Annotated in this window: 50 protein-coding genes and 2 tRNA genes; 32 read left to right on the top strand and 20 right to left on the bottom strand. The window is 71.5% G+C overall.

The genetic code is table 11. From position 1 onward, the window contains the following. Nucleotides 1-176 precede the first annotated feature (176 nt). From desA to ABT070_RS33815, 5 genes are all read left to right on the top strand, one after another. Nucleotides 177-1,619: a lysine decarboxylase DesA gene (gene desA, locus ABT070_RS33835; protein WP_351766355.1), complete on the top strand. Its 1,443-nt coding sequence runs from the start codon at nt 177-179 to the stop codon at nt 1,617-1,619. Beyond that, entirely contained in the window at nt 1,603-2,877 is a 1,275-nt protein-coding gene (locus tag ABT070_RS33830) for a lysine N(6)-hydroxylase/L-ornithine N(5)-oxygenase family protein (protein ID WP_351766354.1), read from the top strand. Before desA ends, ABT070_RS33830 begins: the two co-directional genes overlap by 17 nt. Continuing rightward, a complete protein-coding gene (locus tag ABT070_RS33825) occupies nt 2,874-3,428 on the top strand; it encodes a GNAT family N-acetyltransferase (protein ID WP_351766352.1) in 555 nt (184 codons plus the stop codon). The genes ABT070_RS33830 and ABT070_RS33825 overlap by 4 nt, the downstream gene beginning before the upstream one ends. Further along, entirely contained in the window at nt 3,425-5,194 is a 1,770-nt protein-coding gene (locus ABT070_RS33820) for an IucA/IucC family protein (protein ID WP_351766351.1), read from the top strand. The genes ABT070_RS33825 and ABT070_RS33820 overlap by 4 nt, the downstream gene beginning before the upstream one ends. Nucleotides 5,195-5,264: 70 nt before the next feature. After that, entirely contained in the window at nt 5,265-6,134 is an 870-nt protein-coding gene (locus ABT070_RS33815; RefSeq protein ID WP_351766349.1) for a DUF4429 domain-containing protein, read from the top strand. 85 nt (nt 6,135-6,219) lie between these two features. Here ABT070_RS33815 and ABT070_RS33810 read toward each other — a convergent pair whose 3' ends face one another. Continuing rightward, entirely contained in the window at nt 6,220-7,791 is a 1,572-nt protein-coding gene (locus tag ABT070_RS33810) for a purple acid phosphatase family protein (RefSeq protein WP_351766347.1), read from the bottom strand. Between the two features lie 186 nt (nt 7,792-7,977). Between ABT070_RS33810 and ABT070_RS33805 the strand changes: the two genes are divergently transcribed. Together ABT070_RS33805 and glmS are read left to right on the top strand one after the other, a co-directional pair. After that, the gene (locus ABT070_RS33805; protein ID WP_189918144.1) at nt 7,978-8,235 is read left to right on the top strand and encodes a hypothetical protein; all 258 of its coding nucleotides are present in this window, start codon (nt 7,978-7,980) and stop codon (nt 8,233-8,235) included. A gap of 24 nt (nt 8,236-8,259) precedes the next feature. Then, nucleotides 8,260-10,077, top strand: coding sequence for a glutamine--fructose-6-phosphate transaminase (isomerizing) (glmS, locus tag ABT070_RS33800; protein ID WP_351766345.1), 1,818 nt, complete (start codon nt 8,260-8,262; stop codon nt 10,075-10,077). Between the two features lie 100 nt (nt 10,078-10,177). On the opposite strand, the gene ABT070_RS33795 is transcribed toward glmS, so the two are convergent. Both ABT070_RS33795 and ABT070_RS33790 read right to left on the bottom strand, forming a co-directional pair. Further along, on the bottom strand, nt 10,178-10,744 hold the full coding sequence (locus tag ABT070_RS33795) for a GPR1/FUN34/YaaH family transporter (RefSeq protein WP_351766344.1): 567 nt from the start codon (nt 10,742-10,744) through the stop codon (nt 10,178-10,180). Nucleotides 10,745-10,892: 148 nt separating this feature from the next. Continuing rightward, nucleotides 10,893-11,420, bottom strand: a complete 528-nt coding sequence (locus ABT070_RS33790; protein ID WP_020131791.1) for a universal stress protein — start codon at nt 11,418-11,420, stop codon at nt 10,893-10,895. A gap of 385 nt (nt 11,421-11,805) precedes the next feature. Here ABT070_RS33790 and ABT070_RS33785 point away from each other — a divergent pair, with 385 nt between their 5' ends. From ABT070_RS33785 to ABT070_RS33765, 5 genes are all read left to right on the top strand, one after another. Continuing rightward, complete coding sequence (locus tag ABT070_RS33785; RefSeq protein ID WP_351766342.1) at nt 11,806-12,135, top strand: hypothetical protein; 330 nt, start codon at nt 11,806-11,808, stop codon at nt 12,133-12,135. A 377-nt stretch (nt 12,136-12,512) separates the two neighbouring features. After that, nucleotides 12,513-13,748 carry a helix-turn-helix domain-containing protein gene (locus ABT070_RS33780; protein ID WP_351766341.1) on the top strand — a complete coding sequence of 412 codons (1,236 nt, stop codon included), beginning with the start codon at nt 12,513-12,515 and terminating at the stop codon, nt 13,746-13,748. 115 nt (nt 13,749-13,863) lie between these two features. Next, nucleotides 13,864-14,466: an oligoribonuclease gene (orn, locus tag ABT070_RS33775; protein WP_351766340.1), complete on the top strand. Its 603-nt coding sequence runs from the start codon at nt 13,864-13,866 to the stop codon at nt 14,464-14,466. Between the two features lie 95 nt (nt 14,467-14,561). Continuing rightward, nucleotides 14,562-14,634, top strand: a tRNA-His gene (locus ABT070_RS33770). 66 nt (nt 14,635-14,700) lie between these two features. Beyond that, on the top strand, nt 14,701-15,213 hold the full coding sequence (locus ABT070_RS33765) for a GNAT family N-acetyltransferase (protein ID WP_351766338.1): 513 nt from the start codon (nt 14,701-14,703) through the stop codon (nt 15,211-15,213). Between the two features lie 86 nt (nt 15,214-15,299). On the opposite strand, the gene ABT070_RS33760 is transcribed toward ABT070_RS33765, so the two are convergent. Beyond that, complete coding sequence (locus ABT070_RS33760; RefSeq protein ID WP_351766336.1) at nt 15,300-16,355, bottom strand: LacI family DNA-binding transcriptional regulator; 1,056 nt, start codon at nt 16,353-16,355, stop codon at nt 15,300-15,302. A gap of 474 nt (nt 16,356-16,829) precedes the next feature. Between ABT070_RS33760 and ABT070_RS33755 the strand changes: the two genes are divergently transcribed. The 4 genes from ABT070_RS33755 to ABT070_RS33740 all read left to right on the top strand — a co-directional run bounded on the left by ABT070_RS33755 (nt 16,830) and on the right by ABT070_RS33740 (nt 21,684). Next, nucleotides 16,830-18,158 carry an ABC transporter substrate-binding protein gene (locus tag ABT070_RS33755; RefSeq protein WP_351766335.1) on the top strand — a complete coding sequence of 443 codons (1,329 nt, stop codon included), beginning with the start codon at nt 16,830-16,832 and terminating at the stop codon, nt 18,156-18,158. Between the two features lie 5 nt (nt 18,159-18,163). Continuing rightward, nucleotides 18,164-19,174 (top strand): carbohydrate ABC transporter permease, encoded by a 1,011-nt coding sequence (locus ABT070_RS33750; protein WP_351766459.1) that lies wholly within the window; start codon nt 18,164-18,166, stop codon nt 19,172-19,174. Between the two features lie 11 nt (nt 19,175-19,185). Beyond that, nucleotides 19,186-20,103, top strand: coding sequence for a carbohydrate ABC transporter permease (locus ABT070_RS33745; protein ID WP_451099084.1), 918 nt, complete (start codon nt 19,186-19,188; stop codon nt 20,101-20,103). Between the two features lie 150 nt (nt 20,104-20,253). Further along, nucleotides 20,254-21,684 (top strand): GH1 family beta-glucosidase, encoded by a 1,431-nt coding sequence (locus ABT070_RS33740; RefSeq protein ID WP_351766333.1) that lies wholly within the window; start codon nt 20,254-20,256, stop codon nt 21,682-21,684. A 268-nt stretch (nt 21,685-21,952) separates the two neighbouring features. Here ABT070_RS33740 and ABT070_RS33735 read toward each other — a convergent pair whose 3' ends face one another. The 8 genes from ABT070_RS33735 to ABT070_RS33700 form a co-directional block, all read right to left on the bottom strand. Then, nucleotides 21,953-23,974 (bottom strand): beta-galactosidase, encoded by a 2,022-nt coding sequence (locus ABT070_RS33735; protein ID WP_351766331.1) that lies wholly within the window; start codon nt 23,972-23,974, stop codon nt 21,953-21,955. Further along, nucleotides 23,971-25,287 carry a glycoside hydrolase family 36 protein gene (locus ABT070_RS33730; protein WP_351766329.1) on the bottom strand — a complete coding sequence of 439 codons (1,317 nt, stop codon included), beginning with the start codon at nt 25,285-25,287 and terminating at the stop codon, nt 23,971-23,973. The genes ABT070_RS33735 and ABT070_RS33730 overlap by 4 nt, the downstream gene beginning before the upstream one ends. Nucleotides 25,288-25,314: 27 nt before the next feature. Continuing rightward, nucleotides 25,315-26,199, bottom strand: coding sequence for a carbohydrate ABC transporter permease (locus ABT070_RS33725; protein WP_351766327.1), 885 nt, complete (start codon nt 26,197-26,199; stop codon nt 25,315-25,317). Beyond that, nucleotides 26,196-27,176, bottom strand: coding sequence for a carbohydrate ABC transporter permease (locus tag ABT070_RS33720; RefSeq protein ID WP_351766325.1), 981 nt, complete (start codon nt 27,174-27,176; stop codon nt 26,196-26,198). Before ABT070_RS33720 ends, ABT070_RS33725 begins: the two co-directional genes overlap by 4 nt. Before the next feature lie 33 nt (nt 27,177-27,209). After that, nucleotides 27,210-28,526 (bottom strand): ABC transporter substrate-binding protein, encoded by a 1,317-nt coding sequence (locus ABT070_RS33715; RefSeq protein WP_351766323.1) that lies wholly within the window; start codon nt 28,524-28,526, stop codon nt 27,210-27,212. A gap of 216 nt (nt 28,527-28,742) precedes the next feature. After that, on the bottom strand, nt 28,743-30,212 hold the full coding sequence (locus ABT070_RS33710) for a glycoside hydrolase family 18 protein (RefSeq protein WP_351766321.1): 1,470 nt from the start codon (nt 30,210-30,212) through the stop codon (nt 28,743-28,745). A 163-nt stretch (nt 30,213-30,375) separates the two neighbouring features. Next, nucleotides 30,376-31,752 (bottom strand): sensor histidine kinase, encoded by a 1,377-nt coding sequence (locus ABT070_RS33705; RefSeq protein WP_351766319.1) that lies wholly within the window; start codon nt 31,750-31,752, stop codon nt 30,376-30,378. Beyond that, nucleotides 31,749-32,468 carry a response regulator transcription factor gene (locus tag ABT070_RS33700; RefSeq protein ID WP_351766317.1) on the bottom strand — a complete coding sequence of 240 codons (720 nt, stop codon included), beginning with the start codon at nt 32,466-32,468 and terminating at the stop codon, nt 31,749-31,751. Before ABT070_RS33700 ends, ABT070_RS33705 begins: the two co-directional genes overlap by 4 nt. A 144-nt stretch (nt 32,469-32,612) precedes the next feature. Here ABT070_RS33700 and ABT070_RS33695 point away from each other — a divergent pair, with 144 nt between their 5' ends. After that, the gene (locus ABT070_RS33695; protein ID WP_351766316.1) at nt 32,613-33,146 is read left to right on the top strand and encodes a hypothetical protein; all 534 of its coding nucleotides are present in this window, start codon (nt 32,613-32,615) and stop codon (nt 33,144-33,146) included. A gap of 28 nt (nt 33,147-33,174) precedes the next feature. Here ABT070_RS33695 and ABT070_RS33690 read toward each other — a convergent pair whose 3' ends face one another. Then, a complete protein-coding gene (locus ABT070_RS33690; protein ID WP_351766314.1) occupies nt 33,175-34,044 on the bottom strand; it encodes a spermidine synthase in 870 nt (289 codons plus the stop codon). 267 nt (nt 34,045-34,311) lie between these two features. Further along, nucleotides 34,312-34,701: a hypothetical protein gene (locus ABT070_RS33685; protein ID WP_351766313.1), complete on the bottom strand. Its 390-nt coding sequence runs from the start codon at nt 34,699-34,701 to the stop codon at nt 34,312-34,314. A gap of 256 nt (nt 34,702-34,957) precedes the next feature. On the opposite strand from ABT070_RS33685, the gene ABT070_RS33680 reads away from it, so the two are divergent. After that, the gene (locus tag ABT070_RS33680) at nt 34,958-36,415 is read left to right on the top strand and encodes an NsdA family TPR-like regulatory protein (protein WP_351766311.1); all 1,458 of its coding nucleotides are present in this window, start codon (nt 34,958-34,960) and stop codon (nt 36,413-36,415) included. Between the two features lie 39 nt (nt 36,416-36,454). On the opposite strand, the gene ABT070_RS33675 is transcribed toward ABT070_RS33680, so the two are convergent. Beyond that, nucleotides 36,455-37,054, bottom strand: coding sequence for a histidine phosphatase family protein (locus tag ABT070_RS33675; protein WP_351766309.1), 600 nt, complete (start codon nt 37,052-37,054; stop codon nt 36,455-36,457). 224 nt (nt 37,055-37,278) lie between these two features. Between ABT070_RS33675 and ABT070_RS33670 the strand changes: the two genes are divergently transcribed. From ABT070_RS33670 to ABT070_RS33640, 7 genes are all read left to right on the top strand, one after another. Further along, nucleotides 37,279-38,232: a phosphatase PAP2 family protein gene (locus ABT070_RS33670; RefSeq protein WP_351766308.1), complete on the top strand. Its 954-nt coding sequence runs from the start codon at nt 37,279-37,281 to the stop codon at nt 38,230-38,232. After that, nucleotides 38,183-39,304, top strand: coding sequence for a hypothetical protein (locus ABT070_RS33665; protein WP_351766307.1), 1,122 nt, complete (start codon nt 38,183-38,185; stop codon nt 39,302-39,304). Before ABT070_RS33670 ends, ABT070_RS33665 begins: the two co-directional genes overlap by 50 nt. Next, nucleotides 39,295-40,893, top strand: a complete 1,599-nt coding sequence (locus ABT070_RS33660) for a hypothetical protein (protein WP_351766306.1) — start codon at nt 39,295-39,297, stop codon at nt 40,891-40,893. Before ABT070_RS33665 ends, ABT070_RS33660 begins: the two co-directional genes overlap by 10 nt. Further along, the gene (locus ABT070_RS33655; RefSeq protein ID WP_351766305.1) at nt 40,890-42,230 is read left to right on the top strand and encodes an AAA family ATPase; all 1,341 of its coding nucleotides are present in this window, start codon (nt 40,890-40,892) and stop codon (nt 42,228-42,230) included. The genes ABT070_RS33660 and ABT070_RS33655 overlap by 4 nt, the downstream gene beginning before the upstream one ends. A gap of 325 nt (nt 42,231-42,555) precedes the next feature. After that, nucleotides 42,556-42,924 (top strand): DUF8844 domain-containing protein, encoded by a 369-nt coding sequence (locus ABT070_RS33650; RefSeq protein WP_310435087.1) that lies wholly within the window; start codon nt 42,556-42,558, stop codon nt 42,922-42,924. A gap of 171 nt (nt 42,925-43,095) precedes the next feature. Further along, on the top strand, nt 43,096-43,683 hold the full coding sequence (locus tag ABT070_RS33645) for a bifunctional DNA primase/polymerase (RefSeq protein ID WP_351766303.1): 588 nt from the start codon (nt 43,096-43,098) through the stop codon (nt 43,681-43,683). Then, a tRNA-Lys gene (locus ABT070_RS33640) sits at nt 43,674-43,747 on the top strand. The genes ABT070_RS33645 and ABT070_RS33640 overlap by 10 nt, the downstream gene beginning before the upstream one ends. A 134-nt stretch (nt 43,748-43,881) precedes the next feature. Here the strand turns inward: ABT070_RS33640 and ABT070_RS33635 are convergent. Further along, a complete protein-coding gene (locus ABT070_RS33635; protein WP_451099384.1) occupies nt 43,882-45,150 on the bottom strand; it encodes a M6 family metalloprotease domain-containing protein in 1,269 nt (422 codons plus the stop codon). A 337-nt stretch (nt 45,151-45,487) separates the two neighbouring features. Here ABT070_RS33635 and ABT070_RS33630 point away from each other — a divergent pair, with 337 nt between their 5' ends. Then, nucleotides 45,488-47,323: a putative bifunctional diguanylate cyclase/phosphodiesterase gene (locus tag ABT070_RS33630; RefSeq protein WP_351766300.1), complete on the top strand. Its 1,836-nt coding sequence runs from the start codon at nt 45,488-45,490 to the stop codon at nt 47,321-47,323. Here the strand turns inward: ABT070_RS33630 and ABT070_RS33625 are convergent. The 3 genes from ABT070_RS33625 to ABT070_RS33615 all read right to left on the bottom strand — a co-directional run bounded on the left by ABT070_RS33625 (nt 47,302) and on the right by ABT070_RS33615 (nt 50,135). Next, nucleotides 47,302-48,393, bottom strand: coding sequence for an LLM class flavin-dependent oxidoreductase (locus ABT070_RS33625; RefSeq protein WP_351766455.1), 1,092 nt, complete (start codon nt 48,391-48,393; stop codon nt 47,302-47,304). The two genes, ABT070_RS33630 and ABT070_RS33625, sit on opposite strands and share 22 nt — an antisense overlap. Before the next feature lie 165 nt (nt 48,394-48,558). Continuing rightward, complete coding sequence (locus tag ABT070_RS33620) at nt 48,559-49,290, bottom strand: maleate cis-trans isomerase family protein (protein ID WP_351766298.1); 732 nt, start codon at nt 49,288-49,290, stop codon at nt 48,559-48,561. Next, nucleotides 49,287-50,135 (bottom strand): maleate cis-trans isomerase family protein, encoded by an 849-nt coding sequence (locus ABT070_RS33615; protein ID WP_351766297.1) that lies wholly within the window; start codon nt 50,133-50,135, stop codon nt 49,287-49,289. The genes ABT070_RS33620 and ABT070_RS33615 overlap by 4 nt, the downstream gene beginning before the upstream one ends. Nucleotides 50,136-50,272: 137 nt before the next feature. On the opposite strand from ABT070_RS33615, the gene ABT070_RS33610 reads away from it, so the two are divergent. Next, entirely contained in the window at nt 50,273-51,235 is a 963-nt protein-coding gene (locus ABT070_RS33610; protein ID WP_351766295.1) for a D-2-hydroxyacid dehydrogenase, read from the top strand. Nucleotides 51,236-51,258: 23 nt separating this feature from the next. Continuing rightward, nucleotides 51,259-52,632, top strand: coding sequence for an amidase (locus ABT070_RS33605; RefSeq protein ID WP_351766294.1), 1,374 nt, complete (start codon nt 51,259-51,261; stop codon nt 52,630-52,632). Between the two features lie 9 nt (nt 52,633-52,641). On the opposite strand, the gene ABT070_RS33600 is transcribed toward ABT070_RS33605, so the two are convergent. Continuing rightward, the gene (locus tag ABT070_RS33600; protein WP_351766293.1) at nt 52,642-53,175 is read right to left on the bottom strand and encodes a DUF3830 family protein; all 534 of its coding nucleotides are present in this window, start codon (nt 53,173-53,175) and stop codon (nt 52,642-52,644) included. 38 nt (nt 53,176-53,213) lie between these two features. Here ABT070_RS33600 and ehuB point away from each other — a divergent pair, with 38 nt between their 5' ends. Genes ehuB through ehuA form a run of 4 tightly spaced genes read left to right on the top strand, consistent with a single transcriptional unit; the run spans nt 53,214 to nt 56,185 of the window. Next, the gene (gene ehuB / locus ABT070_RS33595) at nt 53,214-54,128 is read left to right on the top strand and encodes an ectoine/hydroxyectoine ABC transporter substrate-binding protein EhuB (RefSeq protein WP_351766292.1); all 915 of its coding nucleotides are present in this window, start codon (nt 53,214-53,216) and stop codon (nt 54,126-54,128) included. Beyond that, nucleotides 54,125-54,769, top strand: coding sequence for an ectoine/hydroxyectoine ABC transporter permease subunit EhuC (gene ehuC, locus ABT070_RS33590; protein WP_351766290.1), 645 nt, complete (start codon nt 54,125-54,127; stop codon nt 54,767-54,769). Before ehuB ends, ehuC begins: the two co-directional genes overlap by 4 nt. Then, complete coding sequence (ehuD, locus tag ABT070_RS33585) at nt 54,766-55,416, top strand: ectoine/hydroxyectoine ABC transporter permease subunit EhuD (RefSeq protein WP_351766288.1); 651 nt, start codon at nt 54,766-54,768, stop codon at nt 55,414-55,416. The genes ehuC and ehuD overlap by 4 nt, the downstream gene beginning before the upstream one ends. Beyond that, complete coding sequence (gene ehuA, locus ABT070_RS33580; protein WP_351766287.1) at nt 55,406-56,185, top strand: ectoine/hydroxyectoine ABC transporter ATP-binding protein EhuA; 780 nt, start codon at nt 55,406-55,408, stop codon at nt 56,183-56,185. The genes ehuD and ehuA overlap by 11 nt, the downstream gene beginning before the upstream one ends. Nucleotides 56,186-56,316 lie beyond the last annotated feature (131 nt).

Here is a 56,316-nt window from a genome sequence, read left to right as displayed (position 1 = left end):
CACCACCCGTGCCCCCGCGGGCAGTTGCGCGGGGGCGCCGACGTGATCACGGTCACGACGGAGGCCGGGTTCCGACAGCATTACTTAGGTTAGGCTAACCTAAGTTGAACCCGAGGCTCCGACCCCGAGCCCGGCCCGCAGCAGACCTCGTCCCCACCCCCCGGAGGACCCCCACCATGCGCTCGCACCTGCTCAATGACACGACCGCGGAGCAGTACCGCCGCTCCGTGACCGAAGGAGTAGAGCGGGTGGCCGCCAAAATCGCCGCCACCGACCGTCCGTTCACCGGCGTCTCGGTCGACGCCCTCGCGCCCCGCATCGACGGGATCGACCTGGACAAGCCGCTGCACGACACCACGGCCGTCCTCGACGAGCTGGAGGAGGTGTACCTCCGCGACGCGATCTACTTCCACCACCCCCGCTACCTCGCCCACCTCAACTGCCCGGTCGTCATCCCCGCCGTGCTGGGCGAGGCCGTCCTGTCGGCCGTCAACTCCTCCCTCGACACCTGGGACCAGTCGGCCGGCGGCACCCTCATCGAGCGCAAACTGATCGACTGGACGACGGCCCGGATCGGCCTCGGCCCGGCCGCCGACGGCGTGTTCACCTCCGGCGGCACCGCGTCCAACCTCCAGGCGCTGCTGCTCGCCCGCGAGGAGGCCAAATCGGAGTCCCTCGCCGAACTGCGCGTCTTCGCCTCCGAGGTCAGCCACTTCAGCGTGAAGAAGTCCGCGAAACTGCTGGGCCTCGGACCCGAGGCGGTGGTGTCCATCCCGGTCGACAACGACAAGCGGATGCAGACCCTCGCCCTCGCCCGCGAGCTGGAACGGTGCAAGGAAGCCGGTCTGACGCCCATGGCCGTGGTCGCCACCGCCGGCACCACCGACTTCGGCTCCATCGACCCGCTGCCCGAGATAGCCGAGCTCTGCGACCGGTACGGCACCTGGATGCACGTCGACGCGGCCTACGGCTGCGGACTGCTCGCCTCCGTGAAGTACCGGGGCCGCATCGACGGCATCGAGCGCGCCGACTCCGTCACCGTCGACTACCACAAGTCCTTCTTCCAGCCGGTGAGTTCGTCGGCCGTACTGGTCCGCGACGCGGCCACGCTCCGCCACGCCACCTACCACGCCGAGTACCTCAACCCGCGCCGCATGGTGCAGGAGCGCATCCCCAACCAGGTGGACAAGTCCCTGCAGACCACCCGCCGCTTCGACGCGCTCAAACTGTGGATGACCCTGCGCACGATGGGCGCCGACGGCATCGGGCAGCTCTTCGACGAGGTCTGCGACCTGACCGTCGAGGGCTGGCACCTGCTGGCCGCCGACCCGCGCTTCGACGTCGTCGTCCAGCCGTCGCTCTCCACCCTCGTCTTCCGCTACATCCCCGCCGCCGTCACCGACCCGGCCGAGATCGACCGCGCCAACCTCTACGCCCGCAAGGCCCTGTTCGCCTCCGGTGACGCGGTGGTCGCGGGCACGAAGGTCGGCGCCCGCCACTACCTGAAGTTCACCCTGCTGAACCCCGAGACGACGACCGACGACATCGCCGCCGTCCTCGACCTGATCGCCGGCCACGCCGAGCAGTACCTGGGAGAGTCCCTTGACCGCGCTTCCTGAAGCCAGCCACACCTATGACTTCGTGGGGATCGGGCTCGGCCCCTTCAACCTCGGCCTCGCCTGCCTCACCGAGCCGATCGACACGCTCGACGGTGTCTTCCTGGAGTCCAAGCCGGACTTCGAGTGGCACGCCGGCATGTTCCTCGACGGCGCCCACCTCCAGACGCCGTTCATGTCGGACCTGGTCACCCTGGCCGACCCGACCTCGCCGTACTCCTTCCTCAACTACCTGAAGGAGAAAGGCCGGCTGTACTCGTTCTACATCCGCGAGAACTTCTACCCGCTGCGGGTCGAGTACGACGACTACTGCCGCTGGGCCGCGAACAAGCTGAGCAGCGTGCGCTTCTCGACGACGGTCGCGGAAGTGACGTACGAGGACGACCTGTACGTCGTGCGGACCACCGCCGGCGAGCGGTTCCGCGCCCGGCACCTGGTCCTGGGCACCGGCACGCCCCCGTACATCCCCGAGGCCTGCGCGGACCTGGGCGGCGACTTCCTGCACAACTCCCGCTACCTGCGGCACAAGGCGGAGCTGCAGAAGAAGGAGTCGATCACGCTGGTCGGCTCCGGTCAGTCGGCCGCCGAGATCTACTACGACCTGCTCAGCGAGATCGACGTCCACGGCTACCGGCTGAACTGGGTCACCCGCTCCCCGCGCTTCTTCCCGCTCGAGTACACCAAGCTCACGCTGGAGATGACCTCCCCGGAGTACATCGACTACTTCCGCGAGCTGCCGGAGCAGACCCGCTACCGCCTGACGGCCGAGCAGAAGAGCCTCTTCAAGGGCATCGACGGCGATCTCATCAACGAGATCTTCGACCTGCTCTACCAGAAGAACCTCGGCGGCCCGGTGCCCACCCGGCTGCTCACCAACTCGTCCCTGACCGGCGCCGGTCACGCCGACGGCACCTACACCCTCTCCTTCCGTCAGGAGGAGCAGGGCAAGGACTTCGAGCTGAGCTCCCAGGGTCTGGTCCTGGCCACCGGCTACAAGTACGTCGAGCCGGAGTTCCTCGCGCCCGTCCGGGACAGACTGCGCTACGACTCCCACGGCAACTTCGACATCGCCCGCAACTACTCCATCGACACCACGGGCCGGGGCGTGTTCCTCCAGAACGCGGGCGCGCACACCCACAGCATCACCTCCCCCGACCTCGGCATGGGCGCGTACCGCAACAGCTCGATCATCCGTGACCTGCTCGGCAGCGAGTACTACCCGGTCGAGAAGACCATCGCGTTCCAGGAGTTCGCCGTATGAGCACGACCACGGCCGCCGTCGGCCGTCTCACCCTGCGCCCCCTCGACCCGGTCGAGGACGCCGAGCTGCTGCACGGCTGGGTCACCCACCCCAAAGCCGCGTACTGGATGATGCAGAACGCGAAACTGGTGGACGTCGAGCGTGCCTACATGGACATCGCGGCCGACGAGCACAGCCACGCCCTCATCGGCCTGCACGACGGTGAGCCCGCCTTCCTGATGGAGTACTACGACCCGGCCCACCGCGAGCTGGTCGGCCTGTACGAACCGCGCCCCGGCGACGTCGGCATGCACTTCCTGGTCGCCCCCACCGACCGGCCCGTGCACGGGTTCACCCGGGCCGTGATCACCGCCGTGATGGCGCGCCTCTTCGACGACCCGGCCACCTCCCGGGTCGTCGTCGAACCGGACGTCTCCAACACGGCGGTGCACGCCCTCAACGAGGCCGTCGGGTTCGTGCCCGAGCGGGAGATCCGGAAGCCGGAGAAGCAGGCGCTGCTGAGCTTCTGCACGCGCGAGCAGTTCGTCGCCGCGACGGAGGTGCCGGCATGAGCCTCGCCGACGCCGTCGCCCACCTCTCCCCCGAGCGCTGGGAGAAGGCCAACCGTCTGCTCGTCCGCAAGGCCCTCGCGGAGTTCGCGCACGAGCGCCTGTTCACCCCCGAGGAGAAGGACGGCCGCTTCGTCGTCCGCAGCGACGACGGGCTGACCTACTACCGCTTCACGGCGGTCCGCCACGCCCTCGACCACTGGCAGGTGGACGCCGACTCGATCACCCGCACCCGTGACGACGCCGAACTCCCGGTCGCCGCACTGGACTTCTTCATCGAACTGAAGAAGACACTGGGCCTGAGCGAGGAGATCCTGCCGGTCTACCTGGAGGAGATCTCCTCCACCCTCTCCGGCACCTGCTACAAACTGACCAAACCGCAGATCACGTCGGCGGAGCTGGTCAGGAGCGGCTTCCAGGCCATCGAGACCGGGATGACCGAGGGCCACCCCTGCTTCGTCGCCAACAACGGACGGCTCGGCTTCGGCATCCACGAGTACCTGTCGTACGCGCCGGAGACGGCGAGCCCGGTCCGGCTGGTGTGGCTGGCCGCGCACCGCTCACGGGCCGCGTTCACGGCGGGCGTCGGCATCTCGTACGAGTCGTTCGTGCGGGAGGAGCTGGGCGAGAAGACGGTCGAGCGGTTCGACGCGGTCCTGCGCGCGCAGGACCGGGACCCGGACGACTACCTCCTCATCCCCGTACACCCCTGGCAGTGGTGGAACAAACTCGCCGTCACCTTCGCCGCCGAGATCGCGCGCGGGAACCTGGTCTGCCTGGGCGAGGGCGACGACGAGTACCTGGCGCAGCAGTCCATCCGGACGTTCTTCAACTCCTCGCACCCCGAGAAGCACTATGTGAAGACGGCCCTGTCCGTCCTCAACATGGGCTTCATGCGCGGCCTCTCGGCCGCCTACATGGAGGCGACCCCGGCCATCAACGACTGGCTGGCCCAGCTCATCGACAACGACCCGGTGCTGAGGTCGACGGGCCTGTCGATCATCCGGGAGCGGGCGGCCGTCGGCTACCGGCACCTGGAGTACGAGGCGGCCACGGACCGCTACTCGCCGTACCGCAAGATGCTGGCCGCGCTGTGGCGGGAGAGCCCGGTGCCGACGCTGCGGGACGGCGAGTCGCTCGCGACCATGGCCGCCCTGGTCCATGTGGACCACGAGGGCAGGTCGGTGGCCGGCGCGCTGATCGAGCAGTCGGGCCTGACGCCGACGCAGTGGCTGCGCGGCTACCTCCAGGCGTACTACACCCCGCTGCTGCACAGCTTCTACGCCTATGACCTGGTGTTCATGCCGCACGGCGAGAACACCATCCTGGTCCTGAAGGACGGGGCGGTGCAGCGGGCGATCTACAAGGACATCGCCGAGGAGATCGCCGTCATGGACCCGGACGCGGTGCTGCCGCCCGAGGTCCGGCGCATCCGCGTCGAGGTGCCCGAGGACAAGAAGCTGCTGTCCGTCTTCACGGACGTGTTCGACTGCTTCTTCCGCTTCCTCGCGGCCGGCCTCGCCACCGAGGGGATCCTCGACGAGGACGACTTCTGGCGCACGGTCGCCGAGGTCACCCGCTCCTACCAGGAGGCGAACCCCGAACTGGCCGACAAGTTCCGCCAGTACGACATGTTCGCCCCCGAGTTCGCCCTGTCCTGCCTCAACCGCCTCCAGCTGCGCAACAACCGGCAGATGGTGGACCTGGCGGACCCGTCGGGCGCCCTCCAGCTGATCGGAACCCTGAGAAATCCCGTCGCAGGGTTCTGATCCGGACGGGCGGGCGCCCCCGAGTACGGTCCTCGGGGGCGCCCGTCGCCGTCTTTGGGAGAATCCCCCCATGGCGGAAATCATCCAGAAGGACGGCACCTGGGTCTTCGACGGCGATGCCCTGCGGCTGACCCCGGGCCGCGACAAGAACGTCAGCCCGCTGCGCCGGGAACTGGGTGAACTGGTCGTGCCCCTGGGCGCGTTGGCGGGGCTGTCGTTCGAGCAGGGCAAGAGGACCGGGCGGCTGCGGCTGCGGCTGCGGGACGGCGCCGACCCCCTCCTCCAGGCGACCGGCGGACGGCTGACCGAGCCGCACGATCCGTACCAGCTGCTCGTCGACTCCGACCGGTACGGGGTCGCCGAGTACCTCGTGGACGAGGTGCGCCAGGCCCTGCTCCTCGACGAGGTGCCGGCCGACCCGGTGGACGCGTATCTGCTGCCCGGCCCGTCGGTGCCCCTGTCCGCCTCCGCCGGGGACGGCACCGCGAGCTTCGACGGTGAGCGGGTGCGCCTGGAGTGGAACTGGAAGACCGAGGAGTCCAAGTCCTCGGCCGGCGCCCGCAGTCTCGGCATCGCGGAGATCGAGGCCGTGGAGTGGCAGCCCGCGGTCGGCCTCGAGAACGGCTGTCTGCGCTTCCGGCTGCGGCACGCGCCGACGAAGGCACCGGCCAAGTACGACCCCAACGCCGTGGAACTGTGGGGATTCAAGAAGGATCCGCTGATGGCGCTCGTCGCGGCGGCCGTGCAGGCCAGGCTGCCCCATCCGGCGGCCGGACCCCGGGACGCCCTGCCCGCGCAGCGCGAGCCGGCCCCCACCGCCGGGGACGACCACGACGCGCTGCTGCGCCGCCTGCGCGAACTCGGCGACCTGCGCCGCGACGGCGTCCTGACGGACGAGGAGTTCGCGATGGCCAAACAGGCGGTCCTCAGACGCATGTAGCGCGGACGAGGACCGCCTGCCGACGTGGGTGTGCGCGGGGGTGTGCGCGGGGGTGTGCCCTGCCTTCCGGGCGCACCCGGCGGGGCTACCTCGCCTTGCGGGCCACCGTGAAGTGGTCGACCTGGGCACCGGTCTCGGCGATGCCGCGCACGGTCAGCGTGGCCGTACGGCCCTTCGCGGCCGGGGTCACGTCCACCCGCAGGAACGAGTAGTCGAGGTAGCGCACGCGCGACCAGGTGACGGTCTCGTTGACCTTGCCGTCCTTGGTGTTGATGTAGGAGGCGACGGAGTCGACCTCGTTCTCGTGGCCCTCGTAGGAGAGCGGGGCGGTGAAGGCGTACAGGCTGCGGCCGGCCGCGCCCGCCGTGACGTACACCACGCCCTCGGTCTCGGGGTACGCCGTGCCGCCGATCGGGAGCTTCTTGGCGACGGCGCCCTTCTTGAGGACGTCGGTGCGCTCGTACTGGTGGTTGTGGCCGTTGATGACCAGGTCGACCGTGTACTTCTCGAACAGCGGCACCCACTCCTGGCGCACGCCCCCCTCCGAGGCGTGTGCGGTGGAGGTGCAGTACGCGCAGTGGTGGAAGAAGATCACGATGAAGTCGACGTCCTTCGACGCCCGGTACTTCTTGAGCTGCGTCTCCAGCCACTTGGTCTGGGTGCCGCCCGAGATGCCGAGGTTGGCCGGGATCTCGAAGGAGATGTCGTTGGCGTCGAGCGAGATCACCGCCGTGTTGCCGTAGACGAAGGTGTAGACGCCCGGGAGGTTCTTCGCGTCGGGGCCGTTGTCCGGGAGGTTCCAGCGGGCGTCCTCGCCGCCGTAGCCGTTGGGCGAGTACCAGGCCTCCATGTCGTGGTTGCCGTAGGCCGGCATCCACGGGACGGACTTGGCGACGGACTCGGTCTGGGCGAGGAACTGGTCCCAGACGCGGGAGTCGAACCCGGTGTCGGCGGTCTTGCCCTGGCCGGCCGGGTCGGCGTAGGCGATGTCGCCGGCGTGCAGGTGGAAGGCCGGGTTCTGGCCGAGGAGGAGGCTGTTGTTGGCGAGCCCGTGGTAGCCGACGCCCTCGTCGCCGAAGGCGGTGAAGGTGAACGGCGCCTTGTGGTCGGGGGCGGTGGTGAAGGTGCCGAGGGTGCCCAGGAGGTGGGCGGCGGCCGGGTCGAAGCCCGCGTGGCCGACGCCGTAGTAGTAGGTCCGGCCCGGCTTGAGGTGGGTGAGCTCGGCGTGCAGGTAGTACTGGGTGTGGTCGCCGCTGGCGCCGACCCCGGCCGGGGTGTAAAGGGTGCGCACCTCGGCCTCGATCTTGCGGGAGAGGTCCCAGGGGTGGGCGCCGATCCGGATGAAGGGCTTCCGCACCGCGACCGGGACCTGCCAGGAGACCGTGATCTCGGTGCGCGGGTCCTTGCCGAAGGCGAGGTGACGGCCGAAGGGGGCGACGAGCGCGCCGTCGACGTGCTCGGCGGCCGGTGCGGTCTTCGGGGTCTGCGCCGGCACAGCGGCCTGTGCCGTGGCGCCGGTCACGAACGCGCCACCCGTGACGGCACCGAGCGTGACGGCGCCGCCTCTGATCATCGTGCGCCGGGAGAACTTGGCGCGCAGGTACTCGTGCTGCTCGGCCATGCTCATGCGTCCGGCGAGCTGCTCGGGTACGCCCATGCGAGGAGTGTCCATGACGTCTGAAAATGGTCGCCTCGGGCGACGGGCCGCAAGACGCCATATGGACGGTTCGCGAACAGCGGCTCATAACACATTCAATGTTTTCCCAAGGCTCCTTAACAGGGGCCTGCCCGAAATCGGGCACGATTCTTGCGAAACCGGCTCGCGTACCCCAGGATCTACCGGGTGCACGACGAACTCGTTGATCACCTGACGCGATCCACGCCCCTCCAGCGGGGCGAGGCGCTGCGGGTGATCCAGGACGTGCTCGCCTACTTCGACGAGACGACCGAGGACTACGTCCGTCGCCGCCACCGCGAGCTCCAGGCCCAGGGCCTGGTCAACGCGGAGATCTTCGAACGGGTCGAGGCGGACCTGAAATACCGTGCGGTGGCGCCGCCCGAGCTCACGCTCAGGCAGCTGCGGCGCATCGTCTACGGATGATCGAAAGCTTGGGGATACCTATATATGTGCGGAATCGTCGGATACATCGGCAGGCGTGACGTGGCCCCGCTGCTGCTCGAAGGCCTTCAACGGCTCGAGTACCGCGGCTACGACTCGGCGGGCATCGTCGTCACCTCGCCGAAGACGGCCGGTCTGAAGATGGTCAAGGCCAAGGGCCGGGTCCGCGACCTGGAGGCCAAGGTCCCGGCGCGCTTCAAGGGCACCACCGGCATCGCCCACACCCGCTGGGCCACCCACGGCGCCCCGTCCGACGAGAACGCCCACCCGCACATGTCGGCCGACCTCAAGGTCGCCGTCGTCCACAACGGCATCATCGACAACGCCTCCGACCTGCGGAAGAAGCTCGAGGCCGACGGCGTCGAGTTCCTCTCCGAGACGGACACCGAGGTCCTCGTCCACCTCGTCGCCCGCGCCCAGGCCGAGAAGCTCGAGGACAAGGTCCGCGAGGCGCTGCGCGTGGTCGAGGGCACCTACGGCATCGCCGTCATGCACGCCGACTTCAACGACCGCATCGTCGTCGCCCGCAACGGCTCCCCGGTCGTCCTCGGCATCGGCGAGAAGGAGATGTTCGTCGCCTCGGACATCGCCGCGCTGGTCGCCCACACCCGCCAGATCGTCACCCTCGACGACGGCGAGATGGCCACCCTGAAGGCCGACGACTTCCGCACCTACACGACCGAGGGCACCCGCACCACGGCCGAGCCGACCACCGTCGAGTGGGAGGCCGCCTCCTACGACATGGGCGGCCACGACACCTACATGCACAAGGAGATCCACGAGCAGGCCGACGCCGTGGACCGCGTGCTGCGCGGCCGCATCGACGACCGGTTCTCCACCGTGCACCTCGGCGGCCTCAACCTGGACGCCCGCGAGGCACGCCAGATCCGCCGGGTGAAGATCCTCGGCTGCGGCACCTCGTACCACGCGGGCATGATCGGCGCCCAGATGATCGAGGAGCTCGCCCGCATCCCCGCGGACGCCGAGCCCGCCTCCGAGTTCCGCTACCGCAACGCGGTCGTGGACCCCGACACCCTGTACATCGCCGTCTCGCAGTCCGGTGAGACGTACGACGTGCTGGCGGCCGTCCAGGAGCTGAAGCGCAAGGGCGCCCGGGTGCTGGGCGTGGTCAACGTGGTCGGCTCGGCGATCGCCCGCGAGGCGGACGGCGGCGTGTACGTGCACGCGGGCCCCGAGGTCTGCGTCGTCTCGACGAAGTGCTTCACCAACACCACGGTCGCCTTCGCGCTGCTCGCCCTGCACCTGGGCCGCACCCGTGACCTCTCCGTGCGCGACGGCAAGCGGATCATCGAGGGCCTGCGCAAGCTGCCCGCGCAGATCGCCGAGATCATGGAGCAGGAGGCGGAGATCGAGAAGCTGGCCGAGACGCTCGCCGAGGCCCGCTCGATGCTCTTCATCGGCCGCGTCCGGGGCTACCCGGTCGCCCGTGAGGCCTCGCTGAAGCTCAAGGAGGTCTCGTACATCCACGCCGAGGCCTACCCGGCCTCCGAGCTCAAGCACGGCCCGCTGGCCCTCATCGAGCCCGCGCTCCCGACGGTCGCGATCGTCCCCGACGACGATCTGCTGGAGAAGAACCGCGCCGCGCTGGAGGAGATCAAGGCCCGCAGCGGAAAGATCATCGCGGTCGCCCACCGGGAGCAGGAGAAGGCCGACCAGACGGTCGTCGTCCCCAAGAACGAGGACGAGCTCGACCCGATCCTGATGGGCATCCCGCTCCAGCTCCTCGCGTACTACACGGCGAAGGCGCTCGGCCGCGACATCGACAAGCCGCGCAACCTGGCGAAGTCGGTGACGGTGGAGTAGTCCTCCCCGCTCACACGGAACGGCCCCCCACGCGTGCCACCTGCATGTGGGGGGCCGTTCTGTCGCCGGGGATGCCCGACTCCCCGGCCTCGGCTGCCGTTCAGCCCGTGGCCGTCACCCCGGGGCGGGCAGCACGCCGAGAGAACGCCGTGGGCCAGTGGGCCAGCGCCGCGGTCGCCGCGTACCAGGCCACCGCGCCCGCCGCGACGGCGAACCAGCCGCCGACCTTGGTGAGTCCGTCACTGTCGGCGAACCGGGCGACGGCCATCAGCACGAGCCCGGCGCAGAACAACCCGTGGACGCCCTGGCCGAGTTGGTCGCCACCGGCGAGGGTCAGGGAGAGCGCCACGAGGGCGAACAGGAGCAGGAAGAGCCCGGCGGCGTTGTCGGAGACCTGGGTGCCGGCGGAGACCGCCCAGGTGAACCAGAAGGCGCCGAGGACGGTGTAGGCGGTGCCGGTGGCCGTGTCGCGGTCCCGGAAGGCGAACAGGCCGGCGACGAACAGTGCGACGCCGCCGACGTAGTGGGCGATGGATACGGCGTCCGCAGCCGTCACGCCGTCGATGAGGTCGGTGTACCCGAGCCCGAAGGCCAACAGGGTGACACCCAGGGCGAGTCGGCCGGCGATCGTGGTGGTGCTGTTTCCCGCAGAGACGTCGTTGTCCACGGCGGGCTCCCTTCATGCATGTGCAGTTGTGTGAGCGATATATGCCCTTCACAAAGGCACAAACACCCCTACGCGCCAGTAGATTCACGCGGCGCGGCAAGGGGGCCGGGCGTACCCGGAATCTCATCCCACCTGGGAGGACGGCGAGTTACGGAATGACGACGACGGGCCGCTTGGCCCGCTTGGCGAGCCGCCCCGCGACCGAGCCGAAGATCCGGCCGACGATGCCGTGGGTCGAGCCGACGACGATCGCGTCGGCCTCGTACTCCCGCCCCACCTCTTCGAGTTCGTGGCAGATGTCGCCGCCGCGCTCGACCAGGATCCAGGGCACCTCGGCGAGGTACTCCGCGCAGGCGAGCTCCAGACCGAGCACCTCGGTGCGGTGGTCCGGGACGTCGACGAAGACGGGCGGCTCGCAGCCGGCCCACACCGTGGTGGGCAGCCGGTTGGCGACATGGACGATGATCAGGCCCGAGCCGGAGCGGTGGGCCATGCCGATGGCGTACGCGAGCGCGCGTTCACTGGACGTGGAGCCGTCGAAGCCGACGACCACACCGTGCTTGAAGGCTGGATCGCAGGAGTGGCGTGCGTCTTCCGCCGCCAGGGGCTCGGCCGCCGTAGGGTCGGCGACGGGCCGCTTGCGGTCCGCGGGTTCGAAGAATTCGTGACCGGCCATGGCTGTCTCGGCGTATTGATCCTTATACGAGGGGGACGCGGCGGTGAGCGATGGAGCTGTCCGGGAATCATCTTCCCAACCCCATACCCCCAAGGGTACGGCGGCACGCCTCCTGGGCCCAGTTCCCGCACGCCCCCGGTGGGGGTTCCAGGGAGCATGCACGAGCGGACGCCCGTAACGCAATGGTTGCTGCCCCGTACAGGCGGTTTGCACAGGATTCACTTACGCGGGACCGGCTCCGGCAGTGACCGACCGCTCGAACAGGCGTTGAACCCCGTGCACCGCCGCCCCGCCGCCGACGCACCGCCCGCCCCTCGCACCGCCGCACCCCGCCCCGCCGCCCCGCCGCCCCGCCGCCCCGCCGCCCCAGGAAGGAGCCCACCCCGTGCCCTCGTCCCGTACCACCCCCGAGACCGGCCCCGGCGACGACCGGTCGACCGACCTGATCCGATGGGCGGCCTTCAGCTGCTTCCTGGTCCCGGTGGTCCTCCTCTGGTACGGCACCTCCCTGGCCGGCGCCACCGGCACCGCGCTGGGCCTGGCCGCCGTCACGGCCGTCTGCCGGGTGCTGCTGCGCCGGTCCGAGCGGTGCGCGGCCCGGCTGCTCGACGAGGAAGGGGCGCCACAGGCGCACCACCGGGGGCGCCATCAGCGCACCGGAACGGGGTCACACCGTGGCGGTCGTCACTCCGGGGGAAACTCACCGGTCGGTTGACCGGTTTTCACGCACGGACCCGCTTCTTTTCAGCCAACTTCCGGTGATGGCGCATCCCTTGCCCCAACCACCCCCCACCCCCCGTTCCACCTGCACGGAAAGGACCTCAGGGGCCCTGCGCACCCTACGGGGATTGGCCACCGCACCGAGGCGCACTTCCCTGCACGGCCCACGAGTGCAACGCTTCGTGATCGAATGCTTCACGCCAAGTTGCCATGTCGACAATCTGCCGGGTGGTGAACTGGCCACGCCGGCATTGTGCGACACGTTAGATTCGATCTTGACTGTCTACGGCGGGGGACTCGTGCAGGACCGAGGGGAAACGTGCAGGAGCGACACAACCGAGGAGCCGCGACCACCGAGGGGGGCTTAGCAGGATGAGCCACGACTCCACTGCCGCGCCGGAAGCCGCGGCCCGGAAACTCTCCGGGCGACGCCGCAAGGAGATCGTCGCGGTGCTGCTGTTCAGCGGCGGCCCCATTTTCGAGAGTTCCATTCCACTGTCGGTGTTCGGGATTGACCGCCAGGACGCCGGCGTACCGCGCTACCGCTTGCTGGTGTGCGGGGGCGAAGAAGGCCCGCTGCGGACCACAGGGGGCCTGGAACTCACCGCGCCACACGGCCTGGAGGCGATCTCACGGGCGGGCACGGTCGTCGTGCCGGCCTGGCGTTCGATCACCTCGCCGCCGCCGGAGGACGCGCTCGACGCGCTGCGCCGGGCGCACGAGGAGGGTGCCCGCATCGTGGGCCTGTGCACCGGCGCGTTCGTGCTGGCCGCCGCGGGTCTGCTGGACGGGCGCCCGGCCACGACCCACTGGATGTACGCGCCGACGCTGGCCAAGCGCTATCCGTCGGTACACGTGGATCCGCGCGAACTGTTCGTCGACGACGGCGACGTGCTGACGTCGGCGGGCACGGCGGCCGGAATCGACCTCTGTCTGCACATCGTGCGGACGGACCACGGTAACGAGGCGGCGGGCGCGCTGGCCCGGCGACTGGTCGTCCCACCACGCCGGTCGGGCGGTCAGGAGCGCTACCTCGACCGGTCTTTACCCGAGGAGATCGGCGCCGACCCGCTCGCCGAGGTCGTCGCCTGGGCGCTGGAGCATCTCCACGAGCAGTTCGACGTGGAGACGCTGGCGGCCCGCGCCTATATGAGCCGCCGCACCTTCGACCGCCGCTTCCGGTCCCTGACCGGCAGCGCGCCGCTCCAGTGGCTGATCACCCAGCGGGTGCTCCAGGCGCAGCGCCTGCTGGAGACGTCGGACTACTCGGTCGACGAGGTCGCGGGGCGCTGCGGCTTCCGCTCGCCGGTGGCCCTGCGCGGGCACTTCCGCCGGCAGCTCGGCTCGTCCCCGGCGGCGTACCGGGCGGCCTACCGGGCCCGCAGGCCACAGAGCGAACGGCCGACGGACCACGAACCGTCGGGCCCGCCGCAACCGCCTCCGGCGCTGCACCCGGACGGCCCGGGGCCGGTACCGCCGCAGCTGCGGCGTACGGCCTCGGCGGCGGCCGGTGCGATGGGCTCGTCGGCGTCCCTGCCGTCCGAGCACGCGCGCGACGCGTACGCGACCTCGCGGGCGAGCCTGCCGGGGCAGCGCAGCGGCACCTGAGCGGGTGACGGAACCTCGCGAGCGCCGGTCGGGCCCAGCTGCCCGACCGGCGCTCGGGCACGAGAGCGCCCCCGCGGGGCACCTCAAAAGCCGACGTCAGCTTTAGGGTGGTCGCATGAACGATCGCATGGTGTGGATCGACTGCGAGATGACCGGCCTCTCGCTGTCGGACGACGCTCTCATCGAGGTAGCCGCCCTCGTCACCGACTCCGAGCTGAACGTGCTCGGCGACGGCGTCGACATCGTCATCCGCCCGCCGGCCCGGGCACTGGAGACGATGCCGGAGGTGGTGCGCGAGATGCACACCGCGTCCGGCCTGCTCGAGGAGCTGGCAGGCGGGACGACCCTCGCGGAGGCGGAGGCCCAGGTGCTGGCCTATGTGAGGGAGCACGTGAAGGAGCCGGGCAAGGCGCCGCTGTGCGGCAACTCCGTCGGCACGGACCGGGGCTTCCTGGCGCGGGACATGACCGCCCTCGAGGGGTACCTCCACTACCGGATCGTCGACGTGTCGTCGATCAAGGAGCTCGCCCGGCGCTGGTACCCGCGGGCGTACTTCAACAGCCCCCCGAAGAACGGCAACCACCGCGCCCTCGCCGACATCCGCGAGTCCATCGCGGAACTGCGCTACTACCGCGAGGCCGTCTTCGTGCCGCAGCCCGGGCCGGACTCCGACACCGCCAGGACCATCGCCGCGAAGCACGTCGTGTCCAGCAGCTGAGGGGCCCCCGTAAAGGCGTGCGCGAGCACCCCCTCGGACCCTGTACACTTTTTCTCGGCCGGTAGGGAGACCGCAAAGTCCAACTGCCGGGCGTGGTGGGTGTAGCTCAGCTGGTAGAGCACCTGGTTGTGGTCCAGGATGCCGCGGGTTCAAGTCCCGTCACTCACCCTGAGTCATCAGCCGGTGACTTCCCGAGAGGGAGGTCACCGGCTGATGTGTTTCCCGGGAGGGGTCATGCACCCGAGAGTCCCCGTCGAGCCGTTCGCGACCGCCCGGCTCGACCTTCTCCCCCTGCGTGTCGAAGACGCGGCGGAGATGGCCGTCGTCCTGGGCGATCCCGCGTTGCACACCTTCATCGGCGGCGCCCCCTGCACACCCGAGGCCCTGCGCGCCCGCTACGAACGGCTCGTCGCCGGGTCGCCGGATCCGTCCGTCTCCTGGTGCAACTGGGTGCTGCGGATGCGGGACACCGGCCGGCCTGCCGGGACCGTCCAGGCCACGGTGACCGGGCGGGACCACGCCGAGATCGCCTGGGTCGTCGGCACCCCCTGGCAGGGCCGCGGCCTCGCCTCCGAGGCGGCCGCCGGACTCGTCGGCCGGCTGCGGGCACAGGGCGTGCGCACGTTCGTCGCCCACATCCATCCCGAGCACCACGCGTCCGCGGCCGTGGCCCGTGCCGCCGGGCTCTCGGCCACCGCGGAGCGGCAGGACGGCGAGGTGCGGTGGCGGCTGGCCGTCGCTCCGTGAAGCCGCGCCCCCTCGGGAACACCGCCTCGGGAGCACCCTGCTCAGGAGCGCCGTGCTCCGCGGAACCGTGCTCAGGAGCGCCGTGTTCAGGAGGAGGAGCGCCCCACCAGCTCCGTCGCCAGCACGACCTGCCGGCGCTCCAGGCCGCGGGACACCGCGGGACGGCGGTCCGCGATCTCCGTGAGGAGCAGGTCCAGCATCCTGCGGCCCATCTCCTCGATGGGCTGGCGGACGCTCGTCAGCGGCGGGTCCATGTGCCGGGCGATCGCCGAGTCGTCGTAGCCGACCATCGCCACGTCCTCGGGGAGGCGGAGGCCCGCCTCGCGCAGCGCCCGGCGGGCGCCGGCCGCCATGACGTCGGAGCCGGCGAAGACCGCGTCGAGGGTGGGGTTGCGGGCGAGGAGCTCGCCCATCGCGCGGTGTCCGCCCTCCTCGGTGAAGTCGCCCGGGGCGATCAGGCCCTCGTCCGCCGGGTACCCCGCGTCGCGCAGGGCGTCCCGGTAGCCGTCGACGCGCCGCTGGGCGCCGTAGACGTCCGTGCGGCCGGTGATGTGGGCGATGCGGGTGCGGCCCCGGGAGAGCAGGTGATCCACCGCCGAGCGGGCGCCGCCGTAGTTGTCGGAGTCCACGGACGGGAGGGTCTCCGCGGCGGAGCGCGGGCCGCTGATCACCGCCGGGATCTCCAGCTGGGCCAGCAGATCGGGCAGCGGGTCGTCCGCGTGCACCGAGACCAGGAGGACCCCGTCGACGCGGTGCGCCGCCAGGTACTGGGCGAGCCGGCGTCGTTCGCGATCGCTACCCGCGAAGATCAGCAGCAGCTGCATCTCGGTGTCCGAGAGTTCCGCGCCGACGCCGCGGAGCATGTCCGAGAAGTAGGGCTCGGCGAAGAAGCGGGTCTCCGGCTCGGGGACCACCAGCGCGATCGCGTCCGTGCGGTTGGCGGCCAGGGCGCGGGCCGCGGTGTTGGGGACGTAGCCGAGCTCGGCCACGGCCGCCTCGACGGCCGCGCGGGTCGCGTCACTGACCCTCGGCGAGCCGTTGATCACCCGGGAGACCGTGCCGCGGCCGACACCGGCGCGCGCGGCCACCTCTTCGAGAGTCGGCCGCCCTCCGCTCCGGCTCCGCGCTCCGTGGCTTGCCATGGGCCCCGCCTTCCCGCCGTCGTTCACGCTGGCCTGGAATCTAACAGCCTCGTCCGTCGCGCCCACCTTCGCCGACGGTCGTCGCCCCCGGGGGCCCGCCCCGGCCCCGCGGAGCCTCGCCCGCAGCCGCCCGACGGGCCTCGCCCCGGAGCGCCGTCAGCGCCCGACTCCCGGGCGCCGGACGGCCCAACTCCCGGGCTCCGGACGGCCGGAGTGTCGTCGCTCGCGGCCGGAAAGCGCTGTCTCCCCGAGTTAGCTAACAGGCAGATAACTGAACGCATCTCTCCGCGTCCCCACCCTTGACACCCCCGCCCGAACCGACGACTCTTCAACACATCACCTGTGGGAGCGCTCCCACGGTACCTGACACATACACATCCCGCACGTTCCCCGCCCGAGCCGCAGCGAGTAACTAACGGGCCCAACAATGCAGTTGGCCGGGGGGTCGGCACGTCAGGGCAACAGGAGGACGCAATGCGAGCACGTACCCGAACCACCCGCCGGGTGGTGGTCCTCGCGGCCGTAGCGTCGCTGGGCGCCGGGCTGCTGGCCGGCTGTGCCGACGACGGCGGCGACGACGCATCCGACGGCTCGTCGTCGGGCAGTGGCAAGGGCAAGACGACGATCACGCTCGGCCTGTTCGGCACGATGGGCTTCAAGGAGGCCGGTCTCTACACCGAGTACGAGAAGCTCCACCCCGACATCAAGATCGCCGAGAACGTCACGGAGCGGAACGAGAACTACTACCCGGCGCTCCTCAACCACCTCACGACCAACAGTGGCCTGATGGACGTCCAGGCCATCGAGGTCGGCAACATAGCCGAGGTCGTGGCCACGCAGGCGGCCAAGTTCGAGGACATGTCCAAGGTCTCGGGCGTCGACAAGAGCAAGTGGCTGGACTGGAAGTGGTCGCAGGGCACCACCAAGGACGGCCAGACGATCGCTCTCGGCACCGACGTCGGTCCGATGGCCCTCTGCTACCGCAAGGACCTCTTCCAGGCGGCCGGTCTGCCCACCGACCGCGAGGCGGTCGGCAAGCTGTGGGCCGGTGACTGGAACAAGTTCATCGCCACCGGCGAGCAGTACAAGAAGAAGGCCAAGGCAGGCACCTTCTTCATGGACTCCCCCGGCGGCCTGATCAACGCCGTCCTCAGCAGTGAGAAGGAGAAGTTCTACGACTCCTCCGGCGAGATCATCTACAAGTCGAACCCGGCCGTGAAGGCAGCCTTCGACCTGACCGCGAAGGCCGCCGAGGAGGGCCTGGTCCAGGCCCAGACGCAGTTCCAGCCGGCCTGGGACACCACGATCGCCAACAGCAAGTTCGCCACCATCGCCTGCCCGCCGTGGATGCTCGGCACCATCAAGGGCAAGGCGAAGGCCGAGGACGCCGGCAAGTGGGACGTGGCCGTCGCGCCCAAGTCCGGCAACTGGGGCGGCTCCTTCCTGGGTGTGCCGAAGAGCGGTAAGCACGTGAAGGAGGCCGAGGCGTTCATCACCTGGCTGACCGCGCCCGAGCAGCAGGCGAAGCTGTTCAAGGTGCAGGGCTCCTTCCCGAGCACGCCGAGCGCGTACACGATGCCCGAGGTGACCGGCGCGAAGAACGACATGACCGGTGACTCGCCGATCGGTACGGTCTTCTCCGAGGCCGCCAAGACGGCTCCGGTGCAGGTGATCGGCCCGAAGGACCAGATCATCCAGCAGGGCCTGACCGACAACGGCGTCATCCTCGTGACGAAGGGCAAGTCGGCGGCGGAGGCCTGGGAGACGGCCACCAAGACCATCGACAACAACCTGGACAAGTGACCCGCATGGCCACCCGCCACGACACCGCCGCGCCCCCCGCCAAGGAGGGGGGCGCGGCCCCGGGCCGCCCGGCCCCCGTTCCCACGGAGGCGGAACAGCGGCACCGCGCCCGGCTGTCCCGCCGCTGGCAGCGGGACAAGCGCTGGAGCCCGTACGCCTTCGTCTCGCCGTTCTTCCTGCTCTTCCTCGCGTTCGGCCTGTTCCCGCTGGTCTACACCGGCTGGGCCTCGCTGCACCAGGTGGAGCTGACCGCGCCCACCGACATGACGTGGGTGGGGATGCGCAACTACACGCGCATCTTCGACGACGACTTCTTCTGGAACGCGGCGAAGAACACCCTGACGATCGGGATCATCTCGACCGTTCCGCAGCTGCTGATGGCGATGGGCCTCGCCCACATCCTCAACTACAAGCTGCGCGCCTCGACCTTCTACCGGGTCGCGATGCTCGCGCCCTACGCGACCTCGATCGCGGCCGCCTCGCTGGTCTTCGTGCTGCTCTTCGGGCGCGACTACGGCATGATCAACTGGGCGCTGCACTTCGTCGGGATCGACGCGATCGACTGGCAGAACGACAAGTGGCCGTCGCAGATCGCCGTCTCGTCGATCGTCATCTGGCGGTGGACGGGCTACAACGCGCTGATCTACCTGGCCGCGATGCAGGCGATCCCGCAGGATCTGTACGAGTCGGCGGCGCTGGACGGCGCGAGCCGCTGGAAGCAGTTCCTGCACGTCACGCTGCCGTCGCTGCGGCCGACGATCCTGTTCACGGTCGTCGTCTCGACGATCGGCGCCAGTCAGGTCTTCGGCGAACCGCTGCTGTTCGACGCCAACAAGGGCGCGTCGGGCGGCGCGGAGCACCAGTTCCAGACGCTGGGCCTGTACCTGTACGAGCAGGGCTGGGTGAACCAGCACCTGGGCCGGGCCTCGGCGATCGCCTGGACGATGTTCCTGATCCTGATCGTGATCGGCATCGTCAACTACGTCATCTCGCGCCGGCTGCGCGCCAGTAGTTAGGAGTACCGGCCGTGACGACGACGACAACGACCGCGAAGTCCGTGGAATCCGAGGACGCCGTGCCGACGGCCCGCAAGGTGCGGCGGCCGAAGTCCGCGCGGGCCGGCGGGCAGATGCACGGCGGCCCGATCGCCTACATAGTCCTGGGCGTGTTCACCATCGTTTCGCTGTTCCCGCTGGTGTGGACGGCGATCGCGGCGTCCCGCGACAACAACCGGCTGGCGCAGAACCCGCCGCCGTTCGTGTTCGGCTCGAACCTCTTCCACAACCTGGACGTGGCCTGGAACGACGCGAATCTGGGCAAGGCGTTCGTCAACACGACGATCGTGGCGGGGACTTCGGCGGCGACGATCGTCTTCCTTTCGACGATCGCCGGGTTCGCCTTCGCCAAGCTCCGGTTCCGGGGCCGGGGCGCGCTGATGCTGATCGTGATCGGCACCATGATGGTGCCGCCGCAGCTGAGCATCATCCCGCTCTACATGATGGTCGCCAAGCTGGAGTGGACGGACCAGCTCCAGGCGGTGATCCTGCCGTCGCTGGTGAGCGCGTTCGGTGTGTTCTTCATGCGCCAGTACCTCATCCAGGCGCTGCCCGACGAGATCATCGAGGCGGCCCGGGTGGACGGCGCGAGCAGCTGGCGCGTGGTGTGGCACGTGGTGTTCCCCGCGGCGCGCCCGGCGATGGCGGTGCTCGGCATGCTGATGTTCGTCCAGACCTGGAACGACTTCCTGTGGCCGTTCCTGGTGCTGAGCCAGACCGGCAACCCGACCGTGCAGGTCGCGGTCGCGGGCCTCGGCCGCGGCTACACCCCGGACCAGTCCCTGATCATGGCGGGCGCGCTGCTGGGCACGCTGCCGCTGCTGCTGGTCTTCGCGATCTTCGGCAAGCAGATCGTGGGCGGCATCATGCAGGGCGCCGTGAAGGGCTGACCAAGCGAAACGGCTCCGTACGACGCCTCGACGCCCTCCCGTCCGTCAGTCCGTGACCTCTCGGGGGCCGGGTCATCGCCGCCCCGGCCCCTCCGCACCACTTCCCCCCCGACCTCGTCGGTCTCGACGACCACCCATGGGAGCGCTTCCATGCCTGAGCCCATTACTCCGGTGACCTTTCCGCCCGCCTTCCTCTGGGGTGCCGCGACCTCCGCGTACCAGATCGAGGGGGCGGTGCGCGAGGGCGGCCGCACCCCCTCGATCTGGGACACCTTCAGCCATACGCCCGGCAGGACGGCCGGTGGCGAAACCGGTGACATCGCTGTCGACCACTACCACCGCTACCGCGACGACGTGGCGCTGATGGCGGAGCTGGGCCTGTCCGCGTACCGCTTCTCCGTCTCCTGGTCCCGGGTCCAGCCGACCGGCCGGGGCCCCGCGGTGCAGGTGGGCCTGGACTTCTACCGCCGTCTGGTGGACGAGCTGCTGGCGGCGGGCATCAAGCCGGCCGTCACCCTCTACCACTGGGACCTCCCCCAGGAGCTGGAGGACGCGGGCGGCTGGCCGGAGCGGGACACGGCGCTCCGCTTCGCCGAGTACGCGCAGATCGTCGGCGAGGCGCTCGGCGACCGCGTGGAGAACTGGATCACGCTCAACGAGCCGTGGTGCAGTGCCTTCCTGGGCTACGCGTCCGGGGTGCACGCGCCGGGCCGCACCGAGCCGGTGGCATCGCTGAAGGCGGCACACCACCTGAACCTGGCCCACGGGCTGGGCACGTCGGCGCTGCGCTCGGCCATGCCGGCCCGCAACTCGGTGGCGATCAGCCTCAACTCCTCGGTGGTGCGCCCGCTCTCCCCGGGCGACCCGGCGGACCTGGCCGCGGTGCAGAAGATCGACGACCTGGCCAACGGCGTCTTCCACGGCCCGATCCTGCGGGGCGCCTACCCGGAGACGCTGCTCGCGGCGACCTCGTCGCTGACGGACTGGTCGTACGTCCTCGACGGCGATCTGCGCGCCATCCACCAGCCGCTGGACGCGCTGGGCCTGAACTACTACACGCCCACGCTGGTCTCGGCGGCGGACGCGTCGGTGCGGGGCCCCCGCTCGGACGGTCACGGCGCGAGCGACCATTCGCCGTGGCCGGGCGCGGACGACGTGGCCTTCCACCTGACGCCCGGCGACCGCACGGAGATGGGCTGGTCCATCGACCCGACCGGCCTGCACGAGCTGATCATGCGTTACACGGCGGAGGCGCCGGGCCTGCCGCTCTACATCACGGAGAACGGCGCGGCCTACGACGACAAGCCCGACTCGGACGGCCGCGTCCACGACCCGGAGCGCATCGCCTACCTGCACGGCCACCTCTCGGCGGTCCGGCGGGCGATCGCGGACGGCGCGGACGTGCGGGGCTACTACCTCTGGTCGCTCCTCGACAACTTCGAGTGGGCGTACGGCTACGAGAAGCGGTTCGGCGCGGTCTACGTGGACTACGCGACGCTGACCCGCACACCGAAGTCGAGCGCGCTGTGGTACAGCAAGGCGGCCCGCACGGGCACCCTTGCGCCGACCGAGACCACCTGACCCGGGGAGCGGGGAGAGGGCGCGGCGGGCCGGGGGGCCTGCCGCGCCCTTCGCCGGTCGATCACTCCTGTCCGCTTCCCGTCCGGGTCCGCGGGATCTCTGGCCCGCTCGTTGCGCCCACGACCTCCCGTCGCCGGAGGTGCCGGCCCGTCGGCCGGGCTGACCGGCCCCTTCCCCTCTCCGGCCGACCGGCCACACCCCATCCGGCCGACCGGCCACACCCCATCCGGCGACCGGCCACACCCTCTCCGGCCGGCCGGGCCCCCGCTCAGCGGTGGCCGCGCGACTCCCGGACGACCACGACTCCGTGCGGCGGGACAGCGACCGCGCCGTCCCGCGCCGGCTGTCCGCCGAGCAGTTCGACCGCCCCGGCCGCGACCGCGACCTCGGCTCCCGCCCCGCCGTGGTCGATGAGGAAGAGGTAGTCGGCGTCACTCCCCCGGCGCCGGACCGCCTCCACGCCCGCGGGCAGGTCCTCCAGCACCGGCCGTACCCCCGCCTCCTCCCGGACGTGCTCCAGCAGCGCCGCCAGCGTGTCCGGGTCGGGGAGCGTGGCCAGGTACCAGGCGATGCCCGCGCCGTGGCCGTGCCGCGTCACCGCCGGGACGCCCGCCAGCGCGCCGTCCGTGTACGAGGTCACCGCCAGGGCTCCGGCCAGGTGGACCCGCTCCGACCAGAGCGAGCCCGTGCCGCCGGAGTCCAGGCCGACCCGCTCGCCCGGCAGCAACGGGAACAGTTCGTCCGTGCGGACGCCGAGCACCTCGCGGAACGCGCCCGGGTAACCACCCATCCGTACATGGCAGTTCTCGTCCACCGCCCCGCTGTGGAAGCCGACCGCCAGCGTGCCGCCCCGCTCGGTGAAGGCGGTCAGGTTCGCCGCGCCCGCGTCGTCGACGAGGTACAGGCTCGGCGCCAGGACCAGGCGGTACGCCGACAGGTCCGCGTCCGGGCGGACGAAGTCCACGGCGACGCCCGCCCGCCACAGCGGCTCGTACCAGGAGCGGACCAGCTCCAGCTGGCGCACCGACTCGCTGGGCTGGGAGGGGAGTTCCAGCGCCCACTTGGCGTCCCAGTCCCAGACGATCGCCGTCTCCGCCGTGCCCGTGCTGCCGCGCACCTCCGCCAACGCCCGCAGATCCGCGCCGAGTCGGACGACGTCCCGCCAGATGACGCTGTCGGTGCCCGCGTGCGGGAGCATCGCCGAGTGCCACTGTTCGGCGCCCGCCTTCGCCGCCCGCCACTGGAAGTAGGCGATGCCGTCGGCGCCACGGGCCACGTGCGCCAGGGCGTTGCGGCGCAACTCCCCCGCCTTCTTGGCCCGGTTGACCTGCTGCCAGTTCACGGCGCCCGTCGAGTGCTCCATCAGCAGCCACGGCCGGCCGCCCGCGAGCGAGCGCACCAGATCGCCGCTCATCGCGATGTCGATCTCCGACTCGGGGTCAGTGGAACGCAGGTAGTGGTCGTTCGAGACGATGTCCAGGTGCGGTGCCCAGCGCCAGTAGTCCAGCGCGTCGAAGTTGTACATCACCATGAAGTTGGTGGTCGCGGGCACCGCCGGGGCGGCTTGCGCCAGCACCTCCCGCTCGGCCGTGCACAGGGACAGCAGCGCATCGCTGGAGAAGCGCCGCCAGTCCAGCCGGTGGGCGGGGTTCGGGACCGCGCCGGTCGCGCGGGGCGGCAGGATCTCGTCCCAGTCGTAGTACCACTGGCTCCAGAAGGCGGTGCCCCAGGCGTCGTTCAGCGCGGCCAGGTCGTCGCCGTACCGGGCGCGCAGCCAGTCCCGGAACGCCGCCGCGCTCGTGTCGCAGAAGCACTCCGCGTTGTGGCAGCCGTACTCGTTGTGGACGTGCCACATGACCACCGCCGGGTGGTCCGCGTACCGCTCGCCCAGCGCGCGGGCGATCCGCAGCGCGGCCTCCCGGTAGGCGGGGCTGCTCGGGCAGAACGTCTGGCGGCTGCCGTACGACAGTCGCCGGCCGTCCCGGTCGACCGGCAGCGCCCCGGGATGGGCCCGGAAGAACCAGGCCGGCGGTGCGGCCGTCGGGGTGGCCAGGTCGGCGGCGATGCCGTGGGCGTAGAGCATGTCCAGGACGCGGTCGAGGCGCGAGAAGTCGTACACGCCCTCGGCGGGTTCCAGCAGCGCCCACGAGAAGATGTTGACGCTGACCATGGTCACCCCGGCCTCGGCCATGAGGCGCATGTCCTCGGCCCAGACCTCCTGCGGCCACTGCTCGGGGTTGTAGTCGCCGCCGTAGGCGAGGCCGGGGACGTCCAGCACGCGACGCGTCATCGGGCGCCTCCCGACAGCAGCCGGCGGGTGGTGTCCACGCCCCAGACGTCGAGCGACAGCAGCCGGTCGCTGGACGCCGTCAGGCCGCCCGTGGCCTCCACGTGCGCGGCCCACCGTTCCCGGGTCTCCACGGCGGGGCGGGCCATCAGGCAGTCGGGGTCGTTGGTCCAGAGCCGGCCGTGCTGCCACTGGCGGGCGGCGCCGGTGAACTCGGCCGGATCCTGGCCGGGCTGGCTGTAGTCGTCGGCCTCCGGGCGGCGGTGCGGGGCCGTGTCCGGGCTGACCCGCATCGCGTCGAAGAGGCCGAGCGAGGGCAGGATCGGCGCGCCGCAGCCCAGCAGGTACGCGTCCGGGCCGATCGCCGCACGGATCAGCTCGACGCCCGAGCGGTACGCCGTCAGCGCGTCCGCCGTGCTGTCGTGCCGTACGCCGTCCAGCGCGCCCGCGTACAGGAAGTCGGCCTTGAAGTAGTCGTAGCCCTCGGCCCGCAGCGTCCGGAAGACGTCCGTCAGGTACGACGCCGCCTCGGGGTGGGTGGTGTCGAGGACCCGCAGGTCGTGGCCCCAGTTTTGGCCGGCGTGCGCGAAGCCGCCGTCGGCGGAGCGGACCAGCCAGTCGGGGTGCCGGGCGGCCAGTTCGCTGCTCGGGTCGACCAGGAAGGGCGCCGTCCAGATGCCCGCGCGGCGGCCCCGGGCGCGGATGGCGTCCGCGATGCCGGACCGGGAGCGGAAGCGGCCCGACAGGACGAGCCAGTCGCCCAGGGCGCGCTGGTAGCCGTCGTCGATCTGGACGACGTCGACGGGCAGGTCGAGGGTGTCCATCGCACGGAGGTTCTCGTGGATGTCGTCCTCGGTGACGGAGGTGAAGTACTCGTACCAGGAGCACCAGACGGTCGGCGCGGGCCGGGGGGCCGCGAGGCCGAGCCCGGTCGCCCAGTCGGACAGGAGCGTCTGGATGCCGGTGCCCGTGTACTCCTTCACCGGGCCGTCGGCGCTGATCTCCGCCACGGATCCGGCCCGGGTGAGGCGGATGGACGGCACCTCCCGCGTCGGGTCCGGCGCCGCCCACAGGCGTATCGGTGAGCCGTCGCCGGGGTCGAGGGCCAGCAGCCCCTCCCCCTGGAAGGCCCCGGCGGGGACGGTGGCCCCGGGGCGGTAGCAGACGGTCGCCCAGTTGTCGTTCGTCGGACGGTACGGGGTGTCGCGGAGCGGGTAGGCGCCGCTCGGGCTCCAGGACTGCCAGCCCTCCTCGTGGACGCGGGCACGACGCGGGTCCACGGGGACGGCGGCCACCGGGGTGAAGGGGTGGTGCACGGGGGTCTCTTTCGGGAAGGAAGGGGCTCAGCCCTTGTTGGCGCCCAGGGTCAGGCCGCTGACGAACTGGCGCTGGAGCACGAAGTACACGATCAGCGTGGGGATCGCGGTGAGCAGGGCGCCGGCGGCGACCAGGTTGGGGTCGGTGAAGTACTGGCCGGAGAGGTTGTTCAGGGCCGAGGTGATCGGCATGTTCTCACCGGTCGAGATCAGCACGATCGCCCAGAAAAAGTCGTTGTAGATCCAGATGGAGAGCAGGGTCGCCAGGGCCGCCATCGCGGGCTTGCACAGCGGCAGCACGATCTGCCAGTACAGCCGCCAGACGGACGCGCCGTCGACCAGGGCGGCCTCGGTCAGTTCGTGCGGCAGCGAGCGCATGTAGTTGCTCAGCACGAAGGCGCAGAAGCCGGACTGGAACGCCACGTGGATCAGGACCAGGCCCAGCGCGGAGTCGTAGAGCTTGCCGCTGACCGTGATGCCCGGCAGGTCGACCAGGAGGTACAGGCGGTACAGCGGAGTGATGATCACCTGCTGCGGGAGCAGGTTGCCGGCCGTGAACACCAGGAGCAGGAACAGGTTGACGCGGAAGTCGAAGCGGCTGACGTAGAACGCCACGCACGACGACAGGAACAGGGTCAGGAGCACGGCCGGGACCGCGATCAGCAGGGTGTTCCCGAAGTAGTGCAGCATGTCCGACTGCCGGAACGCGTCGGTGAAGTTGTCGAGGCTCAGGCGGTCGGGCCAGGAGACATAGCCCTTCTCGCTGGTCTCCGCGTAGGGGCGCAGCGCCGCGAACAGGGCCCACAGCAGTGGCGCCAGCCAAGCCAGGGACGTCACGACGAGGAACGTGTGCAGCAGGATCCGGGCGGGGCGGACGGGGGCGCGCCGCCGGGACGCGAGGGTCGCGCTCATGCTCGCCGCTCCTTCCGGAAGGTCGCGATCAGGTACGGGATGATCACGACGAGGGAGATCACCAGCAGGACGACGGCGATCGCCGATCCGTATCCGATGCGGCTGGACTCGCCGATGATGTTGTTGGTGACCAGGATCGACAGCAGCTCGGTCCCCTGGGCGCCCTTGTTGAAGACGAAGACCAGGTCGAAGGCGCGCAATGCCTCGATGATCGTCACCACGAGGACGACGGTGTTGGTGGGCCGCAGGGTCGGGAAGACGACGTTCTTGAACGTCTGCCACTCGTTCGCGCCGTCCAGTGCGGACGCCTCGCGCAGGGCCGGGTCGACGCTCTTCAGACCGGCCAGGTAGAGGATCATCATGTAGCCGGCGTGCCGCCAGGAGGCGGCGATGAGGATGGCCCAGAGGTTGAGGTCCGGGTCGCCGATCCAGTCGATGTAGTGACCCGGCTCGTTGGCGCCGATCAGGCTGTTGATCAGGCCCGTGTCCGGGTTGTAGACCAGCTGCCAGACGAAGCCGATGACGGCCATGGAGACCACGACCGGCAGGAAGAAGGCCGTCTGGTAGACCCGGCTGAACCGGATCCTCTTGTCGAGCTGGACCGCCAGGAAGAGCCCGAACGGGGTCGGGATCAGGATGAGCACGACGAACCAGATGACGTTGTGCTGGACGGCGGGCCAGAACTGCGGGTTGTTGCTGAACAGCTCGCGGAAGTTGTCCAGCCCCACCCATCTGATCGAGCCGAAGCCGATGCCGTCCCAGGTGGTGAAGGCGAGGGCGACGGAGGCCAGGGCGGTGACCCAGACGAGGGCCACGTGCAGGATCGTCGGCACGCCCGCCATCAGGCCGAGCGTGAGCCGGTCGCGGCGGGTCAGCAGGCGCCGGTGGCCCTGCGGAGCCCGCTTCTTCGGGGTCGCGGTGCCCGAAGGCGGCACGGCGGCCGCCTTCGGGTCCTTCGTGGTCGTTTCGGAGCTCATGTGTCGGTGCTCATCCGCCTCGGCTCGAGCGTCTCAGCCGGACGCGAAGATCGTCTTCTTCTGACGCTCGATCGACGTCAGCAGGCTGTCGATGCCCTTGGGGTCGCGGACGAACTTCTGGAGCGCGGGCTGCATCACCGTGGAGGTGAAGTCGGGCCGGCTGTCGCGGTCCATGAACTGCGTGAGGTGCTTGGCGCCGCTGATCATCGCGTACGCCTTCTTCTGCAGGGCGGTGTACGAGGAGGTGTCGGCCCTGGAGGAGGCGGCGACGACGCTCGGGTCGGCCTTGAGGTAGGCCGCCTCGGCCTCCGGGGTGCCCAGGTACTCCAGGAGCTTGACGGCGGAGGCCTTGCTCTTCGGGGCCTTGGAGAGCATGAAGCCGTCGGTGGGCGCCTCGACGGTGTCCTGGCCGTAAGCCGGGTCGATCTCCGGGAAGGCGAAGAAGTCGAGGTCGTCGGCGTCGGCCTGGTTCGTGAACTGCTGCGCGACGAAGGTGCCCAGCAGATACATGCCGGCCTTCTTGGAGACGAGGGTCTGGGCGGCGTCCTGCCAGGTACGGCCGACGGCGCCGTCCTGGTGGTACGGGAGGAGCTCGGCCCAGTGGTCGAAGGTCTTGCGGACCTTCGCGTCGGTCCAGGAGGCCTTGCCGGCCATCAGCTCGACGTGGAAGTCGTAGCCGTTGGTGCGGAAGTTGATCTGGTCGAAGGTGCCGAGCGCGGGCCAGGCGTCCTTGTCGCCGAAGGCGATGGGGACGAGCCCGTCCTTCTTCATCTGCCTGCACAGGGCGACGAGCTGGTCCCAGGTGGTGGGGACGGTGTAGCCGTGCTGCAGGAAGACGCTCTTGCGGTAGAAGAGCGCCCAGGGGTACGTGTACAGCGGCACGAAGTAGTACTTGCCGTCCTCGCCCTTGCTGAGCGCCTTCATCGCGTCGGGGAAATCGCCGCCGATCTTCTGCCACACGTCGTCGATCGGGGTGGCGAGTTTCTTGGCCGCGAAGAACTGCATGCGATAGCCGGCGAACCAGTTGAACACGTCGTCCGGGGTGCCCTGGAGGTAGGAGTTGATCTGCTCCTGGAACGTGTTGTGGTCCTTGGTGTTCACGTCGACCGTGATCCCGGACTGCTTCTTGAAGGCCGCGTAGATCTCCGCGAAGGCCTTCTTCGGGACGGCGTCGGAGGCGTTGGAGCCGAGGGTGACGGTCTTCGGGTCGGCCGCGGTGCCGCTGCCGCCGCAGGCCGACAGCAGGGGTATGCCGGCGCCGAGCACGGCCGCGCCGCCCATACCGCGCAGGAGGGTGCGACGGCTCGGGGAGGGGAGAGCGGGGCGGCCGGAGGGGGAGAAGTGGTGCATGAACGGCTCCTGACGCGAAGTTCGGCCACGGGGAGTGGCTGAAAGCCGGTCTCAATCGACCAGAAATCAACTTGACCGAACACGGGGTGGCGCAATAACAGCCGTATGTCCGGTCATGCGTCAAGAGCCGCTGGCTTCATTTGTCGAAACGTAATCGACACACCTTGATCACTTACCTGATCGTTTTTCCGCTCCCCCTCTTGATCGTTTGATTGATCACTTGTACGCGGCGAACGCCTTCGAGAAAGCGGAGTCGGACTGGACGATCGAGCTGCACGTCGCGTCGGCGTAGTTCTTGGCCCCGCCCGCGCACTGCTTGTCCCGGGTGGCCGACCACATCGACAGCGGGCCGAGCCCCTTGGCCTTGGCGAAGGCGACGAGCTGGGTGGCGTCCTCGACCTTGAAGATCTCGGACGTGACATCGTTCACACCGATCATCGGAGTGACTCCGACCGCTTTCCAGGCCGCGCTCTCGCTGAGCCCGAGAACGCTCTTGACCTGCGCCTGGGTGGCGGTGGCGGCCTGCTCGGCGTAGGTCCCCATGTCACCGCTGTACGCCGGCCCGTAGTCCATCGCCATGATGTTGACGGTGTCGATCGCCACGCCCGCGGACTTGGCTCCGGCCAGCAGGTTCACGCCGTCCTGCGTCAGCCCCTCGGGCATGACGGGGAGGGTGAACGACACGTCCAGGTCCGGGTGCTGCCGCTGGAGCTCGACGATCGCCTGGGCGCGGCGGGTGTTGGCCGCGGTGTCCGGCAGCGCGCCGCCCTCGATGTCGAAGTCCACCTTGGTGAGCCCATAGGCGTCCACCGCCTTCCCGTACGCCGCCGCCAGCGCGTCCGCCGAGGAGCAGGTCGTCGCCAGCTCGGAGCCGGAGGCACCGCCGAAGGAGACCCGGACGTCACCGCCCTTGGCCCGCAGGGCCCCGATCTGCGCGGCCACGCCGTCGGTCGCGAGGTCGGTCACCCCGCCCCACTTGGGCGTGCAGCCGCCGCCGTCGGTGACGAACGCGAGGTTGTAGTCCTTCACCCCGGTCGCGCTCACGCTCGCCAGGAGGTCGAAGGCGGGATAGAGGGAGGTGTCGACGTAGGGGGCGAACCCGGCGGAGGCGGTGGTGCCGGTACCGGTGCTCGCGCTGGTGCTCGGCGCGGGAGAGGAGGGGGTCGCGGAAGAGGAGGGCGAGGAGGTGGCGGTCGGGCTCGGGGCCGTGGTGGGACTCGCGGTCGTCGTCGGCCGGCCGCTCGGCTCGGGCGTGGCGCCGTCGTCGGCGGAGCACTTGGCGCCGTCCACGAGACAACCCGCGGGATCTGCCCGGCCGTTGACGACGAAGCCGACGGTGACGGACTCCCCGACGGCGAGCCCGTCGGTGTCCCACTTGGGCGGCGAGACGGTGACATGCTGCCCGCTGACGGCGGACTCACCGTTCCACAGGGAGCTCAGCTTCGCCCCGGCCGGCAGATCGAACTCCAGCTTCCAGGCCGCCTTCACCTGACCGCTGTTGTTCGTCACGACGTACTGCGCGGTGTACCCCGTCGACCAGTCGCTGGTCCTGGTGTAGGCCGCCCCGACCCCGGCCGCCTGCGCGGTGCCTCCGAGCAGAACGGCGCCGCCGCCCACCACGGCGGCGGCGACCGCGCCGCCGATCATCTTGTTCCTGCCACTGAACCTGCGCCGATGCGTGCTCATCACGTGCCTGCCTTCACTGATCACGGGGATCCCGAGGGGGGTGCGGCAGCACGCTAGCGAGCCCGAACCGGGCAAAACGCCTGATAGGGACGGCTGTTGAGGTTCTTAGGGAGCGCTTAAGGAACACATCGGGGGCGGTTAAAGGTCGAGACCAATTCGCCTCTCAGGAGCGGCCGGCGAACGCCCGCCGCCGTCTGCGGACAGCGCCCCGGTGGCCCCTGCGCACCGGCTCCCGCCCGTCCAGCTGGATCCAGAGCCGCACCTCGGTGCCGCCCAGTACCGAGGAGCCGATGCGGACGTCACCGCCCGTCGACTCGGCGAGCCGGCGGACGATGTCCAGGCCGAGGCCGGTCGAACCCTCGGCGCCCGAGCCCCGGCCGCGCGCCATCGCCGCCTCGGGGTCGCGGATGCCCGGACCCGCGTCCGAGACGAGGACGATCACCGCGTCCTCGCCGTTGTGGACGTCGACCGCGAAGGCCGTGCCCTCCGGGGTGTGCCGGAAGACGTTGCCGAGCAGGGCGTCCAGGGCGGCGGCGAGGTCGGTGCGGGCCACGGGTATGCGGACGGGGCGGTCCACGCCGGCCGTGCGCACCTTGCGGCCCTCGTCCTCCGCGAGCGCCGACCAGAACGCCATCCGCTCCCGGACCACCTCCGCCGCGTCGCAGCCCGCGCCCGGACCGGCGGCCGCCGTCTGCGGCTTGGCCTCCCGCGCCGTCCGGATGATCGTGTCCACCTCGCGCTCCAGCTGGGCGACGGCGGTCCTCGTCTGCTCGGCGGCCGGAGTCTCGCCCAGCGAGGCCGCGTTGAGCCGCAGCACGGTCAGCGGGGTCCGCAGCCGGTGGGACAGGTCCGCCGCCAGCTCCCGTTCGTTGGCCAGCAGTTGGACCACCTGATCCGCCATCGAGTTGAACGCCACCGCCGCGAGGCGCAGTTCGTTCGGACCCTCTTCGGGCACGCGCGCCCCGAGCTTGCCCTCCCCGAGCTCGTGCGCCCCTTCGACCAGCCGCCTGGCCGGCTGCACCATCCGTACGCCCAGCCGGTCGGCGACGGCGACCGAGCCGACGACCAGCGCGGCCCCGACCGCCGCCAGCACCGCCCAGGCCGTGCCCACGCCGTTGCTCACCTCGGACTCGGGGACGTACACCTCGATCACCACGGTCCCCAGGCTCAGCGCGACCGGCTGGAGCAGTGCGGAGCCCCCGGGGACCTCGGTGGTGGAGGCGCGGCCCAGCTTCCGTACGGCCGCGATGTCCGCGTCCGCGGCACGCTGCCGGCCGAGGTCCACGGCGGCCCGGCCGTCACCCCCCGGCAGGTGCAACGCCATGCCGTCGTCGGAGCCCGCCGAGGCGACGACCCGCTCCAGCTGGTCGCGGTCGGTCGTGATGGACAGCGCCGGGACCACGACCGCGGCCTCCCGCTCGGCGTTGGAGAACGCGCGGTCGCGGGCCATCTCCTTGATGACGAGACCGAGCGGGACGGCGAAGGCGATCACGACCATCGTGGTGACCGCCAGGCAGACCTTGACCAGTGCCCATCTCATCGGATCGGTCCCGTCCCCCCGGAGTCGCGGACGGGCGGCTCCAGCTTCACGCCGACGCCCCGCAGGGTGTGCAGATAGCGCGGCCGTGCCGCCGTCTCGCCCAGCTTGCGGCGCAGCCAGGACAGATGGACGTCGATGGTCTGGTCGTCGCCGTAGGACTGCTGCCACACCTCGGCCAGCAGTTCCCGGCGCGGGACCACGACCCCCGGCCGGCCCGCGAGAAAGGCCAGCAGGTCGAACTCGCGGCGGGTGAGGTCGAGCCGCGCGCCGTCCAGCTCGGCCTGGCGGCGCAACGGGTCGACGGTCAGACCGCCGACGCGAAGGACGCTGGAGGGCGCGGCCTCCGCGGCGCCGGACCGGGCCCGGCGCAGCACGGCCGCCATCCGCGCCGACAGGTGCTCCACCGAGAACGGCTTGGTCAGGTAGTCGTCCGCGCCCGCGTTCAGCAGCCGGACGATCTCCGTCTCGTCGTCGCGCGCGGTGGCGATGATGACCGGCACGTCCGTGATGCCGCGCAGCATCTTCAGGGCCTCGGAGCCGTCCAGATCGGGCAGACCGAGGTCGAGGATGACCACGTCGAAGCGGAAATGGGCGACCTCGCGCAGCGCCTCCAGTGCCGTACCGACGCTGCGCACGAGGTGCGAGGCGTCGGTCAGCTGCCGGATGAGCGCCGAGCGCACGAACTGGTCGTCCTCGACCACGAGCACACTTGCCATGCGCCGCAACCTACGCCATGCGGACGGACGTCATTCGGGCCTGTGGACAACTCGGCCCCTGTGGACGACCGGTGAGACGACCGTGCGCGGCCGTGGGGACATCCGTGCGACACGGGTGAGACGCGTGGGGCAAGATGGCCCGCGATGCGCAGAGGACTCGTACACGTACTGGCCTGGTCGCTCGCCACGGGCGCGGCGGTCACGCTGTCGTGGTGGGGTGTCCACACGGTGATGGCGGGCACGGCCTACGACCCGCCGCGAGCCCTGCCGCTCACCGCGGGCGACGCGGTCACGCAGGAGTCGAAGCCGCCGGCCTCGCCGACCGGTGGCCCGTCCGCGTCGCCGACCCCCTCCCCGACGCCGAGCCGCACCTCGGCGGCCCCGTCCCCCTCCCGGACGACGGCGACCGCCGGCCCCTCCCCCAGCACCTCCGGAACCCCCCGGAGCACGGCCCGGGGCACGGTCAAGAGCTACGACACCGAGGGCGGGCTGGTCGTCTTCGACCTGGGCAAGGTCTCCGCGTCGCTGGTCTCGGCGACACCGGGCGCGGGCTGGTCGATGCAGGTGTGGAAGACGGAGTCGTGGATCCGGGTGGAGTTCAGCTCCGGAGCGGACCGGGTGTCGGTGTTCTGCACCTGGCACGACGGGCCGCCCCGGGTGGAGGTGGGCACGTACTGACGCCCCGGGCTCCGGCCGACGGACCGGCCTAGCGGAAGACCGAGGGCGGCGGGGCCGGTGAGGCCACCGCCGACGCGTCCACGACCGGTACCGCGCCGCCGGTGAAGTCGGTGAGCGCCCTGCCGTGCTCGACCCGGCCGGGGTGGGGGTCGGAGGCGGCCCGGCGGGTCAGTTCGGCGGTCGGCAGCGGCAGGTCGGAGGCGGCGAGTACGGCGTTGCCGAACCGTTTGCCGCGCAGCACGGTGGGGTCCGCGACCAGCGCGAGTTCCGGGAACCGGGCGGCGGCGGTGGCGATCTGGCCGCGCAGGTGCGCGAGCGGCGGGCCGTCGGCGAGGTTGGCGGCGTAGGTCCCGCCGGGCTTGAGCGCCCTGCGGACCTCGTCGAGGAACTCGGTCGAGGTGAGGTGGGCGGGGGTCCGGGCGCCGCTGAACACGTCCGCCAGGACGAGATCCGCCCACCCGTCGGGCACCTTGGCCAGACCCTCGCGTGCGTCGACCGACCTCACCCTGATGCGCGCGCCCGGGTCCAGCGGCAGTTCCCGGCGCACGAGTCGGACGAGGGCCGCGTCCCGTTCGACGACCTGCTGGGTGGAGCGGGGGCGGGTGGCGGCGACGTACCGGGCGAGGGTGAACGCGCCGCCGCCGAGATGCACGACGTGCAGGGGCTTGCCGGGCGGCGCGACGAGGTCGATGACATGACCGAGGCGCCGCTGGTACTCGAAGGAGAGGTAGGCGGGATCCTCGAGGTCCACATGCGACTGGGGAGCTCCGTCGATGAGCAGCGTCCAGGCCCGCGCCCGGTCCCGGTCGGGTACGAGCTGGGCGAGCCCGCCGTCGACGGGCTCGACGACGGCGGCGTCGGCGTCCCGCTCGCGCCGGTTGTTCCTGGACTTTGCCATGACGGCATTTTCGCAGGCCGCGGGCGCTCCCCGCGCGCCCGGCCGAACAGGGGGACGGGCAGGGGCCGGAAAGCGGGCGGTCGGGGGCGGCGGGGGCACGGCGGGGGCCCTGCGGCGAGCACGGGCGGACGGGCACGCGCGCGTGGGCACGAATGCCCGCGCGCCACCGGGTCCCGCGTACGGCCGGGTCCCGCGTACAGCCGGGTCCCGCGTACAGCCGGGTCCCGCGTACAGCCGGGTCCCGCGTCGGTCACACCGCAGGCGTCCTCACCGGCAGCTGTCCGCCGCCTCGATCAGCCGGGCCGCCTCGCCCAACGCCCGCCGCAGCACCGCCGGATCCGTCGCGAGGTCCGCCTCGCCGGGAGGCACCAGCCAGTCCGAGCCCTCGACCGGCGGCTCGGGAGCGAGTCGCAGTCCCCGGCCGTCGGTCTCCGTACAGGTGCTGCCCGGCATGTCCCATGCCGCCGCCGTCCCGGCCGGCACCACGAAGCCGAGCGTGTCGTCGCCGTCGTCGTGCAGGACGGGCCCCACCCCGTCCCCCGTCGACGCCCTCCGCAGGATGTCGACCGCCTCCAACCCCTGACGGGTCGGCACCGTCACCAGGTCGCACGCCGCCACCGCTGTCATAGAAGGAACGTTGCTCTGGCTGGTCTCCATCCCGGCCTCCACCGCGCAGCCCGCCTGTACTCCGCAAGGCTCAACGCGTCACGGCGTCAAGGGCTACGGCGGAAGTCCGCCGCAAAGGATGGCAGTTCATGGCAGATCACGGATGAGATATCCGGTTTGTAGCCAAACACCGCATGGCGGCCCGACCACAGCAGGTACGTTCTTGCCCGCCGGGAACAAGGGTGCCACACGGACAACTCATCCCTATTCCGGCATGGTTCGACGGTTCGCACGAGAGGACCCGGCCATGGCGTCGTCAACGGTGACCCCACCTCGGCCCGACCGGCCGGCACGGCCCAACCTCGCCTTCCGCCACCTGCGCGGACATCGCTCACCCGCCGAGTTCGCCGCACTCGTGCGGCGGGCCGCGCGCGAGATCGGCGAGTGCGTCAGCTGTGACGCGCGCTACATCGGGCGCGTCGAGGCGGGCGAGATCCGCTGCCCCAACTACGCGTACGAGCGGGTGTTCCTGCACATGTTCCCCGGCCGCACGCTCACCGATCTGGGGTTCGCACCCCGCGCTTCCGTGCGCGGACGAGGGGCGCGAACCCCTGAGGACGCGCCCTGCGCGCACACCACGAGACCGGAGCGCACTACCAGTGACGAGCGGAACACGGCTGAGACGGGTGGGGCGCACGAGCCGTATGACACGCAGGACCCGTACGACAAGCACCACGACCACGAGGAGAGCGACGTGCTGCGTCGCGCATTCATGACCGGCGGAGGTGCCACGATGGCCGCCGCCACACTGGGCCCCCTCGGGCTCGCCCACGACGCGTCCACGGATCGTCCCGTGCGCCGCGCGGGAGCGAGCGAGGCCGGCGCCCTCGAAGAAGCGGTCCGCAGGATCCGGCTGCTGGACGACCGGCACGGGGCCGACGGCCTCTACCGGCGCGCGGCCGCCCCGCTGCGCGCCGCCTTCGCGCTGCTGGACGCCGGGACGGCCCGGCAGGCGACCGCCGACCGGCTCCACTCGGGCGCCGGGGAGCTCGCCATCTCGGTGGGCTGGCTGGCACACGACTCGGGCCGGTTCGACGACGCGCGCTCGCACTACGCGGAGGCGCTGGCGACCGCCCGGATGACCGGGGACCAGGGGCTGGAGGCGCACGCCTTCTGCAACACGGCGTTCCTCGCCCGGGACGCGGGCCGGCCCCGTGAGGCCGTCCGCGCCGCCCAGGCCGCCCAGCGGGCCGCCCGCCCCCTGGGCTCACCCCGCCTGATGTCGCTGCTGGCGCTGCGCGAGGCGGGCGGCTGGGCGGGGCTCGCCGACCACACCGGCTGCGCGCAGGCCCTCGTCCGCGCGCAGGCCCTCTACGACCGGGGTCCCTGCGACAGCGACCCCGAGTGGATGAGCTTCTACGGCGAGGCCGAGCTCGAGGGGCTCGAGGCGCAGTGCTGGTCGACCCTCGGCGACTGGCCGCGCGCGGCCAGGCACGCCAAGCGGGCGGCCGACCTCCAGGACCCGCACTTCTCCCGGAACATCGCGCTGTACACGGCCGAGCTGGCGGACGACCTCGCGCGCGGGGGCCGTCCCGACGAGGCGGCGACGGCCGGGATGCGGGTCCTGGACCTGCTGGACCAGGTCCAGTCGTCCCGGATCCAGACGATGCTGGCGGGAACGGCCAGGGTGCTGCTGCCGCACCGGCGGGCGGGGGGCGTGTCCACGTTCCTGGAGCGGCACGCCTCGACACCGCGGACGGTGTGAGACCCAGTCCCCGCAACCGCACGCGGTGACCGCGACCGCCTACGGCTGCCCGAGGTGCCCGAGATCGTTCCAGCTCTCGATCGCCGGTTCGCCGTAGGCCCAGCCCAGGACCGAGAGCGATGTCGGGTTCAGACGTATCCGGGCCGCGAAGTCCAGCGGCAGACCCAGCCAGCGTGCCCCGATGGACCGGAGGATGTGCCCGTGCGCGAAGACCAGCACGTCCCGGTCCGCCGAACGGGCCCAGGCGACCGCCTCGTCCGCGCGGGCGGTCACCTCGGCGAGGGTCTCGCCCTCGGGGACGCCGTCGCGCCAGATGAGCCAGCCGGGCCGGGCGGCCTGGATCTCGGCGGGGGTCATGCCCTCGTAGGCGCCGTAGTGCCACTCCATGAGGGTGTCCCAGGTGGTGGCCCGGTCACCGAAGCCGGCGAGCTCGCACGTCTCCCGCGCGCGTGCCAGCGGGCTGGTGCGTATCTCCACGTCCTTCAGGCCGTCGTACGGCGCCCGGTGCAGCCGCTCGCCGAGCAGCTCGGCACCTCGGCGGCCCTCCTCCAGGAGCGGCACATCGGTCCTGCCGGTGTGCTTGCCGGACAGCGACCACTCCGTCTGTCCGTGCCGGGCCAGCAGGATGCGCGGTGCCATGGGGGACCTTTCCGGGGAGACCCTGAGCGGGATCAGGGGGAGAAATCAGGGGCGGATCCCCTCCATCATCGCTCACCCTGAACCGGGGCAACCCGATGGGCGATCTCAGCGTCTTTGAGAGCCGGGGCGCCCGCAAAGGGCGCACACATGCGCCGTAAAGTGGCCCGTCCCGAGCAACCGGCACAGCAGCCACGAGACAGCGAACAGAAGGGGGAGGCGATCGGATGCCGCAGACCGAGACACCAGGCACCGAGGCGGCCCCGCGGACACGGCTGCGCTGGTGGACCGAGCTGCCCCTGCTCCTGCTGGTGTACGCCTGCTACTCCGCGGGCCGACTGCTCGCGCGGGGCGATGTGACCACCGCCGTCGACCACGGTCTGGCAATCCTGCGCATCGAGAAGTTCCTGCACATCAACGCCGAGCACCCGCTGAACCGGCTGTTCAGGACCCAGGCGTGGATAGGCGTGCCGGCCGACTTCTGGTACGCGTCGCTGCACTACCTGGTGACGCCCGTGATCCTGGTCTGGCTGTTCCGTTCGGGGGCCCGGCACTACCGGGCGGCCCGCACCTGGCTGATGACGTCCACGTTCATGGGCCTCATAGGTTTCACTCTGCTGCCCACCTGCCCGCCCCGGCTGCTGTCGGCCGGCCACGGCTTCGTGGACACCATGGCCCAGTACAGCTCGTACGGCTGGTGGGGCGGCGAGGCGAGCGCCCCGCGCGGTATGGGCGGCATGACCAACCAGTACGCGGCCATGCCCAGTCTGCACGTCGGCTGGGCCCTGTGGTGCGGTGTCATGCTGTGGCGCCACGGCGGCACGCGTACGGCGAAGACCGCCGGTGTCGTCTACCCGCTGGTGACCACGCTCGTGGTGATGGGCACCGCCAACCACTACTTCCTCGACGCGGTCGCGGGCGCGGCCGTGATGGGTGTCGGCCTGCTGCTGACACCGCTGGCGATGCGCGGCGCGGACCGCGCCCGGGTGTGGTTCGCGGACCGTGTCCCACTGGTCGCGGCGGCCTCTGCGAGCACATCGTCCTCGATTGTCAGTGGCGGATGCCAGACTTCGACGGGTGAGCGAATTCCACGGCAGCGCGAGTCACGGTTCGGCCCCGGAGCCGAGCCGGGTGCCTCCCCCTCGGACGCGGGGGACGGCGCTCCGGCAGCGGCTCGCTGAGCTGCGCGGCCCCGACGTACCGGCCAAGGCGCTGGACGCCCGTGCCCTCGCGGCACTGGCGGCCAACCCGGGCTGCGAGCGGCGCGCGATCCTCGACGGCGCCGGGGTGGACAAGGCGACGCTGGCGGACGCGCTGGGCTCGCCCTCGGCCTTCGGGCAGTCCCAGTTCGCCCTGACGCGCGGCAACGCGTTCGAGGCGAAGGTGAAGGCGGACGGCGGCGCGGAGCTGCTGCGGCTGGTGCACGAGCGGCTGGACCCCGGGGCCGCGCCGCCCGCCGAAGCGGCCCTGCCCGACCTGTCCGCGATCGGCCCCGAGGGCCGCACGGCGCGCACCGCGCTGGCGCTGCGCGAGGCCACCGGGGCCAGGGGCACCTGGACGCTCCTGGACCATCCGATGATCGCGCTCGACGTCGCGGGCTCCCCCGCCTTCCTGGAGCCGGACGCGGTGGTGGTGCACCCGGACGGCACCTGGACGGTCGTGGAGATCAAGTCCTTCCCGATGCTGGACGGCTCGGCGGACCCGGCGAAGGTCGGCGCCGCCGCCCGGCAGGCCGCCGTGTACGTGCTCGCCCTCGAGGCGGTCGCCGCCCGGCTGGACCCGGCCCCGCGCGTGCGCCACCGGGTGCTCCTGGTCTGCCCCAAGGACTTCTCCAACCTGCCCACCGCCTCCGCCGTGGACGTGCGCAAGCAGCGCGCGGTCACCAGCCGCCAACTGGCCCGCCTCACCCGCATCCAGGACATCGCCGACGCCCTCCCCGAGGGCACCTGTTTCTCCCCCGAGCTGCCCGCCGAGCGGCTCACGGCGGCCGTCGAGGCGGTCCCGGCGACGTACGCGCCCGAATGCCTGGCCGCCTGCGAGCTGGCGTTCCACTGCCGTGAGCGGTCCCGCGCGGCCGGCGCGGTCACCTCCCTGGGCCGCTCCGTGCGGGCCGAACTGGGCGGGCTCACCACCGTCGAGGACGTCCTCGCGGCGGCGCGCGGCGAGAGCGGCGATCCGCGGGATCCTGCGGTGGCCGCCCTGCGCCGGGCCGCACGACTCCGCGCCGACGCCCTGGGGCCGATGTGTCACTGATCACCACCCTCGCCCGGCTCGAGGCCGTCACCACCGGCCGCGCCCAGCCCACCGCCACCGTCCGGCACCGGCGCCTCTCCGAGCGGCCGCTGGTCCTCGTCCCGCTGACCACGGCCGGTGAGGCCGGTGCCCCGCTGGGCGCGCTGGTCGGCACCGAGCGGGACGCGCCGCGGCTGCTCGTCGTACCGCAGCCGCGCGACCGCGACCTGAGGTTCGCGTTCCTCGCCGAACTGGCCGACGTCGTCCTGCCGTACCTGGATTCCTACGCCGACGTCGTCGAGGCCGCCGAGCGCAGCGAGACCGACCCGGAGTCCGGAAAACGCGTCAAGGTCGAGGTCGAGCTGTGCGCCGACGCGCCCCAGCTGATCGTCCCGAGCCGCGCGGGCGTCGACTTCGTGCGCCTCCTGGGCCGCTCCATGCGCTTCAGGCGCACGGCGGAGCAGGACCCGGAGACGCCGTATCCCGCGCCCCCGCACGTGCCGCTGCTCGGACGGTGGCTGACCCACTTCGGGGAGCGGTCCCGGGTGCCCGGCTCCTCACTGCTCATGGCGATGACGGAGGTCCTGGGCCGGCACTGGGCGACCGGGCAGTCCAGCCTGGAGGACCAGCACCTGGGGGCGCAGCTCGCCTGGATCGCCCCGCCGCCGGGGGAGACGGGCGCGGCGGCGGCGCTGCGCGCGGAACTCGCGCGGGACGCCGCCGGACAGCTGGTGTGCCCGCCGGCCGGTCCGGCGACCGACCCGGCGTTCGACAACAGGCTGCTCGCCCCGGCCTTCGAGCGCTACGACCGGGCGCGCACCGCCCTGGCCGCCGCCGAGGACGGCCTCCAGGCCGACGACCGGCTGGGCGCGCTCACCGCGGCCGAGCAGGAGATCCGCGAGCTGGTGAGGAGCAGGACGCTGCCCACCTGGAGCAAGGTGTGGGAGGGCCTGGACCTGCTGCGGGCGCTGCCGGAGGGCGCGCACGTCGAGGAGCGCTGGACGCGCGACCGCTGGTCGTTCACCGGCCACCGCGACCGGGTCGTCGCCGGTGAGCCCCCGCAGCCGCGGCGCGACGACGCCGTCACCGCCGCCAACAAGCTCGCCACCCGCGAGCGCGAACAGGCCCGGCTGGAGGCGCAGGAGGCGCTCGACGACCCGCTGGTGATGGCGGGGCGGCGGCTGGCCGGGGAGGCGTTCGCGGGCGAGGTCGTCGACGTGGTCATGGCGTACAGCGAGAGCAAGCGGCCGAGCCCGCGCCCGCTGGTCACCGTACGGACGGACGACCGGCCGCATCTCGGGGAGCGGGCGAAGGTGTTCCGGTCGCTGGGCGGCAAGCCGCAGGCGGCCGAGTTCGTGGGGCGGGACGGCGAGGAGGACGACGGCCTGCTGGTGCTGCGGATCGTCGACAAGATGGGCCGGGGCAAGGAGCCCGAGGTGGGCTCCTTGCCCGAGAAGGGCGACCGGCTCTGCTTCACGCTCTTCGAACACGAGCAGCGCGGCGGCGCGAAGCTTCCCGACCCGGAGGACACGCCGTGGACGCACGGCGGCCCGCCGGGCGAGCAGGTGCCCGAAGTCCCCGATTCCGTCACCCGGGAGGATGTGCTGTGACCACCGAGGCCGCTTTCGACCCCGGTACCGCCGCCACTCGCGCCACCGACGCGATCCTGCGCGACACGCTGCACGGCACCGCGCGCGGGGTGGTCGTCGACTCCCCGCCCGGCGCCGGCAAATCCACGCTCGTCGTCCGCGCGGCCCTGGAACTCGCCGACGCGGGGCGGCCGTTGATGGTGGTCGCGCAGACCAACGCGCAGGTCGACGACCTGGTCGTGCGGCTCGCCGTGAAGAACCCCGAGCTGCCGGTGGGCCGGCTGCACAGCAGCGACGCCGACCCGTACGACAAGGTGCTCGACGAGCTGCCGAACGTACGGAAGTCGGCGAAGGCGGCGGAGCTGGCGGGTCTGCCGGTGGTGATCTCCACGGCCGCCAAGTGGGCGCATGTGAAGGTCGACGAGCCGTGGCGGCACGCGATCGTGGACGAGGCGTACCAGATGCGGTCGGACGGGCTGCTGGCCGTGGCCGGGCTGTTCGAGCGGGCGCTGTTCGTGGGCGACCCGGGGCAGCTGGACCCGTTCTCGATCGTGGGCGGCGAGCAGTGGGCGGGCCTGTCGTACGATCCGTCGGCCTCGGCGGTGAGCACCCTGCTCGCGCACAACCCCGAGCTGCCGCAGCACCGGCTGCCGGTGTCCTGGCGGCTTCCTGCGTCGGCGGCGCCCCTGGTCTCCGACGCGTTCTACCCCTTCACCCCGTTCCGCAGCGGCACCGGGCACGGCGACCGGCGCCTGTCCTTCGCCGTGCCCCCCGACGGCTCCGGCACGGACCGGGTGATCGACGAGGCGGCGGAGTCGGGCTGGGGCCTGTTGGAGCTGCCCGCCCGGCACACGCCCCGGACCGACCCCGAGGCGGTGCGGGCCGTCGCGACGGTCGTCCGGCGGCTGCTGGACCGGGGCGGCGCGGCCACCTCGGAGCTCTCCCCCGACCCGACCCCGCTGACCGCCGACCGGGTCGCCGTCGGCACGGCCCACCGCGACCAGGCGGCGGCGGTGCGGGCGGCGCTGGCGGAACTGGGCGTCCGGGACGTGACCGTGGACACGGCGAACCGGCTCCAGGGCATGGAGTTCGACGTCACGGTGATCCTCCACCCGCTCTCCGGCCGCCCCGACGCCACCGCCTTCCACCTGGAGACGGGCCGACTGTGCGTCCTGGCCTCCCGGCACCGGCACGCGTGCGTGGTGGTGTGCAGGGCAGGCGTGAGCGACCTCCTGGACGCCTACCCGTCGACGGAACCGGTCCAGCTGGGAACCCTCGTGAAGTTCCCGGACGGCTGGGAGGCGAACCACGCGGTGCTGTCACACCTCGCGGAACACCGGGTGCCGTGGAGACCTTGACCCCGGCAGCCGCCCACCCGCCTTTCCGCCGGCCGGAGGCCGGCACGCCGCCGGCGGCGGCCGATGAACACAGCCCGGACGGCTGGGAGGCGAACCACGCGGTGCTGTCACACCTCGCGGAACACCGGGTGGCCTGGAAGCCCTGATCCGGCGGGAGCATCGGGGGCCCGGGAGTCACGACCCGGCGGGAACATCGGGGCTGCCGGGAGCCTTGAGAGTGCGGGGCCGAGGGCCTCTTGCGCTGCCGGGGGACAATGGAGGGTGGTCCACTCCGCCGGTGCTGTCCGCCTGTGGAGCCATCCGAACCGTACGAGGAGGAGAAGACATGGCGGAGCCCACGCCGCGTCGGAACGAACCGCGGCTACGCCCCGCGCCCCTGCTCTTCGAGCCCGCCGAGGCGGCCGGTGATCCGGAGCACTTCTTCGACCTGGAGTCGATAGACGATCCGGCCGCGTTGCTCACCCGGGCGACGGAGCTGACGCTCGCGTTCCGTGCGGCCGCCGACCGGGCGGTGGAGTTCCAGGCCATGGCGGCGGCGCAGCTCGCCGATCCGCGCCGCTTCGACCGGCTGACCCCGGCGGACATCGGCGAGCGGGCCGAGTGGACCGAGGACTACGCGAAGAAGATGGTCGAGTTCGGACGGGATCTCCTGCGGGGCGACACCGAGGGGCGGGGGCACGCCGACCCCGTGTGAGCGCCGCACGGCACAGCGACCGCGTCGGCGCAGCAGCCGATCGACCGCGTCGAGTACGACCTGCCCGCCTGGCATATGCCGGGCGGGCAAGATACTCCTCCCCCTCCCCTCCCGTCCCGGTTTCCGGCAACCCTGTGAAATCGTCCGCTCACCCCCGGTAGACCTGGAGGTATGAGCAGCGCATGCGACGAACCCATCGGCGTCACCCCGGACGGCGCCGCCTGGCTGGCCTCCGCCGGGACGTATCCGCGCAGCACGCTCGCCTTCTGGGAGGAGCGACCGCAGGCCCCGGTGGTACTGCCCTGCGGCTCGGCGTTCGACATCGTCAGCGCGCCGGCGATGTTCGGCCGGCTGATGCTCGACCGGCTGTGGGGCGAGGGGCCGGGCTCCGGACCGGTGGCCGCGTTCCGGGGACGGACGCTGCTGTTCGCGGCGCCGGGCACGGCCCAGCGGCTGCCCTCGCTGCTGGAGTGGGAGGAGTGGAGCGCCGAAGGCCGCCGGGACGGCCGTACCGCGACGGTGCCGCCGCTGCTGTGCCACGGCACGGGTGACGCGGTGACCGTGCCCGCGCTCACCCCCGCCCGGGACGGCGCGTCGACGCGCTGGATGGTCGCCCCGGACACCCGTCATCCCTGGCTGCCGGGCCCGGAGATCCTGCTGTGGGCGGCCGTCCGGGCGGCCCGTTCGGCCGTGCGGATTTCGATTTCTCCTCCCCAGGATCAGGATGCTAAGGTCTACGACGTCAGCAGGCGCCGCTAGCTCAGTTGGTTAGAGCAGCTGACTCTTAATCAGCGGGTCCGGGGTTCGAGTCCCTGGCGGCGCACAGACGGCAAAGGCCCCTCGCGAGAGCGAGGGGCCTTTCGCGTGCCCGGGACGAGACCGGACGAGGCGGGACAGGACGAGGCGAGTCGTGTCGCGTCGGTGCGGGGTCCGTCCGGACGGTCCAGGGTCCAGGGGTCACAGCTTCGTCCCCGGCGTGATCTTCACCGTCCACTCCCCCGACACCGTGCGCCCCTCCACGTCCACCCGTACGCCGTTGCCCGGCACCGTGAAGCTCTCCCCGAGGGCGACCGGGGCGTCCGCGAGGGGCGGGTAGACGGAGTTCTCCCAGCAGGCCTCGGTGCGCGGGTGGGCGTCGATCACCTCGACCGGGCCCCGGCCGGACCGGGCACCGCTGCTGATGCGGTAGACGAGGACGCCGGTGCGGCAGGCCGCCCGGTCGTTGCCGGCCGGGCCGCGCGCCTCGAAGGCGAGCGCGCTGTCGGGTCCGGTGCGCACCACGGCGAGCTTGGGCCCGTTGCCGAGCCCGAAGGCCGGCGCCCCGGAGGCACGGGGGACCGGCACGCCGGGTCCGGCGCTCAGCGGTTCCAGGGTCAGCCGGGTCGGACCCGGCCCCCGTACGCACACCACCTGGCGCTCCTCCAGCCAGCCCAGCTTCCACTTGTGCCAGGCGAACAGGTCGGGGGCGAGGCCGAACTGGCTGCCCATCAGGTCCCAGTCCCCGACGTAGGTGTCCCAGTCGCCCTTGCCGTCGGCGGGGCGGTGGTAGAGGTCGGGCAGGTCGAAGACGTGGCCGGTCTCGTGGGCGAGGACGAGCCGGTCCGGGGGGTGCTGCTCGAAGACCGTGACGACCCGGCGGATGTCCTTGCCGTCGGCGTTCAGCGGGGTGTCCAGGTTGACGACCTTCGTGGCGTCCGAGTCGACGCCCGGCGCGTCCGGGTCGGCCACGAAGTAGACGACGTCGTAGCGGGAGAAGTCCACGTGGGGGTCGGCGGCGGCCAGCGCGTCGTGCAGGTAGGCGGCCCGGCTGTCGGCGTTCCAGTCACGCTGTATGGCGTACGCGGTGGACGGCTTCGGCATGCTGATCCAGCGCTTCAGCGGATGCGCGCGCAGGGCGAACTTCCCGTACGACGCCTGCCGGAAGAAACGGCTGGTGGCCGGGAAGTGGTCGGCGGCCAGTTCGTCGGGAGTGGTCGTCGGGAACCGGTCCGGGAAGGACAGGAAGACCATGACCGCGTCGAGGGAGCGGGTCGGCCGCGGGTAGGCGGTGTTCCAGGTGTCCACGCCCTCCGAGTGGTGGGCGGTGGTGCGGGTCAGGGCGCACGGCGCGGGCGAGAACGGCTCGGCGACCGAGGGGCCGCCGACGAGCGAGTTCGCGACCAGCGCCGAAAGGGTGGTGAACACGGCCGCGGTACTGCGCAGTCGGGGGCGCGGCAGCAGTCGCACACGTCGCGGCAGTCGCGGCACAGGGACCTCCGGAAGGCGGTTCACGGGACACCGCCACCCAGCCTGTGTGAATTTGTCGTACTACGCCCTGTTTGTCTGCCCCAGACGAGTGAGGAGGCGGAAAGCGGGCATCACCTCGACACCCCCGGAATTCTCACGGAACGTCACAAGCGGTCGTCCCCCCACAGAACCGGGCCAGGTGCGGGCAGAAACGATCTGTCAGAAAGGCCGGTTGTTCGGGGACACTGGGCAGTGGCTGCGCGGGTCCGGGGGCAGCCTCTATGATCGGCAGACTTTCCTGCACGGACAGCGATCGAGTGCACTGCGGGAGCGAGCGGTGAGCGGAACGTCCGAAGGGCCGACGCCCGCGGCAGACCTCGACCGGTCAGCCGTCACAGAGAGTGACATCGACAGTACGGAAAGCGGGCTCCTGGTCAACCGACCACCGGCCTACCGCTCCGTCTTCGCGGCGGCGCCACTCGCCATGGCCGTGGTCGACGGCGAGGGCCGCATCGTCGACGCCAACGACGCGCTCGACGCGCTGCTCGGCGGCGGAAGCACCGGCCTGGTCGGACGGGTCGCCTCCGACCTGCTGGACCTGGCCTCCGACGCGCGCACCTGGCACGCCTACCGCGAGGTACTGCGCGGCCGGCAGGCGAAACTGCGCTGCACCCGGCGCCTGAAGCAGCCCGACGGGCGCTCGCTGTGGGCGCAGGTCACCGTCTCCCCCCTCGACCCCGACACGCCCGGCGTGCTGCTGTCGGTCGCCGATGTCAGCGCTCACCGTGACCTCCAGGCGAGACTGCGGCATCTCCAGATGCACGACCCGGTGACCCGGCTGCCCAACCGGACGCTGTTCTTCGAGCGGGTGTCCGCCGCGCTGGAGGCGGAGGCGTACGAGCAGACCGGGACCGGCCGGATCGGCCTGTGCTATCTGGACCTGGACGGCTTCAAGGCGGTCAACGACACCCTCGGTCACCGGGTCGGCGACCTGCTGCTGGCCGCCGTCGCCGACCGGCTGACGGAGTGCGCCGAGCAGGCGGGGCAGACCCGGCCGAGCGTGCCGCTGGTGGCCCGGCTGGGCGGCGACGAGTTCGCGCTGCTGGTCGAGGACTCCACCGGCACCGAGCAGCTCGCCGACCTCGCCGAGTCCGTACTCAAGGCGCTCCAGGCCCCCTTCGACCTGGCCGGGCACCGGCTCAACGTCTCCGCGTCGATCGGGGTCGTGGAGCGGCACGCGGCCGGCACCACGGCGACCGGTCTGATGCAGGCCGCCGACACGACCCTGTACTGGGCGAAGGTGGACGGCAAGGACCGCTGGACGCTGTTCGACCCCGAGCGCAACGCGCATCTGATGACCCGGCAGGCCCTGGCCTCCACGCTCCGTCCCGCCATCGAGCGCGGCGAGTTCCGCCTCGACTACCAGCCGCTGGTCGGCATGTCGGACGGCCGGCTGCGCGGTGTGGAGGCGCTGGTGCGCTGGGATCACCCCCGGTTCGGGCTGCTGTCGCCGAATCGGTTCGTCGCGCTGGCCGAGGAGGACGGTTCGATCGTGCCGCTCGGCCGATGGGTTCTGGCCACCGCCTGCCGGCAGGCACGGCAGTGGCAGCTGGACAATCCGGACGATCCGCCGCTGTTCGTCAGCGTCAACGTGGCGGTGCGTCAGGTGTGGGACTCCGACCTGGTCGCGGATGTGGCCGAGATCCTCGCCGAGACCGGGCTCGCGCCGCACCTGCTCCAGCTGGAGCTCACCGAGTCGGCCGTGATGGGCTCGGCGGGGCGGCCGCTCCAGGCGCTCCAGGCGCTCAGCGACATGGGCGTGGGCATCGCCATCGACGACTTCGGCACCGGCTACTCCAACCTCGCCTACCTGAGCCGGCTGCCGGTCTCGGTGCTGAAGCTGGACGGGTCCTTCGTGCGCGGCTTCCAGTACGAGGGCGCGGGCTCGCCGCCGAACCCGGCCGACCAGGTCGTCGTCGAGGCGATGATCGACCTGGCCCACCGGCTGGGGCTGACCGTCACCGCCGAGTGCGTGGAGACCTCCGCGCAGGCGACCCGACTGCGCAGCATCGGCTGCGACACCGGCCAGGGGTGGCTGTACTCCCGTCCGGTGTCGCCGGATCGTATCTCCGAGCTGCTGGGTACCGAGACCTACGCCGTCGGCAACCCGTAGGCGTCCGCGACGAGTTCGTAGGAGCGCAGGCGCAGCTCGCCGCGGTGGGCGTGGCTGGTGAGCATCAACTCGTCGGCGCCGGTGCGCTTGTGGAGGTCGTCGAGGCCGGAGCGGACCTCGTCGGCCGTGCCGTGAATGATGTTCGCGCCCCAGGAGTCGACGAACTCCCTTTCCAGCGGACTGAATTCGTGCGCCTCCGTCTCCTCCGGGGAGGGGAACAGACCGGGGCGGCCGCCGCGCAGCCGGATCATGTTGAGGCCGGTGGCCAGGATCTGGCGGCGGGCCTCCCGCTCGTCGTCGACGGCCAGCACGGAGACGCCGATCAGCGCGTAGGGCTCGGCGAGCGCCTCGGACGGCCGGAAGGACTCCCGGTACAGGTCGAGGGCCGGGACGGTGTTCTGCGCCGAGAAGTGGTGCGCGAAGGCGAAGGGCAGGCCGAGCACTCCGGCCAGCCGGGCGCTGAAGCCGGAGGAGCCGAGCAGCCAGACGGGCGGCCGGTGCGGCGACTGCACACCGCCGGGGGACGTCCCCTGGACCGGGCCGGGGATCGCGTGGATACGGCGGTAGCGGTGGCCGTCGGGGAAGTCGTCGTCCAGGAAACGGGTGAGCTCGGCGAGCTGCTCGGGGAAGTCGTCGGCGCCCTCGTGCAGGGTGGCGGTGCGGCGCAGGGCCGCGGCGGTGGCGCCGTCCGTCCCCGGGGCGCGGCCCAGGCCGAGGTCGATACGGCGGGGGGCCAGCGCCTCCAGGGTGCCGAACTGCTCGGCGATGACAAGCGGCGCGTGGTTGGGCAGCATCACGCCGCCCGAGCCGAGCCGGATGCGGTCGGTGTGGGCGGCGAGGTGGGCGAGGATCACCGCGGGCGAGGAGGAGGCGACGCCCGGCATCGAGTGGTGCTCGGCGACCCAGTAGCGGTGGAAACCGCGCGACTCGGTGAACCGCGCGAGCTCGACGCTGGTACGCAGGGCGTCGGTGGCGGTATGACCGGAACCGACGGTGACGAGGTCCAGCACGGAGAGGGGGACCGGGGCGCTGCCTCGGACCGTCCCTCGGATCTCGTCCGCCGACGTCACACCACTCGCCGTCGCATCGTTCGCCGTCTCGTCCGCCGCCACGGGGGTCCTCCTGCTTGTCGGCCGTGCTCTGTCCGCTGTCCTCCGGCCGATAACAGGAGGGTGTCCCCGTTTATTCCCGGCCCTTCCCTGCCGATATCGCCGACGACCGGGGAGGCCGGCCGGTCAGACCTGCACGATCGGCTCTCGGGTGAAGAGGGTGCCCAGTCCCGGGGCGTTCACGCGGCGGTCGGTGAGGCGTAGGGCCTCCCAGACCGTGACCTGGTTGGCGGTGAGGACCGGCTTGCCGAGCTCCTTCTCCAGGGCGGGGAGGAACGCGGCCGTGTGCAGGGCGGTGTCGGGCAGCAGGACCGCCGTCGCGTCGGGGGTGTCGGCCGCCCGGGCGAGGGCGAACACCTCCGCCTCGCCCCAGGCGCCGACCTCGGCCGCCGTGACGATCCCGGCGCTGTGGACGCCGCTCACCTCGACGCCGCCCGCCCGCAGGAACCCGGCGAACAGTGCCGCCACGTCGTCCGGGTACGTCGCCCCGACGGCGACCCGCCCGGCACCGATCTCCCGGGCCGCGTGCACGAAGGCGAAGGAGGTGGAGGAGGCCGCCATACCGGCGGTCGTGGCCAGGGCGCGCACCTGCTCCTGGGCGCCGTCCCAGCCGTGCACGAAGCCGCCGCTGGTGCAGGCCCACACGATCGCCTCGGCGCCGGCCAGCCGCAGCTGCTCGACGCCCTTCGCCAGCCGCTCCGGCGCGCCCATCTGCCGCAGCGCGTCGACCCGGTGCGCGTCCTCGCCGATGTCCGTGTGGACCACGTCCAGGCGGACGTCACTGCCCAGGAGCTGCTCGATACGGGGGTAGTCGTCCTCGGCCGAGTGGCCCGGGTAGAGGAAACCGAGTGCGGTCATGTCCAGCCTTCCTGCTGCTCTTCTTCCGGCAGGACCGGGGGTTCCTGCGGCACGGGGAGTTCCCGCGGTACCCGGGTGTCCGGCAGCCCGGGGGGCCACACGCGCGCTGAAGGGTCCAGCAGCGCTTGATACGCTCCCACCGCCCGGGTACCCAGTCGGCGCAACGCCGCCCACATGGTCACCTGGTTGGCCGAGATCACCGGTATGCGCAGTTCGGCCTCCAGTTGGGGGATGACGTCGTAGGTCGGCAGGTTGGTGCAGGAGAGGAACAGCGCGTCGGCGGCCGCGGGCAGACGCACCGCCCGGTGGGCCATCTCCACCACCTCCCGGTACGGCACCTTCCAGATGTGCCGGGTCAGGCCCATGAACGCGCGTCCGGTGACCGTGCCGCCCGCCTCGGCCACGTACTCCTCCAGCGACCGCGTCACCGACTCCGTGTACGGCGTCACCAGCGCCACCCGGCGGGCGCCCAGCTCCGTCAGGGCCTCGATCAGCGCGCCCGAGGTGGTCACGGACGGCGTCGCACCCGCCCTGGTCATCGCCTCGCACATCGCCCGCTCCCCGGCGAGCCCGCCGACGAAACTGCCCGAGGCGCAGGCGTAGGCGACGGTCTCCGGGGCGACCGCGATCAGGGTGCGCACGGCGTCCTGGAGGGTCTCGTGCTCGCTCACCCGGCGGGCGAGGTCCAGGCCGACCTCGACGGGGACGTACGGCGTGCGGGTCAGATGGAGCGAGACGTCGTCCGGCGTCCAGCGCCACAACTCGCGGTCCAGCGCGAAGTCGAAGGGGGCGACGACACCGATGCCGCGCTGCGCGCGGGGGCCGCCGAGAAAGGTGACGTCCATTGCGGGCACCGCCCTCACGGGGAGACAGGATGCGCAACGAGCCGTACGAACGGCTGTGTTGACGACGGTAGGTTCGGGTGCGAACGTGGTCAATCCGCGCACGTCAGGCACTTGTTCACGGACGGAGGGGGCACCGGATGGCCGTCGTCCCCGCAGCTCTGCCCACGCTTCTCGTGCTGGACTCCGACCCCCTCCCCCGGCTCGGGCGCCTCACCGGACGGGCCCGGGTGCTGCACACCGACGAGGCCTCCCTCGCCGCCCGGCTGCCCGAGGCGGACGTCCTGCTGGTCTGGGACTTCGCCTCGCGGGCGGTGCGCGCCGCCTGGCCCGGCGAGGGACCGCGGCCGGGCTGGGTGCACACGGCGAGCGCGGGCGTGGACCACCTGCTGTCCCCCGAGCTCGTCGCCTCGGACACGGTGGTGACGAACGCCCGCGGGATCTTCGACGAGCCGATCGCCGAGTACGTCGCCGCGCTGGTCCTGGCGATGGCGAAGGATCTGCCGCGCAGCTGGGAGCTTCAGCGGCGGGGCGAGTGGCGGCACCGGGAGGGCACGCGGGTCGCCGGGACCCGGGCCGTGGTCGTCGGGTCGGGGCCGATCGGACGGGCGGTCGCCCGCACCCTGAAGGCGCTCGGCATGACCACGGCCGTCGTCGGCCGCGTCCCGCGCACCGGCATCCACGGACCCCAGGACCTGGACCGGCTCCTCGCCCGCGCCGACTGGGTGATCGCGGCCGCCCCGCTCACCGAGGAGACGCGCGGCATGTTCGACACCCGGCGGTTCGGGGTGATGCAGCCCTCGGCCCGGTTCGTGAACGTCGGCCGCGGGCCGCTGGTCGTCGAGGACGCGCTGGTGCGGGCCCTGGAGCGGCGGTGGATCGCGGGCGCGGCCCTGGACGTCCTCACCACCGAACCCCTCGCCGCCGACAGCCCGTTGTGGCGGGTGCCGGGGCTGCTGATCTCGCCCCACATGAGCGGCGACACGGTCGGCTGGCGGGACGAGCTCGGTGCGCAGTTCGTGGAGCTGTTCGAGCGGTGGGCGGCGGGCCGGCCGCTGAAGAACGTGGTCGACAAGCAGCGCGGATACGTGCCCGGACACTGACGTCCCCGGCCTCGGGAGGGTCCATGACCGACCTCACCACACGCACGGCGACCGAGCTCCTCGACGGCTACCGCAAGGGCGAGTTCAGCCCCGTGGAGGCGACCCGCGCGGTCCTGGACCGGGCCGAGCGGATCCAGCCGGAGGTGAACGCGTTCGTGCGGCTCCTCGCCGACGAGGCGCTGGCGCAGGCGGCGGCCTCGCGGGAGCGGTGGCGGCGCGGGGAGCCGGCGGGGCCGGTCGACGGGGTGCCGGTGACGGTCAAGGACATCCTGCTGCTGAAGGGGCATCCGACCCTGCGCGGCTCGAAGGCCGTCGATCCGTCCGGCTCCTGGGACGAGGACGCCCCCGCCGTCGCCCGGCTGCGCGCGGCCGGCGCGGTCCTCGTCGGCAAGACCACCACCCCGGAGTACGGCTGGAAGGGGGTGACGGACTCCCCGCTGACCGGCGTGACCCGCAACCCGCACGACCCGTCGCGCACGGCGGGCGGTTCCAGCGGCGGGAGCGCGGCCGCCGTGGCGCTCGGCGCGGGACCGCTGTCGCTGGGGACGGACGGCGGGGGCAGTGTCCGTATACCGGCCGCGTTCTGCGGGATCTTCGCGCTGAAACCGACGTACGGCCGCGTGCCGTTGTACCCGGCGAGCGCCTTCGGGACGCTGGCGCACGTGGGTCCGATGACCCGGGACGCGGCGGACGCGGCGCTGCTGCTCGACGTGATCGGTGTGCCGGACGCCCGGGACTGGTCGGCGCTGGGCCCGGCGGACGGACCGTTCCGGGCGGGGCTCGACCGGGGCGTGCGCGGGCTGCGGGTGGCGTACTCGCCGTCGCTGGGCGGACAGGTCGCGGTGCGGCCGGGGGTCGCGGTGGCCGTACGCCGGGCCGTGGAGCGGCTGGCCGGGCTCGGCGCGTACGTCGAGGAGGCCGACCCGGACTTCACCGACCCGGTGGACGCCTTCCACACCCTGTGGTTCGCCGGGGCGGCCCAGGTGACGCGGCGGCTGCGGGCGGACCGACGGGAGGCGCTCGATCCGGGGCTGCGGGAGATCTGTGCCGAGGGCGCGCGGTACAGCGCCCTCGACTATCTGGCCGCGGTGGACGTCCGGATGGAACTGGGCCGCCGCATGGGCCGTTTCCACGAGGCCTACGACCTGCTCCTCACCCCGACGCTGCCGATCACGGCGTTCGAGGCGGGAGCGGAGGTGCCGGCCGGGTCGGGGCACCGGCGCTGGACGGGGTGGACCCCCTTCACCTATCCCTTCAACCTCACCCAGCAGCCCGCGGCGACGGTTCCGGTGGGAACGGACGACGACGGGCTGCCGGTGGGCCTGCAGATCGTGGCCGCCCGGCACCGGGACGAGCTGGTGCTGCGGGCGGGACATGCGTTGCGCGACCGGTCGTAGTCCCCGCCCTCAGCCGGCGGCGGCGTCTCCCGGCGGGCCGGTCCGCCGGAACCGCAGCGTCTCCCCCGCCGCGCCCGTTCGCCACAGGTCGTTGCACGCCTCCGCCATCTCCTCCAGACCTTCCACGATCCGGCCCCAGACGATGCCGGGGACCCAGCCGACGTCACCGTTGAGCAGCAGGTTGTTGCGTTCGTAGAAGAGGGCCAGGTCGACGACCGTCGTGCCCGGGCGGACCTCGTGGTCGTAACCGTAGGCCCGGGTGCCCAGTTGTGTTCCGGCGAAGGAGAAATAGCAGAGATCTCCGGGAATCGGGGTGACCGTCGGATTCTCCAGGGGTGGTTCCGCTTCCGCGAAGGGCGGGAAAAGGGCGTAGATCTCGTTGCGGGCGTACTTCGCGTGATAGACGTCACCGGCGAGGGGCAGGGCGTTCCAGACGGCTTCGCAGGTGACCGGGGCGCGGTCGGCCAGCAGTTTCGCCGTGCAGTGGATTTCCCTTTTCACCAGGGAGACCTCGAGATAGCGGTCGGCAGCCATACGGTCCATGGTGCATACGTCGTGTCGTCCTGGGTAGCCGCGCCGCCATGGCTCCACCGACCAGACAACTCAGTCATCGCATACACACAACCGGAACCACCCGCCGATCGCTGCTCGCGGGGGTGGCGGCGCTCGGCACGCTGGGCGTCGCGGGCTGCTCACGGGTGGCGACGGCGTCGACCGCGCCCGGCGGCGACCTGCTGGAGAGACTGCGCGCACAGGGTGTCGTACGGCTCGGGATAGCCGGTGAGATTCCCTTCGGATACATCGACCGGGACGGTCGGTTGACGGGTGAGGCACCCGAGTTGGCGAAAGCGGTGTTCAAGCGTCTCGGCGTCGACAAGGTACAGCCCGTGCCCACCGAGTTCGGGTCGCTCATTCCGGGTCTCGGTTCCCAGCAGTTCGATGTCGTGGCCGCCGGGATGTACGTCAATCCCGACCGCTGCGAGCAGGTGATATTCGCCGACCCGGACTATCAGATGCTGGACGCCTTCATCGTCCGCAAGGGGAACCCGAAGGGGTTGCGCTCCTACCGGGACGTGGTCGAGAAGGGCGCGAAGTTCGCCACCGGGACCGGGTACGCCGAGATCCAGTACGCCGTCGAGGCGGGGTACGAGCAGGACGACATCCTGATCGTGCCGGACCAGGTCGCCGGACTGAACGCCGTCGAGGCGGGGCGGGTCGACGTCTTCGCCGGTACGGCGCTCACCGCCCGTGAGGTCGTCAAGAAGTCCGCCAAGGCCGAGGCGACCGAGCCGTTCGCCCCGCTGGTCGACGGCAAGCCGCATGTCGACGGGGGCGCCTTCGCGTTCCGGCCGACCGAGACGAAACTGCGGGACGCCTTCAACGTCGAGCTGCGCAAGCTGAAGAAGAGCGGGGAACTGTTCCGCATCCTGCGGCCCTTCGGGTTCACCGAGGCCGAGATGACCGACCTGACCGCGAAGGAGCTGTGCGGCGGATGACCTCGGGACTCTGGGAACTCGTCCTCAGGGGGGTCTGGGCGACCGTTCAACTGCTGGTGTTCAGCGCCCTGCTGGGCGCTGCCGTCTCCTTCCTCGTCGGGATCGCGCGTACGCATCGGCTGTGGATCGTCCGCTTCCTCGCGGGCTTCTACACCGAGGTGTTCCGCGGGACCTCGGCGCTCGTCATGATCTTCTGGGTGTTCTTCGTGCTGCCGCCCGCGTTCGGCTGGCAGCTGGTGCCGATGTGGGCGGGCACCCTCGCGCTCGGGCTGACGTACGGCGCGTACGGCTCCGAGATCGTGCGCGGCGGCCTCCAGGCCGTCGACCCGGCGCAGCGGGAGGGCGGGATCGCGCTCGGCTTCACGCCGGGGCAGCGGATGCGCAAGATCCTGCTGCCGCAGGCGGTGCCGGAGATGATCCCGCCGTTCTCCAACCTCCTCGTCGAACTCCTCAAGGGCACCGCCCTGGTGTCCGTCATGGGCATGGGCGACCTGGCCTTCAGCGGCAACCTGGTCCGCCTGGCGCTCCAGGAGAGCGCGGAGATCTACACCTACGTACTGCTCATCTACTTCGTGATCGCGTTCCTGCTCACCCGGGTGATGCGCGGGCTCGAGAACCACCTGAAGGCGGGTGTGCGATGAACTGGGACTGGAACGCGGTCCACGACTTCATGCCGTTGTTCTGGGACGGCCTGCTCGTCACCCTCCAGGCGCTGGTCCTCGGCTCGCTGATCTCGTTCACGCTGGGTCTGGTGTGGGCGCTGCTGATGCGGACGCCCACGCGGTGGGTGCAGTGGCCGGTCGGGATCGTGACCGAGTTCGTCCGGGACACCCCGCTGCTGGTGCAGCTGTTCTTCCTCTTCTACGTGCTGCCCGAGTGGGGCCTGACCCTGTCGGCGATGGCCACCGGCGTCGTCGCGATCGGGCTGCACTACTCGACGTACACGATGCAGGTCTACCGGGCCGGTATCGAGGCGGTGCCCGTCGGCCAGTGGGAGGCGGCGACCGCGCTGAACCTCCCGAAGGTCCGGACCTGGCGTGCGGTGATCCTGCCGCAGGCGGTCCGCCGGGTCGTGCCGGCGCTCGGCAACTACGTCATCTCGATGCTCAAGGACACGCCGATGCTGATGGCGATCACCGTGCTGGAGATGCTCGGCCGGGCCCGGCTCTTCTCCCAGGAGCACTTCCAGTTCACCGAGCCCCTCACCGTGATCGGCGTGGCCTTCATCGTCATCTCCTATCTCGCCTCCGTCCTTCTGCGCACCCTGGAGCGACGCCTTGTCCGTTGACACTCTCAAGCAGCCCGCCGACACCCCCAGGACCACCGAGCTGATACGGCTGGAACAGGTCACCAAGCGGTTCGGGGACAACACCGTCCTCGACCAGCTGGACTTCTCCGTGCAGCCGGGCAAGCACGTCACCCTCATCGGCCCCTCGGGTTCCGGCAAGACCACGATCCTGCGGCTGCTGATGACCCTGACCAAGCCCGACGAGGGCACCATCACCGTCGACGGGCAGCAGCTGTTCCCGGCGCCGGAGAAGCAGGTCCGCGAGGTCCGCAAGAAGATCGGGATGGTGTTCCAGCAGTTCAACCTGTTCCCGAACATGAGCGTGCTCAGAAACCTCACCGAGGCCCCGGTGACCGTGCTCGGCCTGTCCAAGGACGAGGCGGAGGCGCGGGCGCGCGAGCTGCTGGACCTGGTGGGCCTGGCCGACAAGTGCGACGCGAAGCCGTCCCGGCTGTCGGGCGGCCAGCAGCAGCGCGTCGCGATCGCCCGGGCGCTGGCGATGCGGCCGCAGATCCTGCTCCTCGACGAGGTCACCTCGGCGCTCGACCCGGAGCTGGTCGCGGGCGTCCTCGACGTCCTCAGGGACATCGCCCGCTCCACCGACATCACGATGCTCTGTGTGACGCACGAGATGAACTTCGCCCGGGACATCTCCGACCAGGTCCTGATGTTCGACGCGGGCCGGGTCATCGAGGCGGGCCCGCCGGAGCAGATCTTCGGCTCACCGGAGCAGGAACGCACCCGGGAATTCCTGAGCGCGGTGCTGTAGGCACCGGCCGGGCCGCAGGCCCATGGCCGGGGCCGGGGCCCATGGCCGGGGCCGGGGCCCATGGCCGGGGCCGGGGCCCATGGCCGGGGCCGGGGCCCATGGCCGGGGCCGGGGCCCATGGCCGGGGCCGG

This window comes from Streptomyces sp. NPDC002884 (assembly GCF_040295245.1).
In the GTDB taxonomy this organism is placed as follows: domain Bacteria; phylum Actinomycetota; class Actinomycetes; order Streptomycetales; family Streptomycetaceae; genus Streptomyces.
This window is presented reverse-complemented; position numbering and strand designations above follow the sequence as displayed.

Excerpts from the sequence above, each read along its gene's own strand:
- desA (WP_351766355.1), top strand. The coding sequence starts at position 177 with ATGCGCTCGCACCTGCTCAATGACACGACCGCGGAGCAGTACCGCCGC.
- ABT070_RS33825 (WP_351766352.1), top strand. The coding sequence starts at position 2,874 with ATGAGCACGACCACGGCCGCCGTCGGCCGTCTCACCCTGCGCCCCCTC.
- ABT070_RS33820 (WP_351766351.1), top strand. The coding sequence starts at position 3,425 with ATGAGCCTCGCCGACGCCGTCGCCCACCTCTCCCCCGAGCGCTGGGAG.
- ABT070_RS33815 (WP_351766349.1), top strand. The coding sequence starts at position 5,265 with ATGGCGGAAATCATCCAGAAGGACGGCACCTGGGTCTTCGACGGCGAT.
- ABT070_RS33810 (WP_351766347.1), bottom strand. The coding sequence starts at position 7,791 with ATGGGCGTACCCGAGCAGCTCGCCGGACGCATGAGCATGGCCGAGCAG.
- glmS (WP_351766345.1), top strand. The coding sequence starts at position 8,260 with ATGTGCGGAATCGTCGGATACATCGGCAGGCGTGACGTGGCCCCGCTG.
- ABT070_RS33790 (WP_020131791.1), bottom strand. The coding sequence starts at position 11,420 with ATGGCCGGTCACGAATTCTTCGAACCCGCGGACCGCAAGCGGCCCGTC.
- ABT070_RS33780 (WP_351766341.1), top strand. The coding sequence starts at position 12,513 with ATGAGCCACGACTCCACTGCCGCGCCGGAAGCCGCGGCCCGGAAACTC.
- orn (WP_351766340.1), top strand. The coding sequence starts at position 13,864 with ATGAACGATCGCATGGTGTGGATCGACTGCGAGATGACCGGCCTCTCG.
- ABT070_RS33765 (WP_351766338.1), top strand. The coding sequence starts at position 14,701 with ATGCACCCGAGAGTCCCCGTCGAGCCGTTCGCGACCGCCCGGCTCGAC.
- ABT070_RS33760 (WP_351766336.1), bottom strand. The coding sequence starts at position 16,355 with ATGGCAAGCCACGGAGCGCGGAGCCGGAGCGGAGGGCGGCCGACTCTC.
- ABT070_RS33755 (WP_351766335.1), top strand. The coding sequence starts at position 16,830 with ATGCGAGCACGTACCCGAACCACCCGCCGGGTGGTGGTCCTCGCGGCC.
- ABT070_RS33750 (WP_351766459.1), top strand. The coding sequence starts at position 18,164 with ATGGCCACCCGCCACGACACCGCCGCGCCCCCCGCCAAGGAGGGGGGC.
- ABT070_RS33740 (WP_351766333.1), top strand. The coding sequence starts at position 20,254 with ATGCCTGAGCCCATTACTCCGGTGACCTTTCCGCCCGCCTTCCTCTGG.
- ABT070_RS33735 (WP_351766331.1), bottom strand. The coding sequence starts at position 23,974 with ATGACGCGTCGCGTGCTGGACGTCCCCGGCCTCGCCTACGGCGGCGAC.
- ABT070_RS33725 (WP_351766327.1), bottom strand. The coding sequence starts at position 26,199 with ATGAGCGCGACCCTCGCGTCCCGGCGGCGCGCCCCCGTCCGCCCCGCC.
- ABT070_RS33720 (WP_351766325.1), bottom strand. The coding sequence starts at position 27,176 with ATGAGCTCCGAAACGACCACGAAGGACCCGAAGGCGGCCGCCGTGCCG.
- ABT070_RS33715 (WP_351766323.1), bottom strand. The coding sequence starts at position 28,526 with ATGCACCACTTCTCCCCCTCCGGCCGCCCCGCTCTCCCCTCCCCGAGC.
- ABT070_RS33710 (WP_351766321.1), bottom strand. The coding sequence starts at position 30,212 with ATGAGCACGCATCGGCGCAGGTTCAGTGGCAGGAACAAGATGATCGGC.
- ABT070_RS33705 (WP_351766319.1), bottom strand. The coding sequence starts at position 31,752 with ATGAGATGGGCACTGGTCAAGGTCTGCCTGGCGGTCACCACGATGGTC.
- ABT070_RS33700 (WP_351766317.1), bottom strand. The coding sequence starts at position 32,468 with ATGGCAAGTGTGCTCGTGGTCGAGGACGACCAGTTCGTGCGCTCGGCG.
- ABT070_RS33695 (WP_351766316.1), top strand. The coding sequence starts at position 32,613 with ATGCGCAGAGGACTCGTACACGTACTGGCCTGGTCGCTCGCCACGGGC.
- ABT070_RS33690 (WP_351766314.1), bottom strand. The coding sequence starts at position 34,044 with ATGGCAAAGTCCAGGAACAACCGGCGCGAGCGGGACGCCGACGCCGCC.
- ABT070_RS33685 (WP_351766313.1), bottom strand. The coding sequence starts at position 34,701 with ATGGAGACCAGCCAGAGCAACGTTCCTTCTATGACAGCGGTGGCGGCG.
- ABT070_RS33680 (WP_351766311.1), top strand. The coding sequence starts at position 34,958 with ATGGCGTCGTCAACGGTGACCCCACCTCGGCCCGACCGGCCGGCACGG.
- ABT070_RS33675 (WP_351766309.1), bottom strand. The coding sequence starts at position 37,054 with ATGGCACCGCGCATCCTGCTGGCCCGGCACGGACAGACGGAGTGGTCG.
- ABT070_RS33670 (WP_351766308.1), top strand. The coding sequence starts at position 37,279 with ATGCCGCAGACCGAGACACCAGGCACCGAGGCGGCCCCGCGGACACGG.
- ABT070_RS33650 (WP_310435087.1), top strand. The coding sequence starts at position 42,556 with ATGGCGGAGCCCACGCCGCGTCGGAACGAACCGCGGCTACGCCCCGCG.
- ABT070_RS33645 (WP_351766303.1), top strand. The coding sequence starts at position 43,096 with ATGAGCAGCGCATGCGACGAACCCATCGGCGTCACCCCGGACGGCGCC.
- ABT070_RS33620 (WP_351766298.1), bottom strand. The coding sequence starts at position 49,290 with ATGACCGCACTCGGTTTCCTCTACCCGGGCCACTCGGCCGAGGACGAC.
- ABT070_RS33615 (WP_351766297.1), bottom strand. The coding sequence starts at position 50,135 with ATGGACGTCACCTTTCTCGGCGGCCCCCGCGCGCAGCGCGGCATCGGT.
- ABT070_RS33610 (WP_351766295.1), top strand. The coding sequence starts at position 50,273 with ATGGCCGTCGTCCCCGCAGCTCTGCCCACGCTTCTCGTGCTGGACTCC.
- ABT070_RS33605 (WP_351766294.1), top strand. The coding sequence starts at position 51,259 with ATGACCGACCTCACCACACGCACGGCGACCGAGCTCCTCGACGGCTAC.
- ABT070_RS33600 (WP_351766293.1), bottom strand. The coding sequence starts at position 53,175 with ATGGACCGTATGGCTGCCGACCGCTATCTCGAGGTCTCCCTGGTGAAA.
- ehuB (WP_351766292.1), top strand. The coding sequence starts at position 53,214 with ATGGCTCCACCGACCAGACAACTCAGTCATCGCATACACACAACCGGA.
- ehuC (WP_351766290.1), top strand. The coding sequence starts at position 54,125 with ATGACCTCGGGACTCTGGGAACTCGTCCTCAGGGGGGTCTGGGCGACC.
- ehuD (WP_351766288.1), top strand. The coding sequence starts at position 54,766 with ATGAACTGGGACTGGAACGCGGTCCACGACTTCATGCCGTTGTTCTGG.